The sequence below is a fragment of the Helicobacter sp. 11S02629-2 genome (assembly GCF_002272875.1).
GTDB lineage: Bacteria > Campylobacterota > Campylobacteria > Campylobacterales > Helicobacteraceae > Helicobacter_I.
Map to the genome: position 1 here is coordinate 1 of NZ_MLAN01000005.1, position 57,671 is coordinate 57,671.

Genomic DNA, 57,671 nt, shown 5'->3' on the forward strand with positions numbered 1-57,671 from the left:
CTAATACTAATATCTTAGTTCAATCAATTAATGACATGGCTGAATCTATAAAAGAACAAGCTAATGGTATAACTCAGATAAATGATGCTATATCTTTACTAGAGCAATCTACTCAAGGTAATGTAAACATAGCAGATGATGCTTCTAAGATTTCTAACTCTGTAACTCATATAGCAGATGAGATAATGAATGATGCTAATAGGAAGAGGATATAAGTTTAGATTCTATTCTTGTAGAGGTGGATTTCTGCCTTGCTTTAAAACTAGAAAAGTTTTTAAATATTTGCTTCTTTTAAATAATCTACTCTCTAACCTCCAAAGTGCGGGGAAGGGAGAACTAAACACAAATAGTTTGTCACTCTAAAACTCAATCATTATAAATACATGATTAGATTTTTTCTCAAGATTTATCTTTGTTTCACTCTGTCAAGAACTATGCGTTTTTTTATCTTGTTTTATAAGATTTCTTTAAAACTTTTTGCTTTGGGGTTATAATCTTACATAAAGCCCATGTTAAGTTAAGGATATTAGATGCAGTTCATCTTCCGCTTTAGAGATAAACTTAAAACCATACTACCCGGTCTTATCATGGCCATCATCATAGCCCTTATTAGCATGTATCTTGGGCGGTTTGTCCCTAGCCTTGGAGCAGCAACTGTAGCTATATTTTTAGGCATCATAGCTGGGAACTTATTCTTAGGGCAGAAGGTTTTTCAAGGCGGTTATAAGTACTCAGAATCTAATCTTTTATCCTACTCTATAGTCTTACTTGGTGCAACCGTTGGTGTATCAACCCTAGCTCATATTGGCATAAATGGAGTTGTTTTTATAATAGTGCAGATGGCAGTTACTATACTTGCCATCCTTTATATTGGCAAAAAGTTAGGGTTTAGTAAAAACTTTAGCTTTTTGATGGCTGGGGGGAATGCAGTCTGTGGCTCTTCAGCCATAGCAGCTATAGCACCAGTTGTTAACTCAAATGATAAAGATAGAAGCATGTCTATAGCTATAGTTAATGTCACTGGTATAGTTTTGATGTTTGTGCTTCCGGGCATTGGCAAGTTTTTATATCACTATGAGACTTTGCATACTTCAGCATTAATTGGCGGGGTGTTACAGTCCATTGGTCAGGTGGTCGCAAGTGGGGCTATGGTTAATGGTGAAGTAAAAGACTTAGGGACTATCTTTAAGTTAGTTCGCGTTATATTTTTAGTAGTAGTGGTGTTAGTTTTTGGTTATATGTATCATAAAAGCAGCAAAGAAGTTATTACCGAAGAAGAAGTTGGCATGAAGTCCAAAAAGATAACTGTACCTTGGTATGTTATAGGCTTTTTTGTGATGTTTGGGCTTTACTCATTACACATCATCTCGCCTACTGTATCTCACGCGCTTAAGAGTATAAGTGGGGTCTTAGAAGTCATAGCCCTTGCGGCAATTGGCCTTAGAATCAATATAAGAGAGCTTGTAAAGCAAGGCAAAAAGCTAACTATATACGCTTTTTGTGTGGGGATAGTACAGATAGTTTGTGCGTTAATACTTTTAAGTTTTATCTTTAAAATATAGATGCCTATCAAGCTAGAAAGCCTTTCTAGTTTGATAGTTAAGAAGTTCTAGCTAAGTTTTGCTTTTATGTCTGCAAGATGTTTTTTAAACTTAGCCCGTTCAGCCAAGGCTTGCTCTAAGCTTACATCTATAAAGTAGATTTCTTCATTTGGCCTTAGTTGCCCTAGCTTTGAAAGATCACTTGATATGATAGTAGCTAAGCAGGCATAGCCCCCACCAGAAACAGCATCATTACAAAGGGCTATAGGCTGATTACCACCGGGGACTTGGATAGAGCCTATAGGGTAGGGGGCATCTACTATGTTTGAAGGGTCACTTCCTGCGCCAAAAGGAGGAGTTCTTTCCTTAAACTTTAAAGCCCTCCCACCTTTAAATCTATAGCCAACCCTATCAGATTCCTGACTTACTGTCCACTTATCTTCTAAAAAGCTTTTTATGGAATCTTCTTCTAGCAAATTAGCATAGATTCCAATAGTTACTTTAAGCTCTTTTATAGGCTCTAGTTTAAGATCTATGCTTCTAAGTTTATAAGGCTTAGGAGGGAAAAGCTTTAGCTTATCACCATCTATAAGCTTTCTTCCCTTATAACCGCCAATTTGCCCTAATAGATAAGTAGACCTAGAATCTAGTATCACTGGCACATCTATTCCGCCGCTAAAAGCTAGGTAAGACCTAGCGCCAATGGTTGCAAACTTAGTGCTAAAGATATCGCCTTTTTTAACTTCCAAAGAGGTATTAGACGCTACTTCTTTGCCATTTATTACAGGGGTCATATTAGAGCCACAAAGGGCGATGATACTATCTTGCATAAACTCTATAGTAGGCCCTAAGAAAGTACACTCTAGCACTGCTGCATCTTCATCATTACCAACTAGTAAGTTTGCTACCTTATATGAAAGCTTATCTAGGGCACCACTAGGTGGGATGCCTGCTTCATAAAAGCCATTTCGTCCATAGTCTTGCACACTAGTAGCAATGCCTGCTTTTAGAATCTTTATCATCTCTAAGCCCTCCCTTCTAAGATATCTATAACCTGCTTGTTATAGCCTGCTTTGTCTTTTTGAAAGCTTTCATAGCTAAATGTTAAAGGCTTGATATTTGGCTTATACTCGCCTTTTTTTATCTCTTCGCCTATCTTTTTATACTCTGCATCATCTATAACTTTAAACTTCACTATATCACCGGGTTTGTGAAATATAAGCGCTCCATTAAAATAGCTTATATTTAGATCTGGGTTATAGATAAACATAGGGGTGATTCCAAGTTGTTGATAGCCTCCACCACCTCTAACTGAGTAAGTCACAGCAAAGCAGCCTGCATGCCCTATGGTGTTTTGTAAGGTGTCAGTTCTTGGACTTAGGTACTTTGGTGCTTCTATCTGGTCTTTTCTATCTACCATCTGATAAAACCAAGGAAGCCCTGCTACAAAGCCTACCATAGTTACTATCCAAGGGCTAGTGCTATGTTTTAGTATAAGCTCATCAACTGACTTTAAGCCATTTATCTTAGCGGTGTATTCAATATCAGTTAGGTTTGGGTCTTGGTGCCTATCTCGAAATCTCATAACTACTTCTTTAGTATAAGGGTCATTATAAAAAACGGGCACTTCTATAACTCTAGTATCTAGGTTTATAGAATCAAGCTTGAGATTAGCTTCTAAGTCTTTTAATGTTTCAAGTAGCTTTTTGCCATTAACTAAGTCTGGGTTATAGCGGACTTGATAGCTAGCATTGGCCGGGCAGATATCAACTATGCCTTTAGTTTTCAAAGCCTTTAGCTTATTAGTCACTTCTAGGGCTTTAAAAAAAGCCTCTAAACTCATATCTTCTTCAATCTCTACAAAGATAAATTCATCTCCAGCTAAGCTATATCTAAATCCCATCTTCATCCTTCCTCTACTCTAACTAAGATGCTTCCTGCTTCTACTACGCTTTCATTTTGCACTAAGATTTCTACTACCTTCCCAGAGCACTCAGCTTTTATCTCAATAAAAGTTTTCATAACTTCTACTAAAGCTACAGTAGTATCTGGTGTAACTATGCTTCCTACTTTTACAAAGTCTTCTTCTGTTGGGCTTGGTTTTGCGTAAAATGTACCCGGTATTGGACTTAGTATATCTATCATGATGCCTTCCTTACAGTTATATTATTATCATCTAATGTTTTTTTAACAGCCTTTATAAGTTCTAAGCAGCCAGCAGTGTCACTATGTATGCACATGGTTTCAAAATCTATTGCTATCTCTTTCCCAGAGACTGACTTAATGACTCCTTTTTTTAAAGCTAGTTCTACTTTGTCTTTAACCTCAGCAGGCGTATAAGTCCTAGCTTTTCTAACTAGCACAAAGTTACCATCATCATCATAGTCTCTATCAACAAGTAGTTCTTTTATATAAGGGTGCTTAGCTTCAAGGGCTGCTTTTTGTAAGTAGCAGTTTTTAGAGCTAAAGCCTATTATTGGCAAGGTGGCATTTTTCTTTTGTAAGCCTTCTATAAGTGCGTAGGCAAAACCTTCATCAAGCACTGAGTGAAGGTATAAAGCACCATGAAGTTTTATATGGCTTAAGTTTTCATCATGAAGGCTAGCTAACTCTTTAAGTGCACCTAGTTGATAAAGTACGTCATTTACTAGCGTTTTTGGTTCTTCTTTTATAAGGCGTCTTCCAAATCCTACTAGGTCTCTAAAGCCCGGATGTGCGCCAACTCCTACTTTATGTGCCTTAGCACTAAGGATGGTTTGTTCCATGATGTTTGGATCACCTGCGTGGAATCCTGTAGCGATGTTTGCAGAACTTATATACTTTACTATCTCAGAATCTACTCCATCGCCTATGACCCACGCACCAAAGTTTTCACCCATGTCACTATTAAAATCTATAACCGTTTTCATATTTAAGCTCCTTAAAAATAACTTTTTTTATAAGCCTCATTTTTAAGATAGCAAGTTAAGAGGTTAAAATCATGGAATCTAACTTTGCATTTATGGATATTTCGCACGCCTAGCGATAAAAAGTAACATTTTTTTTATAAATCTTCTTTATTTTGTAAAAATTTCACATTTTTAACCTTTTATCTAATACCATGAGTTACAACTTTATTAAATGAAAAACAAAGGATTTCAAAATGGATAAGCTAACACAAAGACGTTTAAAAGCCACTCCTAGCGGTATAGGTATACTTTGTGACTGGTATATAAAAGACGCAAACAACGCAACTATCACAAGCACAGATGGGCGTGAGTTTATAGACTTTGCTGGAGGGATAGCTGTCTTAAACACTGGGCATAAACACCCAAAGGTTTTAAAGGCTGTAAAAGACCAACTTGATAAGTTTACTCACACTGCTTATCAGATAACTCCTTATGAAAGCTATATAACTTTAGCCGAAGAGATAAACGCCCTTGTCCCAATTAATAATCCAAAAACTTGCTTTTTTTGCACAGGAGCTGAAGCTGTGGAAAATGCCATAAAAGTAGCTAGGGCTTATACTAAAAGGGATGCAGTTATAGCGTTTGGGGCGTCATTTCACGGACGTACTTTTATGACTATGGGGTTAACTGGGAAAGTGCTTCCTTATAAGGGTCAGTTTGGCACTCCTAACTTCCCAGTATATCATGCCCTTTATCCTAACTTTAGCGATAACGTGGGCGTAGAAGAGGCTATAAGAAGTATAGAAAGGCTTTTTAAAACAACTATAGCACCTGATAAAGTAGCAGCTATCATCTATGAGCCAGTACAAGGTGAAGGTGGCTTTAATATAGCAAATAATGAGTTTGTAACAGCCTTAAGAGCTATATGTGATAAGCATGGGATACTACTTATAGCTGATGAAGTTCAAAGTGGCTTTGGACGCACAGGCAAGATGTTTGCAAGTGAGTATTTTGATGCTAAGCCAGATATCATAACTATGGCAAAAAGCATAGCTGGGGGCTTTGTGCTTTCTGGTATAAGTGCAAGGGCTGAAGTTATAGACTGTGTTAATAAAGGTGGCCTTGGAGGCACCTATGCTGGGAATCCTATATCAATAGCTGCAAGCTTAGCTGTGCTTGAAGTTTTCAAAGAAGAAAAACTACTAGATAGATCTAACTTTTTAGGGGATAAACTGCAAGCTTTCTTAAATGAGCTAGTAAAAAAAGAAAATCTAGTGGCAAATGTTAGAGGGCTAGGGTCTATGGTGGCATTAGAGTTTGGAGACGCTGGGCTTCCTAACTTAGATATAGCAAGTAAGGTTCAAGCTAATGCTATGGAATCTGGTCTACTTTTACTCACATGTGGGGTCTATGGCAATGTGATAAGGTTTTTATACCCTCTAACTATAGAAGAAAAGACTTTTGATAAAGCACTTGATATCTTAAAAGCAAGCATCTTAAAGGCACTAAAATGACTAGCTTAAAACATCTTTTAAATCACCCTGATATTTCATTTACAGAAGTGCCAGATTCCATAAAAGTTAGCAATCCTGCAAGTGGAGAGACTTTGTGCTATGTTAAAAAAACTAGTGCTAAAGACTTAGAATCTAAGATTAAGCGTTCTAAAGAGGTTCAAGCAAAGTGGCGTGAGTTGACAGCTAAAGAAAGATCAGACCTACTTATGGCGTGGCATGATGAGATATTAAAAGAAAAAGAAAACCTAGCGCTTTTACTTACTAAAGAGATGGGTAAAAGCTTAGGCGAATCAAGAGGCGAGATAGGCTATGGGGCTAGTTTTATAAAATTCTTTGCTGAAGAGTGCAAAAGATTAGATGGTGATATCATCCAAAGTGTTATTAAAAACCAAAGGCTTTTAGTTTTAAAAGAGCCAATTGGCGTAACTGCAGCCATCACCCCTTGGAACTTTCCTAATGCCATGATAGCTAGAAAGGTAGGCCCTGCCCTTGCTTGTGGCTGTTCTATGTTAGTTAAGCCAGCAAGTGCTACTCCTTTAAGTGCTTATGCCTTAGAAGTTTTAGCCCTAAAAGTTGGACTTCCTAAAGACTTATTACAAAACGTAAGTGGAAGTGCAAGTGAGATAAGTGAAGTATTTTGTAAAAGTGACATAGTAAGAAAGATAAGCTTTACGGGCTCTACTGAGATAGGTGCTAAGCTTATGGAACTAGGTGCTAGCACTATAAAAAAGCTTAGCCTTGAGTTAGGAGGTAACGCACCAGTTATAGTCTTTGAAGATGCCAATATAGATAAAGCAGTTGAAGGCATCATGGCTTCTAAGTTTAGAAACAGTGGTCAAACTTGTGTCTGTGCTAATAGAATCTATGTGCAAGATTCCATCTATGATGCACTTTCTTTAAAGCTAAAAGCTAGGCTAGAAGCCTTAAAAGTAGGTAATGGTGAAATTGAAGGAGTAAATCAAGGCCCTTTGATAAACAAAGCTGCGGTTACTAAGGTAGAAGAACATGTAAATGATGCCATTAGCAAAGGCGCTAAGCTAGCCCTTGGCGGCAAGCCCCACAAGCTTGGCGGAAACTTCTATGAGCCTACTTTGATTTTAGAGGCTAATGAAAAAATGCTAGTTTTTAAAGAAGAAACCTTTGGGCCAGTAGCCCCACTTTTTAGATTTAAAAGCGAAGAAGAAGTCATCCAAAAGGCTAATGACACTATCTTTGGCCTAGCAAGCTATATCTTTACTGAAAATGCAAGTCGTCAGTGGCGAGTAAGTGAAGCTTTAGAGTATGGTATGGTGGGGGTTAACACTGGTCTTATAAGCAATGAAGTAGCACCTTTTGGAGGTGTAAAACAAAGCGGCTTAGGAAGAGAAGGCTCAAAATACGGACTAGAAGAGTACTGCGAGTTAAAGTACGTGTGTCTTGATCTAAGATAGGCTAATAGTATCTTGCTTGTTTTGTCTATATGAAAGAGAGGATAGATTCTATTAAGTTATAGAATCTAGAAAATATTTGTTTGCCATAGTTTGCCTTTGGCAAACTTCATAATGATAAAAAGACGCAATCACTACGCCATTAACTAAGTAACTTAATGTCTAAATGAATTTAAGCCACTTTTTGCTATTTCTTGCTCTATATACTCTTTTTTCTTTAAAAGTAAAGTTTTTATAAACTCAGATTTCTTTTTATTTAGTCGAAATAAAGGCACACTTACACTTATAGCAGCAAAACTGGTAAAAGACTGTGCGACATTTTGCAAGGCTACTGCTATACAGCCTATGTCTGGGTTAGTCTCACCGCTTTCACTAGAAATCCCACTTTTTCTAATTAGCTCTATCTTCTTAAGAAGCTCTTCCATGCTATTAGTAGTCTTAGGGGTATAAGCTACTAAGCCATTTGGATAGAGTGCACGTATCTCATCATCACTCTTGCAAGATAAAAGTGCGCGTCCTATAGCTGTAGCATAGGCATTTAGTGTGTGACCAACTGAAGAAGTAAGCCTTATAGCAGACTGGGTTTCTACCTTGGCTATATAAAGCACCTCACCGCCATCAAGCACGCCAAGCTGGCAGATCTCATCGCACTCATGGGTTATTTGATTCATAACTTTTTTGACTAGCTCTGTATGGTCAAACTCAGGAAAGTAGCCAGTACCTACTTGGAAGGAACTTTTACCTATTTGAAACTTATTGCCATTCATTTTTAAAAACTGAGTGTGCAAAAGGGTTAAAACGATGGGGTGTAAGGTACCTTTTGGAATCTTAGTCACATTTGAAAGTTCTGTTAAAGTTAGTCCTGTTTCGTTTTTATACAAAGCATTTAAAACGCTTGTGACACGCAGGGTTGGGTTGTGTAGAGCTGCCATTTTACCGCCAATAAATTTTTAAAATATTTTACAAAAAGAGATTTAAGACAAAATCTATATTCCGCTTTGCTTTCTTTGTGCTAATCTTACATCAGTATATATATACGAATGATGTTTGTATATACTAACATAATCATATATTGAAGGGAAGGTTATGAAAGCGAAAATTTTCACTCCAGTTGTCACTGCCTTTAACAAAGAAGAAAAGCTTGACTTTAAGGCTAATGAGAGAATCTGGAGCTACCTTATAAAGCATAACGTCGATGGCTTATTGCTATTTGGAAGTACTGGTGAGTTTAGTGCTTTTACTTTAGAAGAACGCAAAAAGCTAGCTAAGCACTGCGTTGAAGTAGTGGCTAATAAAGTGCCTGTAAAGATAGGTATTACTAGCATGCTTTTTAGTGAGACTTTGGAGATGCTAAAGTATGTACATGAACTAGGCGCTAAAGCTGTAGCCCTTATGCCTTACTACTTTGGGGCAAATGAACAAAATGTATTTGACTACTATGACACTTTGGCTAAGGCAAGTAAGGGTGATATCTATATTTATAACTATCCGGGTCGTACTACTTGTGATGTAGGTAGTGAAGTACTTTTAAAAATAGCAAATGCACATAAAAATATAAAAGGCATAAAAGATACAGTCTTAAATGTCTCTCACACTAAAGACTTAATAAAAACACTACTTCCAAAACATCCTCACTTTGAGATCTATTCTGGCTTTGATGATCACTTTATAGATAACGTCACAGCTGGTGGAAGTGGCTGCATATCTGGTCTTAGTAATATAGCCCCAGATATCTGGTCTGGCTTCGTAAAAGCCATTAATGAAAAAAATCTTTCTAGTTTAGAAAAACACTCAAAAGCTATTAATAAGCTAATGGAAATCTATGCCCTTGATATTAACTTCTCACTAATTTTCAAAAAGCTTATGAATCTTGAAGGGCTAGAGATAAATGAGCAAGCAATCTTTCCTTATAACTCACTTAAAAGCAATCTTTATGAAAAAGCTTGTGAGATCTTAAAAGAAGCAAAAACTCTAGTTAAGTAAAAACTACTAAAGGAATAAAAATGAAAGAAAGAGTAAAAGCACTACATGTAAACCCAATAGACAATGTAGCAACTGCTTTAGTTGAACTTAAAAAAGGCGAGAATGTCTTAGGGGTAACTTTGATAAATGACATACCAAAAGGTCATAAGTTTGCAATCAAAGATATACCTAAAGGCACTCCAGTTATAAAGTATGCAAACCATATAGGTGTTGCAAGTCAGGATATAAAGCAAGGTGAGTGGGTACATGTCCATAATATCGCAGGTGAAAGAGGTCGTGGCGATATAGATGAAAATGTAAACCACGTCCCTCAAGAGACTTGTTCTCATAAAACTCCAGCTAAAGAAGATTCTAAAAAAACTTATAAGCTAAGAGGCTATAGAAGGGCTAATGGAAGTTTTGGTTTTAGGAATCATGTCTTAGTTATACCTAGTGTTAACTGTGCTAATAAAGTAGTAGAAAACATAGTCAATATAGTCAACTATCAATTTAGCCTAGGTAATGAAGACTGCAAAGTAGTCTATGTCACACATCAACATGGCTGCAGCGAGTTAAGCTATGACGCTAAGCAGACCCAAGATGTTATAGCAGGTAATGGGGCTAATCCTAACGTTTATGGCGTCTTAGTAGTAGGACTTGGATGTGAAGTAGTGCAATCAGATGCAGTAGCTAAGCAGATAAAAGAACTCGCCCCTTATAAAGAAGTAGAGCACTTTACTATCCAAGATGCAGGTGGTAATGAAAAGTCTATACAAAAAGGCGTAGAGATAGTAAAAGGCATGATCTCTCGTGCCTTGCAGATGCAAAAAAGTGATGGTGACTTGAGTGATTTAATCCTTGGTACTGAGTGCGGGGGAAGTGATAGCTTTAGTGGACTTAGTGCTAACCCAGCACTTGGAAATGCAAGTGATATAGTCATAGAACATGGTGGAAGTGTAATCCTTGCTGAGACTACTGAGTTAATAGGCGCTGAGCAAATCCTAGCATGCCGTGCTAAAAATGACACTGTTAAAAAAGAGATTCTAGCAACTGTAAAAGGCTTTGAACAAAGGGTGATAGACGCTAAAGCTGACATTAGAGGAGCTAACCCAAGTCCGGGAAACATAGCTGGAGGTCTTAGCTCCATAGAAGAAAAGTCTTTAGGCTGTATATATAAAGCTGGTAATGAGCCAGTAGTTGCAGTTAAAGGCTATGCACAGATGATAACTGATAAGGGCTTAACGCTAATGAACACTCCGGGCAATGATATAGAACAGCTTAGCGGCATGGTAGCAGGAGGGTGTAATGTCTGTGTGTTTACCACAGGTCGTGGCACTCCAACAGGAAGTGCCATCACGCCAACTATAAAAGTCTCTTCAAATACAGCCATCTTTCAAAGGATGCCTGATTGCATAGATATTAATGCAGGAGAGATAGTAGATGGCACAAAGAGTATAAGTGATGTAGGTGCTGAGATCCTAGATGCCATAGTGGGTCTAGGTGAAGGTAGATTTAGCAAGGCTGAGATTAATAAGCAAAATGACTTTGCAATCTGGCGTCTTGCTACAACGGTGTAAAAGCATAAGTCAAAAAAGTGGCTTTAAGCCACAGGGTAGATTAATCACATATTCAAAGGAGATATTATGGATTTAAAGTTAAAAGACAAAGTAGTTATAGTAACTGGTGGTGGTAAAGGTATAGGTGAAGGTTTTAGTTTATCTTTGGCAAAAGAAGGTGCAGTGCCTGTTATCTTTTCAAGATCAAAAATCACAGATGAGTTTAAGAAAAAAATAGAAGCCATAACTACAAACTATGACTTTTATCAAATAGACCTTAATAACACTGATGAGATAAAACCTTTAGTAGATAAGGTAGCTGAGACTAGAGGCGGTATCTATGGAATCATAAATAACGCAGGAGTAAATGACAACAAAGCCATAGAAACTACTTCATGGCAAGACTTTGAAAAGTCAATCCACGGCAACTTAACCCACTACTATGAAGTAGTAAGAAGTGCACTTCCTTACTTAAAAGAAAGCAAAGGCTCAATAGTTAATATCTCTAGTAAAACCGCCCTTACAGGTCAAGGAAAAACTTCAGCTTACGCAGCAGCAAAAGGTGGAATCTTAGGGCTAACAAGAGAGTGGGCAGTAGCTTTTATCCACTATGACATAAGGGTTAATGCAATAGTAGTAAGTGAGTGCTTTACTCCACTTTATGCTAACTGGATAAAAACTTTTGGTGATGAAGCCCATCAAAAAGCAAGACTAAAAGTTATCACAGACAAGATTCCATTAGAAAATAGGATGACTACACCTGAAGAGATAGGGGATACTGGAGTGTTTGTGCTTAGTCCAAAAAGCTCTCATACTACTGGTCAGTGGATATTTGTAGATGGTGGGTATGTGCACTTAGATAGGGCACTAGTTTAAAACGAGATTTACGCAGTAAAGGATAAAGGATGCAAAACAATAAGAATGTAAAACTAGCGATAGTTTTGGTTACTACATTATTTTTTCTCTGGGGATTTAGCTATGGTCTAGTTGATGTTATGAATAAGAACTTTCAAACTCATCTTCATGTTACAAAAGCAGAATCTGGCTTTATACAGATGGCATACTTTGGTGCTTACTTTATATTTGCCTTGCCTGCTGGATGGATAGCTAGGCGTTTTAGCTATAAGACTGGGATAATAGTAGGGCTACTACTATATGCTATAGGTGCTATATTAATAGTACCAGCTGCACATTTAGCAAGTTTTGGCTTCTTTTTGTTTGCCTTCTTTGTTCTTGCTTGTGGTCTTGGCTCACTAGAGACAAATGCAAACCCTTATATAACTAAGCTTGGAGATGATAAAAGTTCCTCATTTAGGATTAATGCTGCGCAAAGCTTTAATGGGGTAGGACAGTTCTTAGGGCCAATTATCGCTGGAACTTTGCTTTTATCTTTTGCGGCTAGCAAAGATGTGAGTAAAAATATGAACAACATCTCTTGGATCTATATAGTTATAGCCATAGTTGTGCTTATCATCATGATAATTTTTATAGCTGTTAAGATGCCAGATACTGTTGAATCTGAGGCTGATAAAAAGGCTGAGTTAGAAGCCAAAAAAGAAGGTATAGAAAGAAAGCTTAGCTCTCATACTAACTTCCCTCTTGGCGTTTTAGCACAGTTTTTATATGTCGCAGCCCAAGTTGGTGCGGGTGCTTTTTTCATAAACTATGCCCTAGCACACTACCATGGACTAACTCCAGAGCATGCAGCTTATTTCTTCTCAGTCGCACTTATAGCTTTTATGGCTGGTAGGATAGTAACTACTCCACTTATGAAAGTAGTCTCAGGTGATATTTTACTTGGAATCTACTCTATTATAAATGTGATACTAACTATCTTAGTTGTAGCGGGCATTGAAAAAGTTTCAGTCTATTTGTTAATAGCAGTATTCTTCTTTATGTCTATAAGCTATCCAACTATCTTCTCTATAGCCTTAAAAGGTATGACTGGAAACAAAGTTAAAACTGCAAGTTCAGTTATCGTTATGAGTATCGTTGGTGGTGCTATCTTGCCTTTCTTTATGGGAAAAGTAGCAGACGTGGTAAATATACAATGGGCTTATGTGCTTTTAATCCCTTGCTTTATATATGTCGCTTGGTTTGCCTTTAGTGCTTCTTTCTTTGAAAGAAGAGACCTTGCAAAACTTGCAAAAAGAGCAGCCCTAGCACACGAACATGCCGAAAGTAAGTAGCTAAAAAGTACTCAAAAGATGCTAGCTTAAAACTTAAGCTAGCTAAAAGCTAAGGCTTGAAAGGATAAAAGATGTTAGAAGTAGTAGATAGCCACTTTCATATATGGAATCTAGATGTATTAAATCTACCTTGGCTTAAAGACTGCAAAGCCATAGATAAAAGCTTTAGCATGGATGACTACGCTAAGCTTTATGGGAGCTATGATATAGACTTTAAAGGTGGGGTCTATGTCGAAGTAGACTGCGATGATAGATTTAAAGAAAATGAATATATATACGCCTTAAACTCTCCTCTTATGCTAGCTAAAGTGATGAGGGCTAGGCTAAGTAAGGCTATGAGTTTGCCTTTAGGTATAGCTGGGGTTAGAGAGCCCTTACACATTCCAAGTAACCCACGTGGTAGATGCTTAGAAAAAAGCTTTATAGAAGGCTTAGAAGTTTTAGAACAAAATGGCTTGCTTTTTGAAAGTTGTAATAGAGTAGGTGAGCTAGAAGATGCTTATAATGCATTCTCTCAAGTTCCGGGTGTAAAAGTAGTGCTTAACCATCTAGGTAATGTGGAATCTTTAAGCCCAGAGTATAAAAAAGCTATGGAAAAACTAGCTAGCTTGCCTAATCTTTATGTAAAAGTGAGTGGGTTTAAGAGTGATGATTCTAAGTTTACTAATGAGCTTTTGCACTTTATAGATAAGACTTTTGATAGAAGTAAACTGCTTTATGCTTCAAACTTCCCGGTTATAAGTTTATATGCTAGCTTTGATACTCACTTTAAGACCTTGCGTGAGTTTTTTAAAGACGACCCAGACTTTTTTGCAAAAAATGCTAAAAAGCTTTATAAGATTAATGAAACCATAGTCTTTGCAAGTGTTATAAAACTTCGCCCTGAAAAGATAGCCTACTACAAACACTTGCACGCTAACCCATTTCATGGTGTTAATGAGATGATAAAAAAGTGCGGCATCACGAGGTATGAGATCTTTAATAGAGGTGATATGCTTTTTTCTTTCATGGAGTATAGTGGTGATGACTATAACTATGACATGGCACAGATGGCAAAAGACCCTCTAACTCAAAGATGGTGGGAAGAAACTGATCCTTGTCAAACTCGCATAGATGGTGCTTATAAAGATGAGTGGTGGGCTGATATGAGTAGGGTTTATAAACTAAAATAAAAGCCTTAAGATAGAATCTACTTTTATAGTGGCAAGCTAGAAGTTTGCCACTAAGTAAGATAGCCTTAAGTTGCTATAGTATTTTTTCATAATAACTTTTCATAATAACTTTTCATAATAACTTGGGTTGTGAGCTTAGCTAGACTTTAAGAAAACGCCAGTTTCCTTGAAAACGTTAGTTTCCTTGAAAACGCTAGTTTCCTTGAAAACGTTAGTTTTACCTATTACTACTTAAAATATATAAACTTAAAATATCTAATATAATTATCCAACTAACATCTACTTAAGGATATCTATGAAGGATTTAAAAGAGGAGTTTTTTAACTACCTCAAAAAACAAAACTTATATCTAACTAACGAAAAAAGTATAAATCTAACCAAGCTAAAAGATGATATCAGAGACAACAAAGCTAGTGTTTTAAAAGTCTTACTAGAAAGCAATCTAATGGGGGGCTTTTTTAAAAAGGTAGATTCTATAAGCGTGTTTTTAAAAGATGAGTTTTTATACTTTTTGCAAAATAAAAGTGTGCTAAATGATAGCTATACCTTATATAAAAATAAAATCGCTTTAAGCACAAACAAAGATGGCAAAGTAGTTATAAACTTTCCTTTTAAAGACTGTGTTTTGCTATGGTTTTACTCAAGATTTATTCATTGCACTGTACATGACTTGCGGTGACAAAAAATGGCTATAGTCTAAGCTTACTTTGATTATCTGGTAAATTCTTTTTTAGATATTTATTAGTCATGTTCAATACATTTCATAGTATAGCAAGGTGACTCCACAATATCTAGATATTAAATATTTCATTTTAAGTTCATAAATGTTTAATGAGGCATTTCTATCGCTTATATGAAATATTTTTGTACAAGTTTTGTTACAATAAAAGTAAAAGGGGATTTAATGGTGCAAATTTCACAAAATTTATTTAATGAAGAAAATTTAAGTGTAGAAAAAATTAAAAAGATTGCTTCATTAAATCCGAGTATTGAATTACTACAAAATTTATTTTACAAGCAAAATGATCTTGATATAAAGCGTGAGTTGATTTCAGCAATTGGACGAAATAGCGACAATCAAAAAATTTATGAATTTTTAAATAAAGAGGCATTTAATAATCATTATATGGACTTAGTATATCAAATGTTTAGAACAACTTTATATAAGTCAAAATTTGATAATAGATTTGTATATTTACGTGAGAAAATGCGAACATTTTATGACAATGAATTTATGGAAAAAATGTATGAGTATTACACATATAGACAAAACAGAATTGTAAAAAAAACTCTAACCAGAGAAATTACAAATCACTCTCTTTTGGTTGGCGATAACACTGAAACACTTTTAAAAATTAACAATGAACAAATACAGCTAATTTTTACTTCGCCACCTTACTATAATGCAAGATTGTATAGCGACTATAAAAATTACAAAGGATATTTAAGTGCTATGAAAAAAACACTTTTACAGTGTCATAGAATATTGGAGGATGGGCGATTTATTGGTATCAATGTCTCTCCTGTGATAACCAAACGAGCAGGTAGAGAATTCGAATCAATTCGTTATCCTATTCATTTTGATTTTCATAATATTTTAATTGATGCTGGGTTTTATTTTGTAGATGAGATTATTTGGATTAAGCCAGAATTTTCTGTACCAAATCGTGTAGCAGGATATTTTCAAACCAAAATGCCGCTTAGCTATAAACCAAATTGTATTAGTGAATCAGTAATGATTTATCGCAAAAATGCTCCATTTTTACTGGATAAAAATATCAAGAAATATGATAAAACTTTAAAAAATGATAATGAAATAGATTCTACAAATTGTTGGTATATTTCTCCAAAAGCTGATAAATATCATCCAGCTGTATTTCCAGAAGAACTATGTGAAAAGATATTAAAATACTACTCGTTTAAGGATGATGTAGTTTGCGATCCATTTGCAGGAAGTGGAACATTTGGAAGAGTTGCTAGGAGAATGGGCAGAGTTGCACTTTTATGTGAGCAAAATAAAATATATGCTGACAAACTTAAGCTAGAGGGATTTAATGAGATTTAGTCAAATTGCTATTCAAAATACTGTTTCAAAATTACTTAATGGGCAAGATTATAGAGAGGAGATTTTAAATGAAATAAATTTAAATTTTTTAGATTTTACACTTGATTTTTTTAAAAATATTTTAGATGCAAAAATGAATGACAAAGCACTTAATATGTCATGGTATAAAAAGTGGTTTATAAACAGCGATAAATTTAAAAGTGATGAGGTAGCTATCTTTGGTGGAATGAATAAGAAAAGCATAACAAATATCTATGGTAGTGCTACAAAAACTATTATTCTTGATGTCGCAAATGCTAATATAAATTACTTAGAAAATATAATTTCATCTCTGGAATCTAATGATGATAATATAGGAATTAGCATTAGAATTTCATATAAGCAAATTGTAGTGGAGTTAAATTTAAGCGAGAGTTTGCTAGTGATAAATGCCTTAGCTACAAAAAAAATTGCCCTACGTGGTGGGGCTTGGAGTAGCATAGGCAAAAGAGTAGAAAAGCCCTTGATGCTTGAATTATGTAGTCTTTGTGGTGTAGATAGAAAATATATAAATGCTGAAATATTTAAAAAAGATTCTATTTTAGAGTTTGATAGAGAGGTAGACTTTAAGCTTTATAATAATAATAAAACAAAAGAATATAGGGTGGAAGTTAAGCTTATGGGTAGAGGTAACCCAGAATCAGCAGATGCGGTAATTGCAAGAGATTCTCATATATTTATTGCCGATACACTTAGCTTACAAAATAAAAATCAGTTAAAGTCGCTGGGTATAGAATTTTTAGAATTGAAAAATAATGCAAATTGCTTAAGCGATTTTAAAAATATACTTTTAAGATTAGATATACCTTTTAAGAATAAATGAGAGCATCAATAACTCTTTTATCTATATGGGGATACTTGAGCTTAACGAGATTTATAAAAGTATGATTTTAGAGTTTAGAGATCTAGAGGAAGTCATAAAAACCTTTTTAAACTTTATAAAAGCAATACGCAATAAAGAGTTTAACTCCCTTACAAACTTTGCTATTTATATAACTTTAATCAGCAACAATGATAGTTATAGTGTGTTTATGTAAGACAATATTAGTTTTTTAGAGATTAATACTTAATCATATGAAGAGATAAAAGAAGACTTAAAGCTAGAAGAAGAAAAGGGGCAAAAAAGTTTTAGTTTAAAAGATATAGAATCTAAACTTATACAAAAAGCTATGAATAAGCTAGGGGATTTTTATAACTTTAATAACTTAAAGTCTATCTATAAAGATATAGATTCTAAAGAGGACTTTATACAAAAATACATCTACAAACTAGCTATCAAGGTGCATAGCAAGCAAGATACAACTAAAACTAAGTATCTTTTTAAGATAGTTGGCTTTGTACTAGAAAGCTTTGCAAATAATGCTTTTAAGCTTTTAGAATCTTATAAAGTTAATGAGTGGAGCTTAAAGCCGCTAAGACTACTTAAAAATAAAGTCGTACTTCAAGGCAAAAAAAGTAACATAGTAGTTAGCGAGCAGTGGTTTGTATTTAAAAACTTTATAGGCACGAAGCTAGAGTGTGAGCTAGTAGATTTTATAAAAGAAAAAAGTACTGATATAAACAGGGTTTATGAAACGTGGTATCTAGTGAGAAATGAGAGAAATAACTTCATGGCTATCTATGATGAAAGTGCTAGAAGATTTGAGCCAGACTTTTACTTTTTTGGCAAGAAGCATGGAGAAAAAAGCTTTAAGATACTTCAGTGTTTTTTAGAGCCAAAAGGAGCGCATCTAATAGAACATGATAAATGGAAAAATGAGTTTTTAGAAGTAATCAATATAGAATCTAAAGAGATAGATACTGATGAAAGTTTGCATAGGCAAGAAGATAAAAGCGTGAAGCTAAAGGCTGTGCCATTTTTTGAAAACAAAGATAGCAAGACTTGGGAAGAAGGCTTTTTAAATACACTTTTATAAAAACAAAGTCTTATAAAACACTTTCAAGATTAAAATAGTCTTTTTAAAACTATAATCACTACGAACTTATATAAAGGAAAAAGATGAAAGAAGAAGTACAAAAAGCTAGTTTGAAGCAAACAGATAAAAAAGAAAACAAAAAAGGCTTAGTTATAAGCTTTATAATATCACTTATCGCTTTTATCCTAGCACTAATTAGCGTAATATTGCTAGGGATAAATCTCTTCTTAAAGCTTGATCCCACAGTCTTGCTAGTTTCAAATATCTTACTTTACATAGCTATATTTATTATAATAGTTACTTCTATAGTTCAAATTATAAAAGGCTTTACTTCACGTTCAAAAAGCAAGGGTGCATAAAACTTAGCCTGCTAGTAAATGCATCTTAGTGCATCTTAGTTATATTAAGGTAGAAAGTAGATTCTATAAAGCTTTATATAGAGTGCATATTAGGCATGCTTTTTGCTTAAAACTAGGTACTTAATGCAAAAAGCAAGGATATTAGATCATGATGCGTTCACTTTATACCGCAAGTACAGGTATGCTAGCCCAACAACTTCAAATAGATACTACTTCTAACAACATAGCAAACGTCAACACTACAGGTTTCAAAAAGCAAAGAGCAGAGTTTAATGACCTTTTTTACCAAGTCATGCAGTATGCTGGGACTTCAACTAGTGAGACTACGCTAAGCCCTACAGGTATAGAAGTGGGCGTAGGTGTAAGACCGGGCGCGATTAATAGGGTCTTTTCTCAAGGATCACCAAAAGAAACAGATAACAACCTAGACCTTGCTATAACTGGTAATGGCTTTTTCCAAGTCCAACTTCCTGATGGAACGTTAGCTTATACAAGAAGTGGTAACTTTAAGCTTGATAACACTGGTAATATAGTCACAAGTGAAGGCTACTTACTAGAGCCGCAAATCACAGTGCCAGCTGATGCAAAAAGTGTAAATATAGGCACTGATGGGACTGTAAGTGTCGTCGCAGGAAATGGCGGACAGAGCACTAACTTAGGTCAGATCCAACTAGCCACTTTTGTAAACCCAGCAGGGCTTCACGGGCTAGGTGATAACTTGTATATGAACACAACTGCAAGTGGTGATCCTATAGTAGGAGTTGGCGGGACTGATGGAGTAGGGCAGATAAGGCAAGGCTTTTTAGAGCTTAGTAACGTAAAGTTAGTATCAGAGATGACAGACTTAATAACTGGGCAGAGGGCATATGAAGCTAACTCAAAAAGTATACAAACAGCTGATGCCATGCTTCAAACAGTAAATGGCTTAAAACGATAGTTATAGAATCTAAAAGGAGCTAAATCATGCAAAGTGGATACTATGTAGCAACTGGGGGTATGGTCACTCAGTTTAACAGGCTTGATGTTATCTCTAATAACCTTGCTAACCTTAACACTAATGGGTTTAAGAGGGATGATGTAGTTATAGGTGATTATCTAAGACTTATGCAAGAGCACCAAGATACATTGCCACTTGATAATAACACTAGGGCAAGTGCTAAGTTTATAAATAGGACGCTTAACCGCGTGCCTATTATTGCTGAAGAGTATACTGACCAGCAAGTTGGCACTGTGCAGCAAACTTCTAATCCACTAGACTTTGCCCTAAGTAAGCCTAATACTTTTTTTGCTATCCAAACTCCTAATGGCATAGCTTATACAAGAGATGGTAGCTTTAGTGTTGATAATCAAGGCTTTTTAGTGACTAAGCAAGGCTATAAAGTGCTTTCATCGGCTGGGTACAATAACGGTGGCGGCATACTTTTACCTCCTAGTATGCAAGTCACTGCTGATAAAAATGGCGAGCTAAGCTTTAAAGATATAACTAATGCTGGGCTAAATGAACAAATAGGTGGCGGTAACATCGCAGTAGTAACTTTTGATAATACTAAGTTTTTAAAAAAGCAAGGTGAGAATCTTTGGCGTGAAGATGTAACTAAAGAAGGCATAGGGGAAGCAAAGCCTACTTTACTTACAAATAGTGGGGCAGTAGAGCAGGGCTTTTTAGAAAAGTCTAATGTTAATGCAGTTATCGAAATGACTAATATGATAGAGACTAATAGGCTAGTTGATATGTACTCTAAGGTTATGAAAACTCAGATGGATGATCTAAATGGAGATGCTATCAATAAACTTGCAGTAAGGGCTTAAAACTTCACTTATATCATATACAGCTATCTCTAGTGACTTTTGACACAATAAGACAAAGCTTGCATTAGAAGCACTAGATGACACTTAGTATAACAAAGCTAGCACATCCCCTTATATACATCTAAAAAAGTCTTGCTGTTATGAGTAAAAGTCTCTAAGGGGACGTCATAAAGAAGGCTAAGGTTAGTAGTGTTCATAACCTCTTTCACACTTCCAAAAGCTAGAATCTTGCTATCTTTTATCATACATACATAATCACAAAAGGCTAGTACTGCACTTGGATTATGGATATTAATAAGGGCTGTTTTTTTAGATTCCAAAAGTTTTTTGACATTTTTAAAAAACAAGATTTCATTAGCTATATCAAGGTGGGCACTTGGCTCATCAAGTAAAAGCATCTTTGCATTTTGCAATCTTAGCCTTGCAAGTAAGCCAAGCTGCCTTTGCCCTCCGCTTAAAGAGTGAAACTTAGAATCTAGTCTATCTCCAAGTCCTAGGTTTTTTAAAAGCCCTAAGGCCTTTTCTTTTATGTCTTTATTTGGCACTTCAAAGCTTCCTAGATTAGGACTAGCGCCCATTAAAACTACTTCTAATAAGCTAAAGTCAAAAGGGCTTTCAAAGTGCTGGGGTATATAGCCTAAAACTTTTGCTTTTTGCTTTAAAGAGTAGTCTTTTAGGTTTTTAGAATCTAAAAGTATCTCACCTTCATAGTTATCAAAAACTCCTAACAGCACGTTAAAAAGAGTAGTTTTCCCAGTGCCATTTGGGGCGAGTATAGCAGTTAGTGCATTAGGCGTGATAGAAAAGCTGAGGTTTTTTAAAAGGTAGTTTTTAGCTTTTTTCTTAGGCTTGTCATAAGAAAAGCTAAAGTTTTTAAACTCTAACATCATTTGCTTCTTAACTTTAAAAGTATGATAAAAATTGGCGCGCCTATTAGGGCTGAGATTATCCCAACTGGGAGGCCTTGAGGCAATACACTTCTTGCTAAAGTATCACTAAGTAGTAAAAAGATAGCCCCTATAAAAAAGCTTGCAGTGAAGTTTTTAGTAAGGCTTGCACCAAAAAGAAGGCGTGCTATATGAGGCACTACAAGGCCTACCCAGCCTATAGTTCCAGCTACACTTACTGCCATGGCACAAGCTAGGCTTATGCAAGTTAGGGTTATAGTGGTTAGGGCTTTTGAGTTTATACCAAGGCTTAAGTACTCAGCCTTACTAAGTCCTAGCAAGTCAAGCTTAAAACGCAGTAGATAAAGTGGTATAAGTGCTATAAGCCCTATAAGACTTAAGGCTACATCACTATAGCTTGCAAGGCTTATATTACCAAGTAGCCATACTGTTATGCTTTGTGCTTTTTGAGCTGAGACAAAGTACTGTATAAGGGCACTTATGGCTGTTAAAAAAGCACTTATGATAACGCCAAGTAGGACTAAAAAGAGGGTGTTAGTATTGTTTTTATTTAAAAACATAACTAGGGCTGAGGCACCAAGGGCACCTATAAAGGCTAAGATTCCAACTGGAATCTGAGGAAAGAAGCCTATGCTTATACTAGCCCCTAGTGCAGCTCCAGATGAGATGCCAAAAAGGTAGGGTTCTATTAGAGGGTTTCTAAAAACTTGCTGCATGCACGCCCCACTACTTGCTAGTATGCCTCCTATGATTAAAGCAAGTAAGATTCTAGGGAATCTTATCTCCCAAAGTATTAGTGCATCTTTAGAGTTAAGGCTAAAAAAAGCTGCCTTATAGTCTAGGATAAGGCCTATAAAAAGTGTGCCTATGATGCAAAGGATTAAAAGAGTGATTAAAAGTGCAAGTTTCATAGTTATATTAAGTGCCTATATGTGCTTTTTTTTGTGAGAGTGCTATTTAAACCTAAGTTCAAACTTTAGCAAAAAAAATGGGGATTTGTAAGTTATAGTCTTATTTTTGATTATCACTATGATGTAATTTATGAGATTGAAGATTCTATTTTAGAATCTTAGTAAGTGCGTTCATTCCTTCCTTCATCTTCTAAATAGACAACCATCTCTTTTATATACTCTATCTTTTGAGTTTTCTTTTCATGGATGAAGTTTATAACTGACCTTAGGGCTTCATCATTACAAAGGCATATTAGCTCATTATCCCTACCAAAGATTCTTATATAGTTAGTAAAGGTAGCTATCCAGTCTATCTTGTTATACTCCGCGGCTTTAGCGTTTTCTATCTCGTAAAGATAGGCTATCTTCATGATGCTTGCTATCCTAGGGGCTAGCTTTTTTATATCAAAAAGCATGGAGATTTTGTTATAGACTACAAGGGTTTTGCCTTGATAGGCTATGTCTTTGCAGCTTGTTAGTATTGCATCGACTTTTTTTTCTAACTCGGCTGCTTCTTTGGTGGTATAGACTTCAGGGTGGTCTTCCATAAGCTTATAGCAGCCTTTATAGTCACTTTTAGCTATCATTTTTATGATTTCAAGTCTTAGGCTAGCTATCTTTAATAAGTCATTTGCCATATTAGTAAAAGGGCTTAGCGTGCTAAGGTATTTTAGTATGGTTAGATAGCCAGTTTGTTTTAAATCAGCGTTATAAACATCATGCAGTGCTTTATCATAAAGCTTATTACAAGCCATAAAAGCTAGCTTATAAGCCTTGCCATCTTTTAAAAACTCATAAGTATCAGCTAGACTAAAAAGCTCTTTGAACTTCTGCTCTCTTGCTAGGTTGTTAGCTACTGTGAAGTTACTAGCGTTATTTAAAAGTCTATTTATCTCAGTGGCTTTTTCAGGTATGTTAGCAAAAGGCTCTAAGATCTGCTTTGCTTTTTGTAAGTTAAGCCAAGGATCCCTCTCTAAAGTAGCACTTGCTAGGTCATACTCCCTTTTATAAAAGTGCTCTAAGTCTTTGAAAAAGCCAAGCTCTCTCATATTTTCAGTGCTATTAACTATCGCATAGACTTTTGTGTAGTCTTTTTGTGCTAGCTTTTTAAGGGCTTCTCTAATAAGTGCTTGACTTTCTAGTATCTCTTTAAACTTAGAATCTAAAATGCTATCTTCTAAAAAAGGCTGCATTAAGTTTATAGCATCTTTTAAGTTACCTCTACTTATTAGATTAGTAGCTTTGTCTATGGCTTCATCCCACAAAGATTCTTTTAAGTTTTTATAGACTTTTAAAGTTTTTAGTAAGGGGTTGTTTGCATCAGCAAAGTCATAAGCCTTTTTTAGATTCCCACTCTTACACACTTTTGTAAACTCTTCTATGTGTTTGTTTGGATCTAAGATAAGCACACTTCCATCAGGGCAGCCAAAAAGGACTTTATCATCTATAGCTCTAATTATGGAAGTGGCATTACTTTCAATTGAGAAGTTTAAAAAAGGCCTATTTGTATTTAAGTCATGTACATAAAAGAGGTTTGATTTCGCACCTATATAAGCATAGTTTGAATCCATACTCAAAGTCACTGAAGTAAGCCAGCACTTATAGCTTGGCTGCAAATCTAGCTCATTAGTTAGTAGGTTATAAATCCCCACATTTCCATTCTTGCACACAAAAACTAGCTTAGTGTCATTTTCAAAAAAGACAGAATCTTCTACTTTATCACTAGTTGCAAACTCAGCTAAGACCTCATTAGTATCAAGTCTATAAATGATACTTTTTGGCTCATGAGAGTGATAGGCTATATACTTTGAACGGCTAGAAAAAACTATGTTTGAGATGTAGTCTGGACGAGGCGGCATGATGGCATAGATCTTATAGTCTCTCTTGTTATATACATAAACCCTTCCATCTTCCCCACCAGTTGCTACAAAGCGGTTATCAGGGCTAAAGCGAGAGACGCTTACATAAGACTTATGCCAAGTCAGCCTAGAGATGATTTCTATCTTATCGGTTAGTTTATAGATGGTATCTATGCGGTTATGGCTTTTAGGCATGGAGATGAAGTTATTAAAACAGTCTACTGCCTTTGAGTACTCATGATGGGAATCTGTGTTTTTAAAAAGGGCTTTGTTGTAAAGGAACTCTTTTAATGAGCTACTTGTTTTGTAGATTCTATAATCGCTATCTACAAACAAGATACCATCACTAGCACAGCCTATACTTATAACTGGCGAGTGGAGTTTTAACTTTGCACTAAAGTAAATCATTAAAGCCCTTCTTTAAGTTTAAGTCTGCTTAATATTTGGTTAATCAAATATGACTCTTTTTGTTTTTAATTCTACTACAAAAGTTAATTTTGTTATGTGAAAAAGCCCTTTTTACTCCGTATATGCGTAGTCTGGGGAGTTTTTAGAAGTCTTTGGTTTGGTTTATTAAACTTTAAGCTAACTTAATGCCTTAGATTTGCTTTTTGTGAGATTGTCAAGATTAAAAGAGGAAGTTGATTTGATATCTTTAGTTTATTTTAATTTATCTTTTAAGAATCTAGTTTTTGCAAGTAAAGAGGGTAGTTTTGCTAAATGCCATCAAATAATCTTATGTTAGAATCTATCCTAATCCATTATCTATTAAATCTTCCAAGGAAAACCATGCTAGCCCCTCGCTATAAAACTAAGCAAATCTTTGTCGGCAACGTGCCAGTTGGAGGGGATGCTAAGATCCCTATACAAAGTATGACTTTTTCTAAAACTCATAACATTGAAGCTACTAAAGCCCAACTTGATAGACTGCAGCTTGCAGGGGCTGATATAGTGCGTTTAGCTGTGCTTACTAAAGAAGATGCCTTGGCTTTAAAGACACTTAAAAGCCTAACTACTTTGCCACTAATTGCAGATATCCACTTTAAGCACTCACTTGCTTTAATCGCTGCTGAGGTAGTTGACTGCATACGTATAAATCCCGGAAACATAGGTAGCAAAGATAGAATCAAAGAAGTAGCAGACGCCTGCACTGCGCGTAATATCCCCATAAGGATAGGCGTAAACTGTGGCTCACTAGAAAAAGAGTTTGATAATAAGTACGGGGCTACTTCTAAAGGCATGATAGAAAGTGCACTTTATAATATTAAGCTGCTTGAAGACTTTGGCTTTACTAATATTAAGATCTCATTAAAAGCTAGTGATGTTGAAAGGACGATTGATGCTTATACGGGTTTACGTCCACTAGTAGACTACCCCTTTCATCTAGGTGTAACTGAAGCGGGCACACTTTATCACTCCATGATAAAAAGCTCTATGGCACTAGGTAATCTTTTGCGTGCAGGTATAGGCGATACTATAAGGTGTAGCATAACTGGCGAACTAGAAGAAGAGATAAAGCTAGCAAGATCGATACTAAAGTACAGCGGGCGTCAAAAAGAAGGCATAGTGCTAGTTTCTTGCCCAACTTGTGGCAGGATAGAATCTGATCTTGTTAGTGCTATAAAAGTAGTAGAAAAAAAGCTAGAGCATATAAAAGTGCCTTTGCAAGTAAGCGTTATGGGCTGTGCGGTTAATGCACTAGGAGAAGCAAAGCACGCAGATATCGCCATAGCGTTTGGTAATAAGCGAGGGATGATCATAAAAGAAGGCAAGGTGCTTCATCAAGTCAAAGAAGATAAAATCGTTGATCTGTTTGTAGAAGAAGTAGAAAAGATGGCAGAGGAAAGAGGCAAAGAGGAGTAGGGTTAAGGTTTTTGTTTTTATAGAATCTAGATTCTATAGTTACTATATATCTTTAATCTTCTTAACCTAATAGCAGCAAACACAGACCATGTGAAGCTATAAAAATAGTTTATAAAATAATATAGACCTTTAAAGGCTTATATTATTTTAAAGGTTAAATCTTAAAACTATTACTTAGAGGTAGTAAGCTAGTATGGATTAAGATTTTAGGTTTTATCAACCCCCCAATCCCCCAAATGGGTTAATAAAGTAAGGATAGAATCTTGCCTGTTTTTGGTTTTATCAACCCCCCAATCCCCCAAATAGGTTAATAGCTTCATACCTCCCCCATCTTTTTCAGGCAATTTCAGTAAAGCATCCTCTAGGCCTTGTAAACCACACCCCTTAGGCTTGTCGCAGGCATCTGCTAACATAGAATCTAGTTCAACTAGGTTTTCATACTCTAGACTTGAAAAAAATACAATATCCTCAGTACATACTGCATCTTTAAGGACCGATACACGTATGCCATTGAAATCTTTGTCATTGAAAAGATATATATGTTCGAAACTATAATCTCTAATTGTGTTTTTTATAAGCTTTTTAAGGTTAAATATAGGATATTCACTACTAAATTCCAATGCCAAACAAACACCCTTATCAAGAAACTTTATATTATACCAATCCTTACCACCTGCTACTGTAAGATTAGGATGTTGCATTTTTAACAATTCATCCCAAACTTCAGCTGCATCTTTTTTGACAATAGTGCTTCCTAAGTTTTTATCTTTCTTTTTCTTTTTATCTTTTTTTGGAAGTAAAAAACTAGGCATATTAAACTTTATATCTAAGCCATCAAGTACATTTTTTAATCTCTCAAACATCTTATCATGGAGGTTATCTAACTCTTGCAGTTTAGAATCTATGGCAACTATCTCATCTTTTTCTTTTGCCTTCAAGTCTTCTAAGGAGTCTTCTACTTTAGGGCTTAGCTCGCTTCCAGTTTGCATAACATCTAGTTCTAAAGAGTGTAATACTTGAGAGACTTTATCATGTTTTCTTTTTTCTTTAACAAGACTTTTTTTATAAGCAAGCAAGACGGAGTTTAAACTTTCTGCAAGGCTATCTCCTGATATAACATCTTTTGAGACAGAGGTTAAAAAAGACTCCATATCTAACTTTCTGTAGGCTATCTCTTTTTTAGTGTTAGCACTATAAGCACTTATACCCTTATACTCTATATTATAACTACTTAGCACACTTTCAAACTCGCTTAGTATCTCTTCTAACTCGCTTTGTGGTTTTAAGTCAGCCTTACTTATAACCACATAAAGCTCTTTTTTATCCAAGTCTAGCGTAGTTAAAAAGTCTAGATCTGAGCTAGGTATAGTGCCGCTACTATCAATCCCTACTAGCCACATCAAAGCACTTGCGTTTTGTAAGAACTCACTAGCTGTAGCAAGATCTTGGCTAGTAGTGCCAGTACTACTAGGGTTATATCCGGGAGTATCTATAAAACAGATATGTTTATGCTTAGTCATCTTGGTAGTCATAGTCATCATAGGTAATATCTCTTTTATATTAAAGCCTAGCTCTTTTATAAAGTCATGAGACAAGCTAGCATAAAGCTCTAAAGGTATGTCTATAGTTCCACCTTTATAGGTATAGCCTTTTATAGAGTTTATCTCACCATGAACTATATAGCTAGCTATGGCAGTTACTGGCTTAACACCAATAGGCAGTTTTATACTCTCATCTTCAAAAAAACTAGTTATAAACTTACTTTTACCTGCACTAAAACCTCCACCCACTGCTATAGTGGATTTGTTGGCTAAGTCTTTTAAAGATAAGATTCTATAAAGTTCTTTTTGTAAGTTTTTTAACTTTGTGTACTGTGCTACTTCATCTTTAAAGCTAACTGTATTTGCAAAGTCTGCGTAGTCTTTTTCTATAACTTCCTCAAAACTTGCTAGATTGTTATCTATAACTGTTTGTGCACTTAAGATCTTAGCTACAAATCCTAGTCTTTCTTGGCTATCAATTAGTGCTTTACTACTTTTTTGCAAAAAGCTTTTTGCTTCCTCTAAGTCTTTTATAAGCTCTAGCTTATCTTTGTCATACTTTAGTTCTTCCATCGTTTTTCCTCTTATATATTTTTTATATCTTCTATGCTAGTTTTTATCTCTGCTAGCTCTTCTAAGATCTGGGCTTTGTTTTTGATATCTTCTTTTAGTTTTTTAATATCACTATTAAGCTGGGTAAAAAGTGAGTTTCCAAAGTCATTTTTCTCCAAAGTAGTGACTAAAGAGATGGAGTAGTTTTTTATATCCACCTTTATGTTTTCTTGCAAAGAGCTTACAAAGTCATAAGCCTCGTTCATAAAACTAGTAGCTGCACTCCCAGTTAAACTTCCACTTTGTCTAGGTGGTATCTGCTTAGGAGATATCTCAGGATAATCTAGCTTGCTAGTAACTTCTTTGATAGCACTTCTTAGCTTAGGTATAGATATGATGTCTTCCCTTCCGCCTTGTTCTTTTATACTTTCTCTTAAAGCCCCAACTATATTAGATATAAGATCTTTTTTAAACTTCCTTATGACTTCAGCTCCAGCACTAGATATACCTTTTTCTACTTCATCTACTAGGTCTGAAAGTGAGTTTGAGATGATACCTGCCCTCAAAACAGTAGTAGTTACTGTGTAGTTTTCTCTTACTGTCTTAGTGTCATAGCCCCAGTCATCTTGGTCAAATAAACCACCAAAGAATCGCTTAACTCCCCCTAGACATCCTTCTTGCTCTACTTGTACTTCACGTTCTCTAGTCTTGGTTTCTTCTTTTTCTTCATAAGCATTATTTATATCACTGTTAGCAGATCTAAAGTAGCTCTTTATCCTAGAGTTTAGTTCGCTTACTATGTCTACTTTTAGATCTCGCAAGGCTTCATTAAAAGTGCTATTTACAGCTTTTGAAGATTCTGTAACTATAGCCTCTAACTGAGTTTGTTGTTTTTCTAAGTCTTCTAAGTTAGTTTCTTTTATATCTCTTTCTCTATCTATAACGTACTTTAAAATATCGCTTATATATTCATCTACTACTTTTGATTTAGTTTTTATAAACTCTTCTGATTTGTGTTCTAACACAGCCTGCTTATTAGTTTTTATATCCTCTAAGGTTTTAGATATATTTTTTAAAGATGCTAGCTTTTCTAAGTTAGACCTTGTAGTTGTTATCTCAGATTCTGGGAAGTAATCAGGGTAGTGTTCTTTAAGATTGTTAAAGACGTGTTTTTCTCCTTCACTCATATCGTTAGTGCCTAATTTTTTTACTAAACTAGCACATATGCCAGAAGTTAGAAATATCCCATCACTACTAGACTTTATAAGCTTATCAAAGGTTGTATCACCTATAAGATCACCTTTTCTTTCTTGCTTTAGCTGGGTAAAGATACTATGCATCTGCTCACTTAAATCTTTTTTAAGAGAGGCTAAAGCCTCTGGAAAAACAAAGTGTGCATCCTCTCCTATATTTCCAAAAAGCTGAGTATCAGCTTGAGAGGCTATAACATAAACTTCTTTAGTGCCATCTTTAAACATGATAGTATCAGTTAGATCCATATCTTGTTTATTTAAAAACTGACCACTTGGAGAGACTATAAAAACTACATCACATTTTCCTAACTCTTCTTTAGTTCTTTGCTCTCTTGATGCTACTGGGTCATTAAGTCCCGGAGTGTCTATAACCAAAACATCTTTTAAAGAATCTAATCTAAACTTAATATTTACACTTTTAGTAAAAGGCATATACTTACCACTAGAGCCAACAAAGTCAAAAAGGCTCTCTTGTAACTCTTGTAAATTATCTAGTTTTATATTTTTAGATTCTAAACCTTCTACATTGATACTAGAGGTTTTTATGCGGTCTGATTGATCTTTGCAGGCTGCTTCTATACTATCACTAAGTGCCCTTTGCGCTTTTGTAGTAGCTAGGGCTTTTAGCTCTTCTGGCTTTTTGTTTTTATGAACATTGCTAAGCTTTAAGTTTTCTATTTCTCTAGTTATGTCTCTTAGCAAAAGCTCATCATACTCTTTTGCTTTTTTATGTATATCATCTATATCTTGCTTTGTGAAAAACTCTACTTCCACCCCAAACTCTTCTCCATAGCCTAAAGTAGTAAGGGCTGCTGTCATAGGAGTAGCTGCTTTTGGCAAGATGCTTTCTCCTTCAAAAAATAAAGCATTTAAAAGACTGCTTTTACCAGCTTTTACTCTCCCAACTATACCTATTCGCATAAGTCTTTGTGAATCACTTATAAGACTTAAGTCTGTAGATAGCTTTATGGCACTACTTAGATTGTGTTCTTTTAGCTTTTGACTTGAATAGCTTCCTAAGATAGAGTTAAATCTAGCTATTAAGCCTTCTAGTTTTTCTAATCTTGTGATATATTTTTTATCTCCCATAATTATCCTTTAAATATTGTTTGTGTAGCTAGGGATGTAATATCTGCTAGTACGGTTTTATAGTTTTCTAACTCTTTGTGCACATTTTCTTTTTTGCTTTCTTTTTCTTTTTGTATGGCTGTTATGGCAGATCTTTTTTGATCTATATTTTGCTTAAAGGCATCTATTGCGGCTTGCATGCTAGTGTCTATTTGCTCATCTAGTAAGTTAGTTATGGGTTTTCTCATAGAGGCTTTTACTTGAGGGATGACAGAACAGCTTATCTCTTCTTTGATTTTTTCTAATTGCATTCTTTCTTTTTCTTCTTGACTAGGCCCAAACATAGAACTTAAAATATCAGGCAGAAGAGTAAGTAGTAATGATGCTATCTTTAAGACTGGATTAAGACCAGTTAGTAGCGTGCCTATAGTTGCAAGACCACCACCCCTGCTTTTTAAAGTGCTGGCTAATCCTTCAGTTTTTTGTAAGATATTGTTAAAGAAAGCAGAGTATTCTGGACTTTTTGCACTTAAAAGAGCAGTGAAGTCTGTACTTTGTGAGAGGCGATTCATAGTGTTTTGTAAAGAGGAGAGATTAGCACCTATAATGGAGCTAATGTCTATATTAATATCTTTTATTATAGAGCTTACACTTTTTGAGATAGCGTTTTGTGATATATCATTTATAGTTATTTCTAAACCAGCTTGCCCACTTGTCTTATAAGACCTAGCTAACTCATCTATACTCCTAGAAAGAGCACTCCCTAGATTTGATAGTATAGATTCTACACTTGCTTTGTCATACTTCCTTTTTATCTCTGCTAGCATGGAATCTTGCTCTTTTTCTAATCTGGCTATGGCTCTATTTAACTCATCTAGGTCTTCTTGGTTTTGGCTTTCATTTTGCTCTAGTGCAGATATAGAAGTATTTATCTTTTCTTTTACATCCCTAAATATTTCTTTTAGTGAAGGTAAAAATATCTCTTTTGATAGATTTTCTGGATCTATTTCTTTTATAATCTTTTCTAGATTTTTACCCCCATCCTTATCTATAGTCAAAACTTTATCTTGCACATCTAGTGTGTCACTTAACTGGTTTTGAACATAGCTTATTATTTCTTCTACTTCAGTTTTTGGCTTGAGATTAACTTTTGAGAGGAAGAATCTAAATCTTTTCTTAAAGGTTTGTAAGTTGTCTAACTCACGAAGTATGGAAGCAGTTAGATTACCATTTAGCACATCTTGGAGTACTATGAAAAAAACTCCTCTTTGTATATATTCTAATATGGCCTTATTATGAGCAGACTGCGGAGACTCAAATCCCGGCATATCCACCAAGATAATTGGTTCTATATCTTTAAGCTTTTGATTATTAATATAAAATCTAGCATATGAGTTTTGACTAGCTAGATCTTTTATAGAATCTTTATCATTTATGTCAAGTTTAGTAGTTTGTCCTTTTTCATCAACTAGCTCTATATACTCACTAAAACCATATCTTAACTCAGTTGCCAATGCCGTTTCAGGTCTTAATGCAACCCCAAGGTAGTCTTTACCTAAAAATGAGTTCAAAAGTGTACTTTTCCCAGCACTAAAACCACCAACTATAGGCACTAGCAGCTCTGTCTCTTTTAATATAGTCTTAGCATCATCAAGCTTAAAAGACTTTGAGTTTATAGCTGGGAGGGTTGTTATCTTAGATTCTAAGTTATCTAAAAAATCTATGTAATCTTTTTGTGTTTTTGTGATCTTAGTCATGCCATGAGGCCTTTTTTAGTAATTTCATAAGAGTTCAGTCTACAAAAAAAAAAAAAGAAACCTTAAGTTTTACTTAAGTTAAGCTTAAAGTACATATTTCTTATGAAATTTTTATCATGGAGATATATTTTTTAAAAAAGTAAAATTTTTCATTATCGCATATGTATACGACAGGTTGTGACAGGTAAAAAATAGTTTATTTTTATGCTTAGTTTTTGTAGAGGGTTTTTTAAATAGCAAAAAGTGTATTAGCTGTATGGAATTTATAATATATGCTTAATAGTTTTTTTGTTCGCTACATTATCATTGCTTGTGAAAGAGTGGGCTTAGGTTTGTTGCCTAGTTTGGCGAATCTATATTTTAATTGATAGCTAACCTTAGCCCTGTATATCAGAATCTTTTAAGGGGTGATTTTTAATCACATCTTTGGCAAATCTCTTGCCTATAATAGAATCTAGTTTTAAAGGGTCTAGCCCAAGATTAGGACGCACGCAAGCAAGGTGGTCTTTTGTGATAACTTCGCCTTTTTTGGCATCACTAGCTATAAAAAGGCTTCTTGCAAACTCACGGCCGACTTTGGTTTTTTCTTCTTTAGATTTTATGTCTTTAGGATCTGGCTTTAAAGCAAGGCTAGCTTCTTTTAGCACGCTTACCATCTCGCTAAACTCCCTTTCATCCATGCTAAAAGCACTATCTACTCCTCCAAGACTTTTATCTAAGATAAAGTGTTTTTCTATCACACTTGCCCCTAAAGTCATGGCAACTAGTGGGGCAGCATAGCCAAGAGTGTGATCACTTAGTCCAACTCTAACTTGTGGATAGCTAGCTTGTAAGTCTTTTATCTTATAAAGGCTTGAATGCTTTAAAGTAGCTGGGTAAGAAGAGGTACAGTGAAGCAAGGTTATCTCATGGTTTTTAAAAATCTTTAGTGCGTTTTCTAGCTCGCACTTAGTGCATACTCCAGTGCTTAAGATGACTGGCTTTTTAGTCTTAGCTATGGCTTTTAAAAGCTCTGTATGACCTACTTCAAAGCTTGCTACTTTATAGATAGGATTACTAAGCTTTTCTAAAAAGGCTACTCCCTCAGTGCTAAAAGGACTACTAAAAGCCACTAGCCCTAGGCTTTTAGCAAGTGCGTAAAGCTCTTCGTGCCACTCCCAAGGCATATAAGCTTCCTTATAAAGCTCCCATAAAGTCTTATCCTTCCAAAGGCCATCTTTTATTTTGAAGTAGTTTAGGTTAGATTCTAAAGTAAGGCAGCTTGGCTTATAGGTCTGAAACTTAACTGCATCAGCCCCACTTCTAGCTACTGCGTGGATGGTTTTTTTGGCTAGGTTTAAGTCTTGATTGTGATTTGCACTTAGCTCAGCTATTATAAAGGGCATAAAAATCCTTAACTACAAAAGAGATAAGACATGATAAAAGAAAATCTTAAAAATATAACTTTAAATATAGAAAAGTTAGCAAAAGCTTACGCGTCTAATCACAAAGTAGAACTGCTTGCAGTTAGTAAGTACACTGATATGGATTCTATAAAAGAGGCTTTTGCTTGTGGACAAGTGCGATTTGGTGAAAACAAGATTCAAGACTTAAGGCTTAAAGCCTTAAAATTACCAAGTGCAAAGTGGCATATGATAGGGCACTTACAAACTAATAAGATTAATGCTATGTTAGAGCTGCATAGCGAGGTGGGCTTAGAGCTTTTTGAAAGCCTTGATAGTTTAAAGCTAGCAAGACTTTTGCAAAAACACTTAGAATCTAAAAATGAAACTTTAAACTGTCTTTTGCAAGTTAATAGTGCTAAGGAGGAGAGTAAAAGTGGCTTTTTAGAAGAAGAGCTACTAGAGGCTTATGAACTTATCACAAGGGAGTGTAAAAACTTAAATGTACTTGGGCTTATGTGTATAGGAGCCCATGTAAGTGACACTTCAGTTATAGAAAAAAGCTTTAAGATAACCAAAGATCTCTTTGATAAGATAGGTGGGTTAAGCGTGCTTTCTATGGGCATGAGTAGTGATTATGAGCTAGCTATCGCTAATGGATCTAGCTTAGTTAGGATAGGAAGTGCGATATTTAAAAATTGATAGAAAAAGCTTTTTTTAAATATAAATAGAATTATTTGTACTAAAATTATGAAATCTAAAATAGACAATCTAAAAAACTCTCACACAGCTAGCTAGTAGCTACTACTTATCTTAAGTACGACTTAGCCTTTTGTAAACTAGATTGATTTTAGAGCAAGCAAGTGTATTTAAATTTTATAAAACCCAAAGCTAAATAAGGAAACTTGTAATGACCCCTATGTTAGAGCACCCGTATTTTGGTGCATTTTTAATATTTGCATTTACAGTTATAGTATTTCAACTGACGCTTAGAGGCCAAAGGATAATCTCTAGATCCTTAGCCAGCAAGCGTACAGAAAAACTAAAAAATGCACCTTATGAGTGCGGTCCCATCCCAGTAAAACAGCCTAATAAAATCTCCAACCAGTTCTATATCATAGCTCTACTTTTTGTGCTTTTTGATGTTGAAGTAGTCTTTATGATCCCTTGGGCACTAGAGTATAGGCACCTTGGAATCTTAGGCTTTGTAGAGATGATATGTTTTATAGTCTTACTAGCTATTGGCTTTTTTTATGCATGGAAGAGGGGAGCGCTATCATGGCAAGACATCAAGTAGACTATACTCAAGGCTTGCCAGTTGCTTTAAGCACTGTTGATAAGCTATTAAATTGGGGGAGAAGTAACTCCCTTTGGCCTTTAACTTATGGACTAGCTTGCTGTGCTATAGAGATGATGGCAACTGGTGGCTCACGCTTTGACTTTGATAGATTTGGGATAATCTTTAGAGCAAGTCCAAGACAAAGCGACGTGATGATAATAGCAGGCACGCTTACTAAAAAACACGCTGAGTTTACAAGAAGACTTTATGACCAGATGCCTGAGCCTAAGTGGGTGGTATCTATGGGAAGTTGTGCAAATACTGGCGGTATGTTTAACACCTATGCAACAGTTCAAGGAGTAGATAGGATAATCCCAGTTGATATCTATCTGCCCGGCTGTGCGCCAAGACCTGAAACCTTGCAGTATGCCATGATGGTCTTACAACAAAAGATAAGAAAGCAAAGAGCCTTTACTCCAGAAACAAAAAAACGACTTTTATAATCTTAAACGTGTATGAACTAAAGGAAGTTTAAATAATGATAAGAAGAAAATCACCATCTTTAGATGTACAAAAAAAAGCCTATCACACAGATAGATTCTATGAGCCTATACTTTCTTGTAGGACAAGCTTTGAAAATAGCCCTTTTTTAGAGATATATGACACTTTAAAAAGCAAAGTAAAAGTACTTAAAGGCTATGTAGAGTTAGATCAAGCTGTATTTTATGTAGAAAAAGATGAGCTAAAAGAGGCCCTAAATACCTTAAAGTCTCTAGGTTATGATGTCTTAAGCGAGATGAGTGCTATAGATAATCTAGCAATAGATAACACCTTAGAGATGTTTTATCAAATCCTTTCACTAAATGAGAGTAATAAGCACAGAAAAAGACTAAGAGTTAAGTGCTCTATAAAAGATAATGAAGATATGCCTAGTGTAACTAGTATCTATAAGTGTGCTAACTGGAGTGAGAGAGAGTGCTATGATATGTTAGGTATAAGATTTGAAGGGCATCCTTTTATGAAAAGAATCTTAATGCCAACAGACTGGGTAGGTCACCCTCTAAGAAAAAGCTATCCTTTGCAAGGGGATGAGGCTGCTAGCTGGTATGAAGTAGATAAGGTCTTTGGTAGGGAGTATAGAGATGCTATAGGGCCTGAGCAAAGAGATAGTGCAAGGATAGATAGGGAAGATACCATCCACTTTGCACGTATCGGCAAGGAAGTGCCAAGAGGTGAAAAGCCAAGCGAGACTACTACAGAAGTTATCTATCAAGAAGCACGTAAGCCATTAATCGTAAAAAAACTTAGTCCTAAAAAGACTAAAAAGCTAGATAAGAGAAAGTAAGGAGAGGCAGTGGCACAGTTTTATAACAAGCTTCAAACACAATTTGAAAACGTTATGTTTGAACAAGATGATAGCCATATGGTTTTAAACTTCGGGCCTCAGCACCCTAGTGCACACGGTCAGCTAAGACTAGTATTAGAGCTTGATGGTGAGAAGGTTAAAAGGGCTTTGCCAGATATAGGCTATCTTCATAGAGGTATAGAAAAGCTAGCTGAGAATATGATTTATAACGAGTTTATGCCAACAACTGATAGGATGGACTATACAGCAGCTAGTTCTAATAACTTTGCCTTTGCACACGGTGTAGAGACTTTGCTTGGATTAGAGATTCCAAGAAGGGCACATGTTATAAGAGTGCTAATACTTGAGATAAATAGAATCATGTCTCACTTCCTTTTTATAGCAACCCACGCTCTTGATGTTGGTGCTATGTCAGTTTTCTTATACGCCTTTAAAGGTAGGGAGTACTTATTAGATCTAATGGAAGACTACTGTGGGGCTAGGCTTACTCACCACGCTATAAGGATAGGTGGGGTTCCACTAGATATAAATGATAAGTGGATAGATGATGCAAGAGAGTGCATGAAGCAAGTTGTAGAATCAACTAATTTAATAAGAGGTCTTTTAGATAAGAATAGAATCTGGCGCTTAAGACTAGAAAACGTAGGTAAGTTTAGCAGCCAAGAAGCAAAAGACTGGGGGCTAAGTGGGGTTATGCTTAGAAGTACTGGTATAAAGTATGATATAAGACGTGAAGAGCCTTATGCTATCTATGATGAGTTAGAGTTTGATGTGCCTTATACTGATAGTGGGGATTCTTATGGAAGATATCTTTTATATATGGAAGAGATATATCAGTCCCTTAGCATCATGGAGCAAGCTTTAAGGCTTTATAAATATACTGATACGCCAATTATGGCACATGCACCCAATTATATATCTTCTCCAAAAGAGCAGATTATGACTCAAAACTACTCTTTGATGCAGCATTTTGTCTTAGTAACTCAAGGTATGCGTCCGCCAAAGGGTGAAGTTTACGCGCCAACTGAAAGCCCAAAAGGAGAGCTAGGCTTTTTTATAAGCTCACTTGGAGAGGCTTATCCTCATAGAGTTAAGATAAAAGCACCTAGTTTTTATCACCTTCAGTCTTTAGAGGAAAAGCTAGTTGGTCACTACTTAGCAGATGTTGTAACAGCTATTGGATCATCAAATGTCATCTTTGGTGAGATAGATAGATAAGTAAGGGAAGGTTAAGCTAGATGAAAAGATATGATTTGAGACATTTAAAGAGCGATTTTTATGGGAAGTTAGAAGAGCTTCTTGATAGTGGCTTAGAACATGAAGAAGTTGGAATCTTTTTGTTTGAAAGGGGTGCTTATGAAAACATCCAAAAAAGTGCAGATTTGGTAAAAGATAGAGGCTATATACTCATGAACTCTTTGCAGTTTAACCACGTAGACTGGACTATAGTTGTTAAAAAGCCCTAAGGTAAAAAGCAATGATGAAAGATAACCCAAAACTACCTTATAGCGTGAAAGACTTTCCTAAAACACTGCCGACACTAAAGTACTTTAGTGCTGAAAACACACAAAATATTAAAGCATTTATAGGATGGGATGGCTTAGTTATTTTAGATGAAGGTATAGACTTGCTAGATGCTTTGAAAATGTATGCTAAGCAGTATCAGCTTTATGCACAAAGCTGTGGGAGATGCACTCCGGGGAAGTACGGCGGTCGTGTGCTATATGAGATGCTTAATAAGATTCAAAACAGCCCTGAAGCAAGTGTAGATGACTTAGCAAAACTAAAAGATATATGTAATCTAATGCATAAGACTGCAAAATGTGAGATAGGTAAAACTACACCTAAACCTATACTTCAAGCCCTAGATTCCCACTTAGATATATTTACTAGAAATATAAGTAAAAATAAGAAAAAAGTAACCAAATCTAACATCATCAAACATAAAGAAGAAAAACTAGAAGAAGACTTCAAACTAGAAGATGAAGCCTCAGATGGAAGTAAGGTTTTTTATAAGGCTAACATCTTTGCTAAAGAGATAGAATCTCACAACACTAATCCTAGCATGCATGATCACTTTAATGTGCTAGATAGATTTAAACTAGCAGTACACTCACACTCTCATAATCAAACTTATATCTCTAAAATCACAGCGCCTTGTACTGATATGTGCCCAAGTCACGTTGATATACCCGGTTACATAGAAGGCGTTAGGGATAAACGCTTTTTAGATTCTCTAAGTGCTACAAGAGGGTCTATGCCTCTAGCACAAGTTTGTGGTCGTGTGTGCCCTCACCCCTGCGAGCATGCTTGTAGAAGGGCCATACTTGATGAGCCTATAAGCATCATGGAGTTAAAAAGAGTTGGCGCAAAGTATGAGATGGACTACAATATGCCTTATGCACATCCAAACTTTATAGAGCCTAAAGATTCTTTGAAAGATAAAAAGGTATGCGTTGTAGGAGCGGGTCCGGGTGGCTTAAGTGCATCTTACTACATGGCATTACAAGGTATAAAAGTAGATGTTTATGAAGCTTTGCCAGTACTTGGTGGGGCTGTGGCTACTGGCGTTCCAAACTACCGTATGCCTATCCTTGCTTACAATCACGATATAGATATGCTAAAAACTTTAGGAGTAACTTTTCATACTAACTATCCCATAACTAAAGAAAACTTCCTAGATATAGAATCTAAATACGATGCTACAGTGCTTGCAGTTGGCACTAGACTTTCTAAAAAGCTAGGCTGTATTAATGAAGACTTTAGTCTTGAGGGCTACTTGCCAGCTATAAAGTTTATGGATCATGTGAACTTATCTGAAAAGTTTGGACTAGAAAAGATTCCTGATTTAAGCGGTAAAAATGTAGTTTGCATAGGTGGGGGCTTTACTAGCATGGATGTAGTAAGGTGTTGCATAAGATTAAATGCAAAATCAGTCATCATGCTTTATAGAAGGGATGAAGCAACTATTATAAAAAATACCAGCAGTGAAGAGTATCATGAGGCAGTAGAAGAAGGCGTGAGATTTGACTTCTTAAGTGCGGTTAATGAGATAATTTCAGAAGATGGCAAAGTAAAGGCCTTAAAGATAGATAAGTTTGAGCTTAAAAAAGTTGAAGGTTCGCCAAAAGGTGAGTTAGTGCCACTTGAAGGTGGTGGCTACACACTAGAGTGTGACATAGTTATACCAGCAGTTAGTCAAGAGCTAGATGCTAGCTTTTTAAGAGAAGATATAGAAGTTAGCCTAACTAAACGCCATACAATCGACGCTGACCCGCATAGCTTTTCTACTGCAAGGAAGGGCGTTTTTGCTTGTGGGGATTGTGTAAGTGGACCTCTAACTATAGTTAATGCAGTTGGGCAAGGAAGGCGCGTAGCAAACGTAGTTAAAAGATATCTTTTAAGTGGTGAGATAACTTTAAGCGATGATGAGAGAATGGAAGATCTCTTAAAAGAAGTTGGAGTTTATGATAGTAGTAGAGAAGTTATAGGCTGGATGAAGGGCGATAAAAGGGCAGTGAGTGACAAGCTTGAGCCAAGTTTTAGGGCTAAAAACTTTGAAGAGGTAAACTTTGGGCTTACAAGAAAAGATGCTTTAAGTGAGGCTAATAGATGTATGAGATGCTATTACATTAGTATGTGTGTGATCTAAGTGGAAGGTAGAGTTATGGAATCTTTTAATATTAAAATAGATGGTAAAAACTGCTTAGCCTTTGAAGGTGAGACTATACTAAGTGTCGCAAGGCGTCATCATATCTACATACCAACCCTTTGTGATCTTCCTAAGCTTTCTCCAGTTGGAGCTTGTAGGATGTGCGTTGTAGAAGAGAGTGATGGCAACGTGATAGCAAGCTGCAAAAGCCTAGCCCATAAAGACACTGAAGTAAAGACTAATACTAAAAAGCTTCAAGATTATAGAACTGAAATCATGCGATTTTTATGTATCAACCATCCACTAGAGTGTGGGGTGTGTGATAGAAGTGGGGAGTGTGAGCTTCAAGATAAGGTCTTAGAGACTAAGGTAGATTTACAGCCTTACTTTTCCCATCAAAAAGAAACTGACTTTGTACACTTTACTAATAAGATCTATGATGAAAGCCTTTGTATAGTTTGTGAAAGGTGTGCTAGGACTTGTAATGAGTTTGTTGGTAATAGCGTGTTAAGCGTTTTAAGTGGTGGTTTTGGAAGTAAGATAGGAGTTGACTTTAATGCTTACTGTGAAGACTGTGATGAGTGTGTAAGCGTGTGTCCAACAGGTGCTATGATATCTACTAGATTCCTTTATACAACTAATGCTTGGGAGCTTAGCAAAAAGCCAACAGTTTGCACTCAGTGTGCTAGTAACTGCGATATAAACTATGAGATAAAAACTACTAAAGATGGTATCAAAAAGATTTATAGGGCTAATACTAACTTTCATACTTCCCAGCTTTGCCACGCTGGACGCCATCACTACTATGATAATACTACCTCTTTAAGTAGTAATATCCCTTGCTTAAATAGAGCACTTAGTGCTTTTAAAAACGCCAAAGCTTTAAGGCTTGGAACTACTACTAGCAATGAAGAAGCCTATGTGCTAGGCCTTTTAAGCAAAAAGCTAGGTTTTAAGCTTTACTGTGATGAGGCTTACTACTATAAAAACTTTTTAGATACCTTGCAAACTTTTCCAGTTAATATAGATGAAAGCTTGAAGAATGCAAAAGTAGCCATAGTTTTTGGATCTTATATATATGATGAGTTTCCAAATCTTAGATCTAACCTTGCAAAATGTGTTACTAAAAATGACTTGCAAACTATCTTTATAAATCCTATCTCTGAGAAGAGATTTAAAAGTGTCTTAGAGCTTAAGTATGAAGTAGGGCATGAGCTTTCTTTAGCACTTTTACTACTTCAAACTATGGACTTTAATGGGAAGTATGCTAGCTATTTTGAAAGCCTAGATATGGGGGAGATAGTAGCTGAGAGCAATGTAAGTGACTATGAGCTAGCTAGATTAAAAGATATATGTTTTAAAGCCTTTTTTAGCGGCCTTCACAAAGAGCACAAACAAGAAGCTAGTAATAATGCAGTGGTTATGTTAGTAGGAAGTGATATCTATACTCATAAAGATTCTAAAACCCTAGCTTATATATTAAAACTTTTAAAAGAAGAGCTTAATGTAAGCATCATCCCACTCCCTTATAATAATACTTTAGGCATACTTGAAGTTTGCGACTTAGAAAAAGATGACTTCAAAGAAGAAGGAGTTATAGGTTATAGAAGTGAAGGTAACTTTATACTTGATGATGCACTTAGTGTTTTAAGACATGACTTTTTACTGCCTAATTTTAATAACCTAGAATCTACTTTTATAAACTTAAACTTAGAGCTAGTAAAAGCAAGTCCAGCTTTAGAGTATATAGATAAAGATGGAAAAGACTTACTAGACCTAGCTGATATCGCTAGAGAGTTTTTGGATAATGATAAAGACTATCTAGTTTCTTACACAGAGCTTTTACCTTTTAATAAAACTCCTTATGATGCCCTAGCTAGACGCACTAAGATAGAACTAGATTCTAAGCCTAAAGATTGCAACAAAGATGGCTTAAGTTTAGAATCTTTAGACATAGACTTAGAAGCAAAAGAAGGCAGTGGAAGCTATATATACCATGCTAGTCAAAGTGGAAATATAAACACCTTAACTCCTTTTAGCTTACTAGTATCTAAACAGTTTTGCATAGCACATGGCTTAAAAGATAAAGATGAAATAGTCCTTAAGATAAAAGCTAGTAGTTTTGATAAAGCAAAAAAAGAAGATAGCCTTAAAGATTGCACGCAAGATGAAGCACTTATAGAAGATAGCTTAGATGATACTTTTCAAAAAGAAAAGACACAAAGTGAGGGAGTTTGTGTAAAAGTCCAAGTTGAAAGCTATCTAACAGGTATGGTGGCTGTATTAAATGCTCCTTTAGTTTCATCAAAAAAATATTTTGACTTTGTTAGGATGAGTGATAAATGATAAAGATAATTATAGATTCCATAGAGTGTGAGTGCGAAGAGGGCGAGACAGTATTAGAGATCGCAAGAAAGCATAACATCCAGATCCCTTCTATTTGCTATCTATCTGAGTGTTCGCCAACTCTTGCTTGTAAGATGTGCATGGTTGAGATAGATGGTAAAAGGACTTATAGCTGTAATGCCAAGGCAAAAGATGGCATGAATATCTTAAGCAACACAGAAGAGATAATAAAAGATAGAACTGCTATCATGCAAACTTATTGTGTTAACCACCCCTTAGAGTGTGGGGTCTGTGATAAAAGTGGGGAGTGTGAGCTTCAAGACTTTACCCTTTATACCAAAGTGCCAACCCAAGAGTATGGCTTAAAAGAAAGCGATAAAAAAGGCTACCGTTTCGCACAAAGCACTTATGACCCTAACCTTTGCATAATGTGTGAAAGATGTGCTACAACTTGTAAAGATAATATAGGCTATAGTAATCTAAAAGCAGGCAAGGCTAAGCTTTTTACTCCTGAAAGCTACAAAGAGACTATGCCAAAAGATCCTTATAGTGTTTGGTCTAAAAAGCAAAAAGGTTTGATAGAGTTTGTAGGAGAAAGTGAGTGCAAAGACTGTGGAGAGTGTATAAGTGCTTGTCCAGTTGGGGCTATGACTTATACTGGCTTTACTTATACTAGCAATGCTTGGGAGTTAGAAAAGATTGATTCTGCTTGCTCTCACTGTCCAAGTGGCTGCTTTATAAGCTATAACATGAAGGTTAATAACCACGCACGTCATTTGGTCTATAGAGTGCAAAACGACTACCACTATAATCCAATCTGTGGGGCTGGACGCTTTAGCTATGACACTAGTTTTTATGCTACTTCTAATATAAAAGCTATAAGCCTAGCAGTAGATTCTTTGCAAAAAGCTACTAGCTTGCACATAGGAAGTGATGTCACTAATGAAGAAGCCTATCTTTTTAGCAAGATAGCCACTAAGCTAAATATACCTTTATTCAACACTGAAGCTTATAGACTTAAGACGCTTTTAGGGCATATAGATTCTAAAAATTTTGCTAGCTTTGTAGATTACAAAGTAGCTACTTCTTTTGTAAGCATAAACTCACTTTTTAAGTACATTAACCCAAGTATAAAATTTAGGATAAACAACAACTTAAAGCTTAAAAAAACTACTAAGCTTTTAAGTTTTGCACCTTTTATAGATAAGCACATAGCAAGTCTTGGTAAGGGAGTAAGGCAGATAGAAAGCAACCTTAGCGATACACTTGCTATCTTGCTAGCACTTTGCAAGGCTAATGATATAGATTATAAAAACAAAGAAAGCCTAGAAGCTTCAAGCTTCATCCCAGAAGAGGTAAAAGAGGAAGAAAAAGCCCAAAAAGAAAAGCTAGAGCAAGCTAAGCTAGAAGCACTAAATGAGCAAGCTTTTAAAGATTCTAAAGAAGAAGCAAGTGATCTTAAAGGCACAAGCCCACAAGAAACAAATAAAGAAGAAACAAATAAAGAAGCCATCAAGCAAGACACAAAAGTAGAAGAGCTACCAAACTTAGAAGCTAAGTTTTTAGAAGAGTTAAAGCTAGAGCCAAAAGGGATCTTACTTTTAAGTGAGTATAGTTTTGATGGACTAGATACTAAAAGCTTAAGCTTTGCAAGCTATCTTTTAAATCTTTTATGTTCTAAGCTAGACCTAAAAGTGATGGTTTCAACGCTAGGAAGTAACACCCTAGGAGTTGCTAATCTCTGCAAACTCTCCAAAGAAAGCGAAGTTAATAAAGACTATGTAGTTGGTATTAGGGCTAGTGGTGATTACATGTTGCAGTCTTTAGCATTAAAAAGCCTAAATAGTGAGCCTAACTTTGAAGAAGTCTTCCCACTACCTTTTATAAGTCAAGTTGATGGGAGTTTTACTAATGTCGAGCATAGGGTTTTAAGGCTAAGTCCTGGAAGCTACTATGAAGATAGTAAGTTTAATGAAGGAAGTTATCTTGATTCTATAGCTAACTTTTTTGATATTAAGTGTGATTGTCTAAGTGACTTTACTAAAGATCTTCATACTTTAAATCCAGCCTATAAAGATATGTCTTATGCGGACTTTAAGTTACGCATAACAAAAAGTGGAGAAGATGTTAGAGGCTACTTCTTAGACTATAAGCAAGAAGTCTTAAGTGAAGATAGCCTAGCAGAAGTAGTTCTTCCTAAAAAGCTAGATTTTAATGCACTTTTGCTAAACCCAAAAGAGCAGTTTAATATCCAAACAAAACATAGTGCCATACTTCAAACTAAAGTTGGAATCTATATAAGCAAGGAGTATGCTGCTAAGCTAGAGTTAAATGAAGGTAAGGACGTAGTACTTCTTGCTAAAGAAGATGACAAGCAAAAAGTGTCTCTAAAAGCTAAGGTTTATATAGATTATGACTTAGAAGGTGAGATATTTTTAGTATCTCCTTTATTAGATGGTATAGAATCGCTATTTCAATCTAGCAAGCTTTCAACCTTAGTCTTACAAAAAGATGCAAGCATTAAAGAACATAATTTAGAAGAGGTACAAGCATGAGTGCATTTATAATAGAAACTATTATCAAAGTTTTAATTGTAGTTATAGTATTTGCAGCCTTAGGAGCCTTTGCTACGTATCTTGAAAGAAAGGTTTTAGGTATATTTCAACGTAGGATGGGGCCAACTTTTGTAGGGCCTTATGGACTATTACAACTTATAGCTGATGCCATTAAGCTTTTTTCTAAAGAAGATGTTATGCCTCAAGGGGCTAATAAGATAATCTTTTCTATAGCACCAATAGTTGCTATAGTAACTGCACTTACTTCTATGGCAGCCATTCCTTTCTTTCCAGACTTTCATATATTTGGCTATGAGATAAAGCCTATCATCTCAGATATAAATGTAGGGCTTTTATACTTTATAGCAGTTGGTGCAGTTGGAATCTATGCGCCTATACTTGCTGGGCTTGGCAGTGGTTCTAAGTGGTCACTAATTGGTGGGGCTAGGGCTTGTATGCAGATTATTAGCTTTGAAGTAGTTGGTGCTTTGTCAATCTTAGGGCCTATTATGATAGTTGGCTCTTTATCTTTAGTTGATATGAATGCCTATCAAGCAGGAGGCATCTCACACTGGCTAGTTTGGAAACAGCCAGTTGCTTTTGTAGTTTTCATGATAGCTAGCTATGCTGAGCTTAATAGAACTCCTTTTGACCTACTAGAAGCAGAAGGCGAGATGGTAGCTGGTTTTTGTACTGAGTATAGTGGGCTTAAGTGGGGACTTTTCTTCATAGGTGAGTACGCACACATGTTTGCATTTGCCTTTGTTATAAGCCTTCTTTTCTTAGGTGGATTTAATGACTTTTATTTTATTCCGGGTTGGCTAGCTATCATTATTAAAGTTATAGTGTTTATCTTCTTTTTTATGTGGGTTAGGGCGACTTACCCTCACGTAAGGCCAGATCAAATGATGTCTATGTGCTGGAAGTTTTTAATGCCTTTAATGCTTATAAGCATAGTAATTACTGGTTTAGTTTTATTATAAGGATAAAAGATAATGCAAAATAATAAAAAAGAAAAAATATATAGATTTGTAGAAGCCACTTCTACGCCTCAAAGTAATGGTGAGTATTTCACAAGGAGTATAAGAAGGGCTATAGGCATGGATATGTTTGTAGGTCTTTGGCTGACTTTAAAAGAGTTTTTCTCTAAGCCAGTTACAGTTAACTATCCTTTAGAGTTTCAGCCTCTAAGTCCAAGATATAGAGCAGTTCACAACCTCCAGCGTATGCTTGAATCAGGAAGCGAGCGTTGTATAGGCTGTGGGCTTTGTGAAAAGATATGTACATCAAACTGTATAAGAATCACAACTAGTGTCGGTCAAGATGATAGAAAAAAGATAGATGACTATACTATAAATCTTGGGCGTTGTATCTACTGTGGGCTTTGTGCTGAGGTGTGTCCAGAGCTAGCTATAGTTATGGGCACTAGGTTTGAAAACGTAAGTGAGCAAAGGGCACATTTTGGACTTAAAGAAGACTTTTTAAAAGATATAGAAGATGCTAAGTTTCACAGACAAAGTGAGTTTGCAGGCTTTGGCTCTATAAGTCCTAATGCTGATAAGCTTATTAAAAAAACACCGCTTGAATATTAAGTTAAAGGCAAAGATATGTTTGAAAGTATTGCGTTTTATGTATTTTCTGTTTTGACGCTAGTTTCATTTTGGGTAGTCGTTAGAACTAATAATATTTTGTACGCCCTTGGAGCTTTGGCTTTAGGGATGATTTTAATCTCTGGCTTTTTCTTTTTATTAGATGCGGAGTTTTTAGGTGTCGTACAAATTATGGTTTACACTGGAGCTATAGTTGTGCTTTATGCCTTTGGTATGATGTTTTTTGATATGCAAAAAGAGGTCATTGAGCACTATCAACACAAAGCCATACTTTGGTTTTTATGCATAGTTGTAGTCATAGTGCTTGTAGTTACTTTGGGTAATCAAGAGATACCAGTTTTTGTAAGCAGTCTTGCTACTAGTAATGTAGTCCCAGATACTAAAGAGCTAGCACATGCCTTATTTAGAGACTATATAGTGGCTTTTGAAGCAGCAGCCATCATGCTTTTAATGGCGATGATTGCAGGGGTTGCTACAGGCTTGCAAAAAGTTTATATGTTTAAAGAAGATAAAAGTGATTCTAAAACAGAGCACAAAGGAGATGATAAATGATAGGTTTAAATCACTATTTAATAGTAAGTGCCTTAATGCTTGGCATTGGGATTTATGGTGTTTTAAGACGTAAAAACATTTTGATGATTTTATTTTCCACAGAGATAATGTTAAATGCGTTAAACCTAGCCTTTGTAGCCATAGGTCATTATATGTTTGATGTTCAAGGGCAGATTTTTGCTCTTTTTGTTATAGCAGTAGCAGCCTCAGAAGCCGCAGTAGGATTAGGACTAGTTATCATGTGGTATAAACGCCATAAAACTTTAGATATCGACGTCTTAACCAAGATGAAAGGTTAAAAGAATGGATATGTTTTATCAACCACAATATGTCTATGACAGACTTTTTGGCATTCTTTTATTTTTACCACTAGTTGCAGCTGTGATTGGCGGTATATGGGCTACGTCTAAACCTATAAGATTTATAGGCTATCTAAACTCAGTGCTTTTAAGCATAAGCTTTTTGATAGCTTTGTACTTTTTGGTTGTCGTTATAAAGCATCCAGATCTTGCACTAAACTTTACTCTTTGGAACTTTATGAACATAGGTTCTTTTTGGGTAGACTTTTCTTTCTCTATAGATAAGATAAGCATCATCATGATGTTAGTAGTACTTTTTGTCTCTTCCATGGTGCACTTTTATTCGATTGGCTATATGAAAGAAGATAAAAGCTTTAACCGCTTTTTTGCCTATCTAGGTGGTTTTGTGTTCTCCATGCTTTTACTAGTAGGGAGTGATAACTTCTTAGTGCTTTTTGTAGGCTGGGAAGGTGTGGGACTTTGTTCTTACTTACTCATTGGCTTTTGGTATGAAAGACCAAGGGCAAACTTTGCTTCAATTGAATCTTTTGTCATCAACCGTATAGCAGACCTTGGCATGCTACTTGGAATCTTGCTTATCTTTATACAATTTGGAACTTTGAAATACACTGAAGTTTTTGAAGCTATGGGTCATGCATCAGGCACATCTCATGTCATCTTAAACTGGATAGGTATCTTACTTTTCATAGGTGCTATGGGCAAGTCAGCCCAGTTCCCACTTCATACTTGGCTTGCAGACGCTATGGAAGGGCCAACGCCAGTTTCAGCACTAATCCACGCTGCAACCATGGTTACAGCTGGAGTTTATCTAGTCATAAGAGCAGCCCCACTTTATGATCTAGTGCCGGGCGTTAGCTACTTTATAGCCATCCTTGGTGCTTTTGTCGCAGTCTTTGCGGCTTTGATGGCTGTGGTTAATAAGGACTTAAAAAGAGTTATAGCCTACTCAACGCTTTCTCAGCTAGGCTATATGTTTGTAGCAGCTGGGCTTGGGGCTTACTGGATAGCGCTATTTCACTTATTTACTCACGCCTTTTTCAAATCCCTTCTTTTCTTATGTGCAGGTAATGTAATGCACGCTATGAAAGATAAACTAGATATTAGAAAGATGGGTGGGCTTTGGAAGTATATGAAAGTAACTGCAGTCTTTATGACACTAGGTACTATAGCCCTTTGTGGAATCTACCCTTTTGCTGGCTACTTTTCAAAAGATAAGATTCTAGAAGCTGCTTTTAGTGGTGGTAACTACTATATATGGGCAGCTTTATTTATAGGTGCAGGTCTAACTGCATTTTATAGTTTTAGGCTTTTGACTTTAGTGTTTTTTGCACCTAAAAACCACGATGAAGAACACCCTCATGAAGGCTCAAAAGTTATGCTTTATGCTATGACACCACTTGCTGTATTAAGCGTTATAGCAGGGTTTGTAAGTGCTTGGTTTAGCCCTTTTATAAGTAGTGAGACCCCACTTAGACATGCTATGCACCTTGTATCTTCTACTGAGTGGATATTAATAGCTGCTACTATGGTTTTTGTCATAGTTATAAGCATCATCTCTATACTTGTGTATAAAGATGGATATAAATTCAAACCAAAATACAACTTTGTGCACGTCATACTTACTAAAGAGTACTACATACCTCAGTTTTACAATATAGTCTTTGTTAAGACTTATACTGGCTTATCTTGGATATTCTGGAACATAATAGACCGCATGATAATAGATAAGATAGTGAACTTTGTAGGTAAGTTCTTACTCTTCTTAAGTCGCATATTACAGCCTATACAAAATGGCAATATAAGCACGTCTTTAAGGCTTATGACTTTTGGAATCGTGCTTTGTGTGATCTTTGTACTGCTAATGTTTAGCTCACTTTAGGGAGGGGGAGTAATGGAATATTTATTAACCGTAATAGTGCTTTTTCCAGCTATCGCTAGCATCTTTATCTTTTTGATGGGTAATAACGTAGCTAAGCCTTTTGGGATAATAATAGCCCTCATAGAGATCTGCTTAGTCGCTCTCCTATGGGCTTTATTTGATGGTAGTAATCCGGGTTTTCAGTTTGTACAAAACGTACACATAATCACGCATCTTGGTATAAACTACTCTATAGGTGTTGATGGAATCTCGCTTTTCTTAATAGTGCTAAACGCAGTCATCATACTGCTATCTATGTTCTATCTAAACCAGCCTCATGGTAAAAATCACTATGTAGTTGCTTTGCTTTGGCTAGAAACTATTTTGATGGGACTTTTTAGCTCTTTAAATATGCTTTTATTTTATGCATTTTGGGAGCTTTCTTTACTACCTATACTTTTTATAGTAGGTGTTTGGGGAACTGGAGATAGAATCTATGCAGCCTTGAAGTTCTTCTTATATACCTTTGCTGCTTCTTTAATCATGCTAGTAGCTATACTTTATACAGCTTATCTTTATAAGCTTCAGTTTGGAGTATGGAGCTTTAATATCATAGATTGGTATCATCTAAGCTTGCCTTTTAGCGTTCAGATCTGGCTTTTCTTGGCATTTTTTATATCAATTGCTGTCAAGATTCCAATCATCCCTTTTCATACGTGGCTACCTTACATCTATACAGATGCCCCAGCTATAGGAAGTGTCATCCTTTCAGCGACACTTTTAAAGATGGGTACTTATGCATTAGTTAGGTTTTCACTGCCATTTTTCCCAGATGCAAGTTACTACTTCTCCTTGCCTATAGCTATACTTGCACTTATCATGATAGTTTATGGAGGCTTTATAGCCTTCAGGCAAAAAGATATGAAGATGACCATAGCTTATAGTTCTATATCTCACATGGGTGTGGCGATACTTGGTATTTTTGCTTTTAACGTAGAAGGCATTGGCGGGTCTATCTTTTTAATGGTAGGACATGGAATAGTAAGTGGTGCCCTCTTTTTCTTAGTTGGCATGCTGTGGCATAGACGCCATACAAGACTAGTTGATGAGTATAGTGGTATAGCTAGCGTTATGCCACATTATGCAAGTTTCTTTGCACTAATCATGCTGGCTAATGTCGGCCTTCCTTTAACTGTAGGCTTTGTAGGAGAGTTTTTAAGCTTGCTAGGTTACTTTAAAACTAGTCCGGTTATAACAACTATTGCTGGTACTACTTTAATCATCTCAGCTATTTATATGCTTTATCTTTATAAGAGTGTGTTTTTTGGCAAGCTAAAAGAGGGCGCTTGCTCCCTTTTAAAAGACTTAAGTGCTAGAGAGTACTGGGTGCTAGTTCCAATTGCAATCATAGTTATCTTTTTAGGAATTTATCCTAATGCTATATTAAAACCTATAGAGAACTCAACTCACTCTTTAATCACAATCATGAAAGAGAGATCAGTTTTAGAATCTACAAGGATGCATATAGAAAAAGTAAGCCTAGAGACTTTTGGTCCAGAGGCTAGTAACACCACCAAAGAAGTTGCACATGCAGGAAGCACTACTACAAGCATTGCAAAAAATAATATAGGAGCAAGCAATGAATGAGCATGAATTATATTTACTGCACATGCAAATTAGCCAAATACTAGATAGCTCAATTAGTTTCATACCTTCCCTAATAGCAGTCTTAGGTGGTATAGTCATACTTATAGCTAATGCATTTACAACTAGCTTTTCACGTAGTTTAAATGTAGCTTTAGGCATGCTATTTCTTATCATAAATCTAGCCTTTACGCTAAGTGCTGGTTATGTGGGGAAAATAGATGTTTTAACTATAACTTCACAGGGGATAATACTAGCTGCCTCTATAATATTTATGCTTTTAATCATCTCTAAGAAAAGGTTTGCTGAGTTTCAAACTCCAGAGTTTTACACGCTTTATCTAATCATGATAGCTGGCTTTGAGATTATGGTGACTTCATCTAACTTGATAGTTATCTTCATAGGATTAGAGATAGCAAGCCTTCCACTAGCTAGCATCATAGCTTTAAATAAAGAAAGATATGGGCTAGAAGGTGGTATAAAATACTTTGTGATGGGTGCTTATGCTAGTGTGTTTTATATACTTGGGGCTATGTTTATCTATATGTTTACAGGCTCGCTTGATATGCAGACAGTCTTTCAGCACTTAATGCAGATAGGAAGGCCAGTTGATGCTTCTCTTATAGCCTTGCCAATACTTGGTGTGATATTTATGATAGGTGCTATAGGTTTTAAAATCTCACTAGTGCCATGGCACTCTTGGATGCCTGATGTTTATGAAGGGTCAAACCCAGTGATAGCTGGCTTTATATCTATAGTGCCAAAAATCGCTGGCTTTATGCTAGCTTTTAGAATCTTAATACCACTAAGCTCTTACATAGACTATGTGACTAATACTAATATTATGAATATCTTATTCTACGTGTTAATAGTCTTTACTATGTCAGTGCCTAACCTTTTAGCACTTCTACAAAAAGACGTAAAAAGGATGCTTGCATTTAGCTCTATAAGCCATTCTGGCTATGCCTTGGCTTGTGTTTATCTAAATGCTTTTGCGCCACTTTTTATGTACTGGATCTTATTTTTGATAACTAATGTTGGTGCTTTTGCCCTTCTTTGGGTTTGTAAAAACAAAAAGCACTTTTGGAATGAGAGATATGATCATCCTTATGAGAAGTTCCAAGGGCTAGTAAGATTCCACCCTGTAATGGCCATGCTTTTTGCTATCTTTATGCTTTCTCTTGCGGGCGTGCCACCTTTTGCAGTGTTTTGGGGGAAAATCTTAGTTGTGATGACTGCGCTTTCAGAAGGTCATATCTGGCTATCAATCATCATGATGTTAAATAGCGCTGTAGCAGTTTATTACTACTTAAGACTTATAGTTTATATGTTTTTCAAAAAGCCAGTTGTTAGTGATGGAAGTGTCTATCTAGAAAACCAAAACCTAGCCATAGAGATAGTCATAGGTGTAGCTGCACTACTTTGTGTATTTGCTATATTTGTAGTGGCATTTTTCTCAAACTATGTTCCAGTTTTTGCACATCTAATCTAGTCTTTTAGGCTTACTATGAGCAAGTTAGAAGTCGCAGTAAGTATAGGCGATATAAATGGCGTGGGCTTACAGATAGCCTTGCAATCCCACGCTAAGCTTTCTATGTTTTGCAAGCCTTTTTATATGTGTGATTATCCTCTTTTACAAGAGGCTAGCACGCTTTTAAATCTTAAAAATCCCATCCTAGAAAAAGACTGCCTTCCTTTAAATCTCCCTTTTAAAATAAAACCCGGCAAGATAGATTCCATAAGTGGGGCTTATAGTTTTGCGTCTTTTAAAAAGGCTTTAGAAGTTAGTGATAGAGTTTTAACCCTGCCTATACACAAAAAAGCTTGGCAGCTAGCAGGGGCTAACTACGCAGGGCATACTGAGTATTTACGTGAGCTTTATGGAGAAGGCATTATGATGCTAGGTTGTCCTTCTATGTTTGTAGCCCTTTTTAGTGATCATGTACCTTTAAAAGAAGTATCAAGCCTTATAAGCAAAGAAAGTTTTAAAGACTTCTTACTTAGATTTTATAAAGACTACCTAAAAGGGCGTGATATAAAAGAAGTTTGTGTGCTAGGCTTTAACCCTCATGCAGGCGATGGTGGTGTCTTAGGAGATGAAGACTTTTTAATACAAGATGCGATTAAAGAGCTAAACTTAGACTTAGGCAAAGACTTATTTATAGGCCCTTATCCTCCAGATGCTGCCTTTATCCCTAGTAATAGGGCGAGGTTTTCTCACTTTATAAGCATCTATCATGATGCAGGGCTTATACCTTTAAAAGCACTTTATTTTGAAGAAAGCATCAATGTAACTTTGGGCTTGCCTATAAAAAGGGCAAGTGTGGACCATGGCGTAGCTTTTGATATAGCTTATAAAGGGGCTAAGGTAAACACTAAAAGCTATATAAATGCAGCTAAGTTTTTAGTCTAAGTGAGTTTAGATTCTTAAAACTTTCTAGCTTTTAAAACAAACTTCAAAAAAACCTAGCATAATTAAATATATAAAATCACCTAGCTTTTTAATAAAGGAAGAAAATGAGAAGTGATACAGTTAAAAAAGGCTACCAAAGAGTGCCACATAGAAGTTTGCTTAGAGCTACTGGGCTTAAAGATGCAGATTTTAATAAGCCTTTTATCGGTATAGCAAACTCTCACATAGATATAATCCCGGGGCACTTTTTCTTACAAGAGTATGGTCGCATCATAAAAGAAGAGATAATAAATGCAGGGGGTGTGCCTTTTGAGTTTAACACTATAGGCGTTGATGATGGTATAGCTATGGGACATGATGGTATGCTTTACTCCTTACCAAGTCGTGAGCTTATAGCAGATTCCATAGAAACAGTTATGAATGCTCACTGTTTAGACGCATTAGTTTGCATACCAAACTGCGACAAGATAGTGCCGGGCATGCTTATGGGGGCGTTACGTGTTAATGTGCCTACTATCTTTGTAAGTGGCGGTCCTATGAGATCAGGTACGCTTAAAGATGGCTCTAAAGTTAGCCTTAGTTCAGCCTTTGAGGCAGTAGGTAGTTTTGAAAATGGCAAGATAAGCGAAGAAGAGCTTTATGATATGGAGTGTAATGCTTGCCCTGGTGGGGGGAGCTGTAGTGGTATGTTTACGGCTAATTCTATGAATACTTTGTGTGAAGCACTAGGTATCGCACTACCTGGTAATGGCACAGTGATAGCAAGGAGTAAAGAAAGGCTAGAGATGTTACGCGTTGCAGCAAGACGTATAGTTGAAATAGCCCTAAGTGAAAAAGAAAGCGAAAGGTTTAAAATCCAAAACATCATAAACAAAGATGCTATCCACAACTCTTTTGTAGTTGATATGGCTATGGGTGGTAGTACTAATACTGTGCTTCATATGCTTGCAATTAGTAAAGAGGCAAATGTAGACTTTGGATTAAAAGAGATAGATTCTATAAGTAAGCAAGTAGCCCACATAACTAAAATCGCCCCTGCAGTAACTAATGTCTATATGGAAGATATACAAAATGCAGGTGGAGTAGGGGCTGTTTTAAATGAGATAAATAAAAGTGGGAATCTAGTAAAAGACACTTTAACCATCACAGGTGAAACTATGCACGTACGCATAAAAGACTATAAGATCAAAAATACTGAAATCATACACACAAAAGAGAATGCTTTCTCACAAGCAGGTGGATTAAAAGTGCTTTATGGCAATCTTGCAAGAGAAGGCTGTGTGGTCAAAGTTGGGGCTATGAGTGAAAATATGAAAGAGTTCACTGGAAAGGCTGTTGTTTTTGATAGTCAAGATGAAGCTATAGCTGGGATAAGTAGGGGCGAAGTAAAAGCTGGAGATGTTGTAGTTATAAGATATGAAGGGCCAAAAGGAGGTCCGGGTATGCCTGAGATGTTAAGTCCTACTAGTCTTATTATGGGCTTAGGGCTTGATGAAAGCGTGGCATTGATTACTGATGGTAGATTTAGTGGGGCAACACGTGGTGCGTGCATAGGTCATATAAGCCCTGAAGCAAGTGAGGGTGGAATCATAGGCGTGGTTAAAAATGGCGATGTGATAAAAATAAGTATAAAAAATGCAAGTCTTACTTTAGAAGTACCAGAAGATGAGCTTGAAAATAGACGCCTTAACTTCACTCCAAAAGTAAAACCTATAAAAAGCAAGTGGCTAAAACGCTACTCACTTTTAGTAAGCAATGCAAGTAATGGCGCTATGCTTAAGACTGAGCTAGATTAAAAGCTAATATGTAGGCTTATTTATAAGAACTAATAAGCCTGTTTAATATCTATTTTTAGGTTTTATCAATTTAAAAACCTAAAAAGTTTCAACACCAATCTAACGCCTTAAGCTACTCTAAGTAAGTTCTTTTAGGTAAAAAGTAAGCCACTATAAGACAGATAACAAACATAACTATGCAGTAGATATAAAAGCCTTCAGGCATACCTGCACTTTTAAACTTCAAAGCTACATAAGAAGCACTTCCTCCAAAGATGGCATTACCTATAGCATAGCTTAGACCAGTAGCAAGGGCTCTTACATGAATGGGGAAAAGTTCAGCTTTTATCACTCCCCCAACTGAAGTATAAAGACTAAGCACTATAAAAGCCCATATGAGTATGAAAAATATCTCTATGCTACTAGTTGCTTTTCCTAAAAGATGAAAGATTGGATATATAGAAATGATAGCAAGGATGGAAAAGATTATTAGCAAAGTTCTTCTACCTATCCTATCGCCAAGTGCGCCAAATAAAGGCTGAAAGATCATAAAGAAAAAGAGGGCTGCTAGCATGATATTATTAGATGTAGACTGTGCTATACCAGCAGTGTTTACCATAAAAACTTTAGTATAAGTACTAAAAGTATAAAAGGCTAAAGACCCACCAGCAGTAAAGCCTATAACCATTAAAAAGTACTTCCAGTTTTGAGTTAGGGCCTTAAAGCTTCCTCTATCTTTATGCTTATAGATCTCATCGCCACTTTCATGCATATCACTCCTTAAAAGTAGTGATAAAAGGGCTAAGATTCCACCAAAGGCAAAAAGCAGTCTCCATGCCCACTCTTTTATGGTGGATTCTTGAAAGATGAGTTCTAAGATGACTAAGCTAGCAACAGCTATAAGCTGACCGCCTATTAAAGTAACATACTGAAAGGAAGAGTAAAAACCGCGGTTACCTTTAGTGGCTATTTCTGATAGGTAAGTAGCAGCTATGCCATACTCTCCACCAACACTTAGTCCTTGCAAGATTCTAACTGCTAGTAAAAGTAAGATGGCATAGTTGCCGACATGGTCTTTAGTTGGCAAGATGGCTATAAGAAGGGAGCTTATAGCCATTAGTAAAACTGAGTAAACCATAGACTTTTTGCGTCCTATCTTATCTCCTAGTGCACCAAAAAGATAACTGCCAATAGGTCTCATGAAAAAACCTAAAGCAAAGATTCCAAAAGCAGCTATTAACTCTATAGTTGGATCATTAGAGGCACTAAAAGAGCTTATGAAATAAGTCGCACTAAAAGCATAGATATAAAAGTCATACCACTCTACTAAGTTGCCAGAGCTTGCTGCTAGCATAGAAGTAAATCGTGTCTTTTTGCCTATGGGCTCAAAGGTATCAGGCTTCATGTTTCTAGTTGACATATTTTTCCTTTAGTGTGTTTTTTATTTAATATATTTTTTATTTGGATTGTTTGCTGGGATTTTTCCATTATGATGTTTTAGACTTAAAGTATGAAGTTTTATTAATTATTTTAAAAATAAAAGCAAGATAGCGTAACTTTTTTACTCTAAAAATTAATGCTTCATACTATTGCAGCCACTTATCTAGCTAGCAGCTAAACACTAAATGTTATTTTTTGTGAAAATATCTACCATTACAAGTTATGCTAAATATACTTTTGATAAATAGTATAAAGAGGATAGATTCTATAATATAGAATCTAAATGCCTAAAAGTAGGATAAAAAGAAAGTAGGATAAAAAGAAAGTGGGATAAAAAGGCTATCTTACTTTGATGAGATATCAATTTAAGGCTTTTTAGAATTTAGATTCTTTTTTATCTCTTTTATATCAGCCTTTTTAGCAAGTCTCATCCTTAGCTTTTTAAGTCCTATGGCTATATAGATGCTTCTTGCTACTATATAAGCTGTTCTTCTCCAAAAGGTTGTGTTCACACTTAAAAAAGCGAAGTTTAAAAGCTTTATAACAAAAGAGCCATTTTTCATACCTAGTCTTAAAAGCATCCTAGTGTTTGAATCAAGCACCTTATTGCCCATTAAAAAAGGTAAGTGTTGCACTATAAGCAAGCACTTAAGGGGATCTTTGCCCTTACGGTCATAGTAAAATGCCATTTCAACCCTCTCTTGTAAGATATAAGTTAGTTGTGTTTCTAAGCTTTTTTTGGCTTTCTTATCTAGGCTATTTAGCCTTTTTAAGCTTAAGTAGATATCAAGCACAGCAAAAAAGTGGCAGAAGAGATTAAAGTAAGTTCTTATATTTTGGTTACTTTTAAAGTGGCTTTTTAGATACTCTAAAGACTGTGGGATGTTTATCTTTTTTTCCCTTGCGTAATTAGATATAGAATCTTTTCTTACTCTATAAGCTACAAGCTTGTCTTTTAGCACTTTTATAGCCTTAGCTTTGCCAAGTAGTAACATGCCAAAGTTTAGGTCTTCCATATCAAGAAAGGGAGTAAAGCGAAGGGCAATCTTATTTAGATAGCTATTACTCACCATGCCATGCCAGCCAAAGTTAATAGGACTAATATTAGCTGCCTTAAAAAGCTTACTGCCATCAACCCTACCATCTTCATACTCTTTAAGTACATTTTCTATATAGTGGGGTTTATGGTGCTTTGCGTGCCACTTCTTTTGCTCCTTAGTCCTAGGTGGTAAAGGCACACCTACTCCATCATAAAAGATAGAGTAGTGATGTACTACTACTTCAGTATCTT

46 protein-coding genes and 3 pseudogenes are annotated in these 57,671 nt (G+C 35.8%); 36 read left to right on the plus strand and 13 right to left on the minus strand.

Translation table 11 applies throughout. From position 1 onward, the window contains the following. Window positions 1-215, plus strand: a pseudogene (locus BKH40_RS08725) (methyl-accepting chemotaxis protein); the annotation flags it as partial. A 315-nt stretch (window positions 216-530) separates the two neighbouring features. Beyond that, window positions 531-1,562, plus strand: a complete 1,032-nt coding sequence (locus BKH40_RS04160; protein ID WP_095277222.1) for a putative sulfate exporter family transporter — start codon at window positions 531-533, stop codon at window positions 1,560-1,562. A 47-nt stretch (window positions 1,563-1,609) separates the two neighbouring features. Here BKH40_RS04160 and BKH40_RS04165 read toward each other — a convergent pair whose 3' ends face one another. From BKH40_RS04165 to pxpA, 4 genes are read right to left on the minus strand one after another with little or no spacing between them, the layout of a single operon-like run. After that, on the minus strand, window positions 1,610-2,563 hold the full coding sequence (locus BKH40_RS04165; protein ID WP_095277223.1) for a biotin-dependent carboxyltransferase family protein: 954 nt from the start codon (window positions 2,561-2,563) through the stop codon (window positions 1,610-1,612). A 2-nt stretch (window positions 2,564-2,565) separates the two neighbouring features. Further along, a complete protein-coding gene (locus BKH40_RS04170) occupies window positions 2,566-3,444 on the minus strand; it encodes a carboxyltransferase domain-containing protein (RefSeq protein WP_095277225.1) in 879 nt (292 codons plus the stop codon). 2 nt (window positions 3,445-3,446) lie between these two features. Beyond that, window positions 3,447-3,686 (minus strand): acetyl-CoA carboxylase, encoded by a 240-nt coding sequence (locus BKH40_RS04175; protein WP_095277226.1) that lies wholly within the window; start codon window positions 3,684-3,686, stop codon window positions 3,447-3,449. Next, window positions 3,683-4,450 carry a 5-oxoprolinase subunit PxpA gene (gene pxpA / locus BKH40_RS04180; protein ID WP_095277228.1) on the minus strand — a complete coding sequence of 256 codons (768 nt, stop codon included), beginning with the start codon at window positions 4,448-4,450 and terminating at the stop codon, window positions 3,683-3,685. Before pxpA ends, BKH40_RS04175 begins: the two co-directional genes overlap by 4 nt. 233 nt (window positions 4,451-4,683) lie before the next feature. Between pxpA and gabT the strand changes: the two genes are divergently transcribed. Both gabT and BKH40_RS04190 read left to right on the plus strand, forming a co-directional pair. Beyond that, a complete protein-coding gene (gene gabT, locus BKH40_RS04185; RefSeq protein WP_095277229.1) occupies window positions 4,684-5,943 on the plus strand; it encodes a 4-aminobutyrate--2-oxoglutarate transaminase in 1,260 nt (419 codons plus the stop codon). Further along, a complete protein-coding gene (locus BKH40_RS04190; RefSeq protein ID WP_095277231.1) occupies window positions 5,940-7,373 on the plus strand; it encodes an NAD-dependent succinate-semialdehyde dehydrogenase in 1,434 nt (477 codons plus the stop codon). Before gabT ends, BKH40_RS04190 begins: the two co-directional genes overlap by 4 nt. 152 nt (window positions 7,374-7,525) lie before the next feature. Here BKH40_RS04190 and BKH40_RS04195 read toward each other — a convergent pair whose 3' ends face one another. Then, window positions 7,526-8,302: an IclR family transcriptional regulator gene (locus tag BKH40_RS04195; protein WP_095277232.1), complete on the minus strand. Its 777-nt coding sequence runs from the start codon at window positions 8,300-8,302 to the stop codon at window positions 7,526-7,528. A gap of 154 nt (window positions 8,303-8,456) precedes the next feature. On the opposite strand from BKH40_RS04195, the gene BKH40_RS04200 reads away from it, so the two are divergent. The 13 genes and pseudogenes from BKH40_RS04200 (at window position 8,457) to BKH40_RS04260 (ending at window position 20,437) form a co-directional block, all read left to right on the plus strand. Further along, a complete protein-coding gene (locus BKH40_RS04200; protein ID WP_095277234.1) occupies window positions 8,457-9,353 on the plus strand; it encodes a dihydrodipicolinate synthase family protein in 897 nt (298 codons plus the stop codon). A 20-nt stretch (window positions 9,354-9,373) separates the two neighbouring features. Beyond that, window positions 9,374-9,643 (plus strand): annotated as a pseudogene (locus tag BKH40_RS08955) (UxaA family hydrolase); the annotation flags it as partial. Between the two features lie 75 nt (window positions 9,644-9,718). Then, window positions 9,719-10,909, plus strand: a pseudogene (locus BKH40_RS04205) (UxaA family hydrolase); the annotation flags it as partial. Window positions 10,910-10,975: 66 nt separating this feature from the next. Further along, window positions 10,976-11,764, plus strand: coding sequence for an SDR family oxidoreductase (locus tag BKH40_RS04210; protein ID WP_095277237.1), 789 nt, complete (start codon window positions 10,976-10,978; stop codon window positions 11,762-11,764). 29 nt (window positions 11,765-11,793) lie between these two features. Further along, window positions 11,794-13,077, plus strand: coding sequence for an L-fucose:H+ symporter permease (fucP, locus tag BKH40_RS04215; protein WP_095277239.1), 1,284 nt, complete (start codon window positions 11,794-11,796; stop codon window positions 13,075-13,077). A 71-nt stretch (window positions 13,078-13,148) separates the two neighbouring features. After that, window positions 13,149-14,249: an L-rhamnose mutarotase gene (locus BKH40_RS04220; RefSeq protein WP_095277241.1), complete on the plus strand. Its 1,101-nt coding sequence runs from the start codon at window positions 13,149-13,151 to the stop codon at window positions 14,247-14,249. A 295-nt stretch (window positions 14,250-14,544) separates the two neighbouring features. After that, the gene (locus BKH40_RS04225; RefSeq protein ID WP_095277242.1) at window positions 14,545-14,928 is read left to right on the plus strand and encodes a site-specific DNA-methyltransferase; all 384 of its coding nucleotides are present in this window, start codon (window positions 14,545-14,547) and stop codon (window positions 14,926-14,928) included. A 225-nt stretch (window positions 14,929-15,153) separates the two neighbouring features. Then, window positions 15,154-16,314, plus strand: a complete 1,161-nt coding sequence (locus BKH40_RS04230) for a site-specific DNA-methyltransferase (RefSeq protein WP_095277244.1) — start codon at window positions 15,154-15,156, stop codon at window positions 16,312-16,314. Next, on the plus strand, window positions 16,304-17,176 hold the full coding sequence (locus BKH40_RS04235) for a CfrBI family restriction endonuclease (RefSeq protein WP_095277245.1): 873 nt from the start codon (window positions 16,304-16,306) through the stop codon (window positions 17,174-17,176). Before BKH40_RS04230 ends, BKH40_RS04235 begins: the two co-directional genes overlap by 11 nt. A 346-nt stretch (window positions 17,177-17,522) precedes the next feature. Next, window positions 17,523-18,269 (plus strand): hypothetical protein, encoded by a 747-nt coding sequence (locus BKH40_RS04245; protein ID WP_095277248.1) that lies wholly within the window; start codon window positions 17,523-17,525, stop codon window positions 18,267-18,269. A gap of 83 nt (window positions 18,270-18,352) precedes the next feature. Then, window positions 18,353-18,628, plus strand: a complete 276-nt coding sequence (locus BKH40_RS04250; RefSeq protein ID WP_095277250.1) for a hypothetical protein — start codon at window positions 18,353-18,355, stop codon at window positions 18,626-18,628. 148 nt (window positions 18,629-18,776) lie between these two features. Continuing rightward, complete coding sequence (flgG, locus tag BKH40_RS04255; RefSeq protein WP_095277251.1) at window positions 18,777-19,565, plus strand: flagellar basal-body rod protein FlgG; 789 nt, start codon at window positions 18,777-18,779, stop codon at window positions 19,563-19,565. Between the two features lie 26 nt (window positions 19,566-19,591). Next, window positions 19,592-20,437 (plus strand): flagellar hook-basal body protein, encoded by an 846-nt coding sequence (locus BKH40_RS04260; RefSeq protein ID WP_095277252.1) that lies wholly within the window; start codon window positions 19,592-19,594, stop codon window positions 20,435-20,437. Between the two features lie 98 nt (window positions 20,438-20,535). On the opposite strand, the gene BKH40_RS04265 is transcribed toward BKH40_RS04260, so the two are convergent. The 3 genes from BKH40_RS04265 to BKH40_RS04275 form a co-directional block, all read right to left on the minus strand. Next, window positions 20,536-21,324, minus strand: coding sequence for an ABC transporter ATP-binding protein (locus tag BKH40_RS04265; RefSeq protein WP_180675113.1), 789 nt, complete (start codon window positions 21,322-21,324; stop codon window positions 20,536-20,538). Then, entirely contained in the window at window positions 21,324-22,256 is a 933-nt protein-coding gene (locus BKH40_RS04270) for an iron ABC transporter permease (RefSeq protein WP_095277255.1), read from the minus strand. Before BKH40_RS04270 ends, BKH40_RS04265 begins: the two co-directional genes overlap by 1 nt. Before the next feature lie 158 nt (window positions 22,257-22,414). Beyond that, entirely contained in the window at window positions 22,415-24,562 is a 2,148-nt protein-coding gene (locus BKH40_RS04275; RefSeq protein ID WP_095277258.1) for a WD40 repeat domain-containing protein, read from the minus strand. Window positions 24,563-24,943: 381 nt separating this feature from the next. Here BKH40_RS04275 and ispG point away from each other — a divergent pair, with 381 nt between their 5' ends. Further along, entirely contained in the window at window positions 24,944-26,017 is a 1,074-nt protein-coding gene (gene ispG / locus BKH40_RS04280; protein ID WP_095277260.1) for a flavodoxin-dependent (E)-4-hydroxy-3-methylbut-2-enyl-diphosphate synthase, read from the plus strand. A 206-nt stretch (window positions 26,018-26,223) separates the two neighbouring features. Here ispG and BKH40_RS04285 read toward each other — a convergent pair whose 3' ends face one another. From BKH40_RS04285 to pseI, 4 genes are all read right to left on the minus strand, one after another. After that, complete coding sequence (locus BKH40_RS04285) at window positions 26,224-28,131, minus strand: dynamin family protein (protein WP_095277261.1); 1,908 nt, start codon at window positions 28,129-28,131, stop codon at window positions 26,224-26,226. 11 nt (window positions 28,132-28,142) lie between these two features. After that, on the minus strand, window positions 28,143-30,452 hold the full coding sequence (locus BKH40_RS04290; protein ID WP_095277263.1) for a dynamin family protein: 2,310 nt from the start codon (window positions 30,450-30,452) through the stop codon (window positions 28,143-28,145). 2 nt (window positions 30,453-30,454) lie between these two features. Beyond that, window positions 30,455-32,188: a dynamin family protein gene (locus BKH40_RS04295; protein WP_095277265.1), complete on the minus strand. Its 1,734-nt coding sequence runs from the start codon at window positions 32,186-32,188 to the stop codon at window positions 30,455-30,457. A gap of 377 nt (window positions 32,189-32,565) precedes the next feature. Next, a complete protein-coding gene (gene pseI, locus BKH40_RS04300) occupies window positions 32,566-33,573 on the minus strand; it encodes a pseudaminic acid synthase (protein ID WP_095277266.1) in 1,008 nt (335 codons plus the stop codon). A 30-nt stretch (window positions 33,574-33,603) separates the two neighbouring features. Between pseI and BKH40_RS04305 the strand changes: the two genes are divergently transcribed. From BKH40_RS04305 to ilvD, 18 genes are all read left to right on the plus strand, one after another. Further along, window positions 33,604-34,272, plus strand: coding sequence for a YggS family pyridoxal phosphate-dependent enzyme (locus BKH40_RS04305; RefSeq protein ID WP_095277268.1), 669 nt, complete (start codon window positions 33,604-33,606; stop codon window positions 34,270-34,272). 208 nt (window positions 34,273-34,480) lie between these two features. Then, a complete protein-coding gene (locus tag BKH40_RS04310; protein ID WP_095277269.1) occupies window positions 34,481-34,867 on the plus strand; it encodes an NAD(P)H-quinone oxidoreductase subunit 3 in 387 nt (128 codons plus the stop codon). Continuing rightward, window positions 34,849-35,352, plus strand: a complete 504-nt coding sequence (locus BKH40_RS04315; RefSeq protein WP_180675115.1) for an NADH-quinone oxidoreductase subunit B — start codon at window positions 34,849-34,851, stop codon at window positions 35,350-35,352. Before BKH40_RS04310 ends, BKH40_RS04315 begins: the two co-directional genes overlap by 19 nt. 35 nt (window positions 35,353-35,387) lie before the next feature. Then, on the plus strand, window positions 35,388-36,194 hold the full coding sequence (locus BKH40_RS04320) for an NADH-quinone oxidoreductase subunit C (protein WP_095277273.1): 807 nt from the start codon (window positions 35,388-35,390) through the stop codon (window positions 36,192-36,194). A 9-nt stretch (window positions 36,195-36,203) separates the two neighbouring features. After that, the gene (gene nuoD / locus BKH40_RS04325) at window positions 36,204-37,433 is read left to right on the plus strand and encodes an NADH dehydrogenase (quinone) subunit D (protein ID WP_095277274.1); all 1,230 of its coding nucleotides are present in this window, start codon (window positions 36,204-36,206) and stop codon (window positions 37,431-37,433) included. A gap of 35 nt (window positions 37,434-37,468) precedes the next feature. Beyond that, a complete protein-coding gene (locus BKH40_RS04330; protein ID WP_343217630.1) occupies window positions 37,469-37,681 on the plus strand; it encodes an NADH-ubiquinone oxidoreductase subunit E family protein in 213 nt (70 codons plus the stop codon). Window positions 37,682-37,692: 11 nt separating this feature from the next. Beyond that, complete coding sequence (locus tag BKH40_RS04335) at window positions 37,693-39,867, plus strand: FAD-dependent oxidoreductase (protein WP_095277277.1); 2,175 nt, start codon at window positions 37,693-37,695, stop codon at window positions 39,865-39,867. Between the two features lie 15 nt (window positions 39,868-39,882). After that, on the plus strand, window positions 39,883-42,213 hold the full coding sequence (locus BKH40_RS04340) for a 2Fe-2S iron-sulfur cluster-binding protein (protein WP_095277279.1): 2,331 nt from the start codon (window positions 39,883-39,885) through the stop codon (window positions 42,211-42,213). Then, the gene (locus tag BKH40_RS04345; RefSeq protein ID WP_095277281.1) at window positions 42,210-44,768 is read left to right on the plus strand and encodes an NADH-quinone oxidoreductase subunit G; all 2,559 of its coding nucleotides are present in this window, start codon (window positions 42,210-42,212) and stop codon (window positions 44,766-44,768) included. The genes BKH40_RS04340 and BKH40_RS04345 overlap by 4 nt, the downstream gene beginning before the upstream one ends. Beyond that, on the plus strand, window positions 44,765-45,751 hold the full coding sequence (gene nuoH, locus BKH40_RS04350; RefSeq protein WP_095277283.1) for an NADH-quinone oxidoreductase subunit NuoH: 987 nt from the start codon (window positions 44,765-44,767) through the stop codon (window positions 45,749-45,751). Before BKH40_RS04345 ends, nuoH begins: the two co-directional genes overlap by 4 nt. A 12-nt stretch (window positions 45,752-45,763) precedes the next feature. After that, window positions 45,764-46,360, plus strand: coding sequence for an NADH-quinone oxidoreductase subunit NuoI (gene nuoI, locus BKH40_RS04355; RefSeq protein WP_095277285.1), 597 nt, complete (start codon window positions 45,764-45,766; stop codon window positions 46,358-46,360). A gap of 15 nt (window positions 46,361-46,375) precedes the next feature. Next, a complete protein-coding gene (locus BKH40_RS04360; protein ID WP_095277287.1) occupies window positions 46,376-46,930 on the plus strand; it encodes an NADH-quinone oxidoreductase subunit J in 555 nt (184 codons plus the stop codon). Next, complete coding sequence (gene nuoK, locus BKH40_RS04365) at window positions 46,927-47,229, plus strand: NADH-quinone oxidoreductase subunit NuoK (protein WP_095277289.1); 303 nt, start codon at window positions 46,927-46,929, stop codon at window positions 47,227-47,229. The genes BKH40_RS04360 and nuoK overlap by 4 nt, the downstream gene beginning before the upstream one ends. A 10-nt stretch (window positions 47,230-47,239) precedes the next feature. Then, the gene (gene nuoL / locus BKH40_RS04370) at window positions 47,240-49,129 is read left to right on the plus strand and encodes an NADH-quinone oxidoreductase subunit L (RefSeq protein WP_095277398.1); all 1,890 of its coding nucleotides are present in this window, start codon (window positions 47,240-47,242) and stop codon (window positions 49,127-49,129) included. A gap of 12 nt (window positions 49,130-49,141) precedes the next feature. After that, window positions 49,142-50,755 (plus strand): NADH-quinone oxidoreductase subunit M, encoded by a 1,614-nt coding sequence (locus BKH40_RS04375; RefSeq protein ID WP_095277291.1) that lies wholly within the window; start codon window positions 49,142-49,144, stop codon window positions 50,753-50,755. 22 nt (window positions 50,756-50,777) lie between these two features. Continuing rightward, entirely contained in the window at window positions 50,778-52,244 is a 1,467-nt protein-coding gene (gene nuoN, locus BKH40_RS04380) for an NADH-quinone oxidoreductase subunit NuoN (protein WP_095277400.1), read from the plus strand. Window positions 52,245-52,259: 15 nt separating this feature from the next. Next, window positions 52,260-53,165: a 4-hydroxythreonine-4-phosphate dehydrogenase gene (gene pdxA / locus BKH40_RS04385; RefSeq protein WP_095277293.1), complete on the plus strand. Its 906-nt coding sequence runs from the start codon at window positions 52,260-52,262 to the stop codon at window positions 53,163-53,165. A gap of 104 nt (window positions 53,166-53,269) precedes the next feature. Next, window positions 53,270-54,961, plus strand: coding sequence for a dihydroxy-acid dehydratase (gene ilvD, locus BKH40_RS04390; RefSeq protein WP_095277295.1), 1,692 nt, complete (start codon window positions 53,270-53,272; stop codon window positions 54,959-54,961). Between the two features lie 112 nt (window positions 54,962-55,073). Here the strand turns inward: ilvD and BKH40_RS04395 are convergent, their stop codons facing one another. Continuing rightward, entirely contained in the window at window positions 55,074-56,345 is a 1,272-nt protein-coding gene (locus tag BKH40_RS04395) for an MFS transporter (RefSeq protein WP_095277402.1), read from the minus strand. Window positions 56,346-57,671 lie beyond the last annotated feature (1,326 nt).

What these genes read in the sequence shown, in the direction of transcription:
- BKH40_RS04245 (WP_095277248.1), top strand. Translation starts at nt 17,523, where the DNA reads ATGAATAAGCTAGGGGATTTTTATAACTTTAATAACTTAAAGTCTATC.
- ilvD (WP_095277295.1), top strand. Translation starts at nt 53,270, where the DNA reads ATGAGAAGTGATACAGTTAAAAAAGGCTACCAAAGAGTGCCACATAGA.
- BKH40_RS04345 (WP_095277281.1), top strand. Translation starts at nt 42,210, where the DNA reads ATGATAAAGATAATTATAGATTCCATAGAGTGTGAGTGCGAAGAGGGC.
- nuoH (WP_095277283.1), top strand. Translation starts at nt 44,765, where the DNA reads ATGAGTGCATTTATAATAGAAACTATTATCAAAGTTTTAATTGTAGTT.
- fucP (WP_095277239.1), top strand. Translation starts at nt 11,794, where the DNA reads ATGCAAAACAATAAGAATGTAAAACTAGCGATAGTTTTGGTTACTACA.
- BKH40_RS04295 (WP_095277265.1), bottom strand. Translation starts at nt 32,188, where the DNA reads ATGACTAAGATCACAAAAACACAAAAAGATTACATAGATTTTTTAGAT.
- BKH40_RS04375 (WP_095277291.1), top strand. Translation starts at nt 49,142, where the DNA reads ATGGAATATTTATTAACCGTAATAGTGCTTTTTCCAGCTATCGCTAGC.
- BKH40_RS04190 (WP_095277231.1), top strand. Translation starts at nt 5,940, where the DNA reads ATGACTAGCTTAAAACATCTTTTAAATCACCCTGATATTTCATTTACA.
- BKH40_RS04360 (WP_095277287.1), top strand. Translation starts at nt 46,376, where the DNA reads ATGTTTGAAAGTATTGCGTTTTATGTATTTTCTGTTTTGACGCTAGTT.
- BKH40_RS04195 (WP_095277232.1), bottom strand. Translation starts at nt 8,302, where the DNA reads ATGGCAGCTCTACACAACCCAACCCTGCGTGTCACAAGCGTTTTAAAT.
- nuoK (WP_095277289.1), top strand. Translation starts at nt 46,927, where the DNA reads ATGATAGGTTTAAATCACTATTTAATAGTAAGTGCCTTAATGCTTGGC.
- nuoN (WP_095277400.1), top strand. Translation starts at nt 50,778, where the DNA reads ATGCAAATTAGCCAAATACTAGATAGCTCAATTAGTTTCATACCTTCC.
- BKH40_RS04220 (WP_095277241.1), top strand. Translation starts at nt 13,149, where the DNA reads ATGTTAGAAGTAGTAGATAGCCACTTTCATATATGGAATCTAGATGTA.
- BKH40_RS04320 (WP_095277273.1), top strand. Translation starts at nt 35,388, where the DNA reads ATGATAAGAAGAAAATCACCATCTTTAGATGTACAAAAAAAAGCCTAT.
- BKH40_RS04310 (WP_095277269.1), top strand. Translation starts at nt 34,481, where the DNA reads ATGACCCCTATGTTAGAGCACCCGTATTTTGGTGCATTTTTAATATTT.
- BKH40_RS04315 (WP_180675115.1), top strand. Translation starts at nt 34,849, where the DNA reads ATGGCAAGACATCAAGTAGACTATACTCAAGGCTTGCCAGTTGCTTTA.
- BKH40_RS04175 (WP_095277226.1), bottom strand. Translation starts at nt 3,686, where the DNA reads ATGATAGATATACTAAGTCCAATACCGGGTACATTTTACGCAAAACCA.
- BKH40_RS04395 (WP_095277402.1), bottom strand. Translation starts at nt 56,345, where the DNA reads ATGAAGCCTGATACCTTTGAGCCCATAGGCAAAAAGACACGATTTACT.
- BKH40_RS04200 (WP_095277234.1), top strand. Translation starts at nt 8,457, where the DNA reads ATGAAAGCGAAAATTTTCACTCCAGTTGTCACTGCCTTTAACAAAGAA.
- nuoL (WP_095277398.1), top strand. Translation starts at nt 47,240, where the DNA reads ATGTTTTATCAACCACAATATGTCTATGACAGACTTTTTGGCATTCTT.
- pdxA (WP_095277293.1), top strand. Translation starts at nt 52,260, where the DNA reads ATGAGCAAGTTAGAAGTCGCAGTAAGTATAGGCGATATAAATGGCGTG.
- BKH40_RS04340 (WP_095277279.1), top strand. Translation starts at nt 39,883, where the DNA reads ATGGAATCTTTTAATATTAAAATAGATGGTAAAAACTGCTTAGCCTTT.
- gabT (WP_095277229.1), top strand. Translation starts at nt 4,684, where the DNA reads ATGGATAAGCTAACACAAAGACGTTTAAAAGCCACTCCTAGCGGTATA.
- BKH40_RS04265 (WP_180675113.1), bottom strand. Translation starts at nt 21,324, where the DNA reads ATGTTAGAGTTTAAAAACTTTAGCTTTTCTTATGACAAGCCTAAGAAA.
- flgG (WP_095277251.1), top strand. Translation starts at nt 18,777, where the DNA reads ATGATGCGTTCACTTTATACCGCAAGTACAGGTATGCTAGCCCAACAA.
- pseI (WP_095277266.1), bottom strand. Translation starts at nt 33,573, where the DNA reads ATGCCCTTTATAATAGCTGAGCTAAGTGCAAATCACAATCAAGACTTA.
- BKH40_RS04235 (WP_095277245.1), top strand. Translation starts at nt 16,304, where the DNA reads ATGAGATTTAGTCAAATTGCTATTCAAAATACTGTTTCAAAATTACTT.
- BKH40_RS04225 (WP_095277242.1), top strand. Translation starts at nt 14,545, where the DNA reads ATGAAGGATTTAAAAGAGGAGTTTTTTAACTACCTCAAAAAACAAAAC.
- BKH40_RS04170 (WP_095277225.1), bottom strand. Translation starts at nt 3,444, where the DNA reads ATGGGATTTAGATATAGCTTAGCTGGAGATGAATTTATCTTTGTAGAG.
- BKH40_RS04290 (WP_095277263.1), bottom strand. Translation starts at nt 30,452, where the DNA reads ATGGGAGATAAAAAATATATCACAAGATTAGAAAAACTAGAAGGCTTA.
- BKH40_RS04270 (WP_095277255.1), bottom strand. Translation starts at nt 22,256, where the DNA reads ATGAAACTTGCACTTTTAATCACTCTTTTAATCCTTTGCATCATAGGC.
- pxpA (WP_095277228.1), bottom strand. Translation starts at nt 4,450, where the DNA reads ATGAAAACGGTTATAGATTTTAATAGTGACATGGGTGAAAACTTTGGT.
- BKH40_RS04230 (WP_095277244.1), top strand. Translation starts at nt 15,154, where the DNA reads ATGGTGCAAATTTCACAAAATTTATTTAATGAAGAAAATTTAAGTGTA.
- ispG (WP_095277260.1), top strand. Translation starts at nt 24,944, where the DNA reads ATGCTAGCCCCTCGCTATAAAACTAAGCAAATCTTTGTCGGCAACGTG.
- BKH40_RS04285 (WP_095277261.1), bottom strand. Translation starts at nt 28,131, where the DNA reads ATGGAAGAACTAAAGTATGACAAAGATAAGCTAGAGCTTATAAAAGAC.
- BKH40_RS04210 (WP_095277237.1), top strand. Translation starts at nt 10,976, where the DNA reads ATGGATTTAAAGTTAAAAGACAAAGTAGTTATAGTAACTGGTGGTGGT.
- nuoI (WP_095277285.1), top strand. Translation starts at nt 45,764, where the DNA reads ATGCAAAATAATAAAAAAGAAAAAATATATAGATTTGTAGAAGCCACT.
- BKH40_RS04260 (WP_095277252.1), top strand. Translation starts at nt 19,592, where the DNA reads ATGCAAAGTGGATACTATGTAGCAACTGGGGGTATGGTCACTCAGTTT.
- BKH40_RS04335 (WP_095277277.1), top strand. Translation starts at nt 37,693, where the DNA reads ATGATGAAAGATAACCCAAAACTACCTTATAGCGTGAAAGACTTTCCT.
- BKH40_RS04305 (WP_095277268.1), top strand. Translation starts at nt 33,604, where the DNA reads ATGATAAAAGAAAATCTTAAAAATATAACTTTAAATATAGAAAAGTTA.
- BKH40_RS04160 (WP_095277222.1), top strand. Translation starts at nt 531, where the DNA reads ATGCAGTTCATCTTCCGCTTTAGAGATAAACTTAAAACCATACTACCC.
- BKH40_RS04250 (WP_095277250.1), top strand. Translation starts at nt 18,353, where the DNA reads ATGAAAGAAGAAGTACAAAAAGCTAGTTTGAAGCAAACAGATAAAAAA.
- BKH40_RS04275 (WP_095277258.1), bottom strand. Translation starts at nt 24,562, where the DNA reads ATGATTTACTTTAGTGCAAAGTTAAAACTCCACTCGCCAGTTATAAGT.
- BKH40_RS04165 (WP_095277223.1), bottom strand. Translation starts at nt 2,563, where the DNA reads ATGATAAAGATTCTAAAAGCAGGCATTGCTACTAGTGTGCAAGACTAT.